General features: G+C 72.7%; 48 protein-coding genes and 1 riboswitch (2 of these 49 only partly in view). Of the genes, 30 read left to right on the top strand and 18 right to left on the bottom strand.

Annotated features, from left to right (window positions below; genetic code table 11):
* On the bottom strand, positions 1 to 136 hold the 5' end (the start) of the coding sequence (gene mptB, locus NYF13_RS23885) for a polyprenol phosphomannose-dependent alpha 1,6 mannosyltransferase MptB (protein ID WP_315660403.1). The gene continues 1,466 nt to the left of window position 1, outside the view; the window shows 136 of its 1,602 coding nt (coding positions 1-136); it begins with the start codon at positions 134 to 136; the stop codon falls past the left edge of the window.
* A gap of 165 nt (positions 137 to 301) precedes the next feature.
* Between mptB and NYF13_RS23880 the strand changes: the two genes are divergently transcribed.
* From NYF13_RS23880 to NYF13_RS23845, 8 genes are all read left to right on the top strand, one after another.
* Entirely contained in the window at positions 302 to 1,165 is an 864-nt protein-coding gene (locus NYF13_RS23880; RefSeq protein WP_315659797.1) for a metalloregulator ArsR/SmtB family transcription factor, read from the top strand.
* A complete protein-coding gene (gene sufB / locus NYF13_RS23875; protein ID WP_315659795.1) occupies positions 1,162 to 2,610 on the top strand; it encodes a Fe-S cluster assembly protein SufB in 1,449 nt (482 codons plus the stop codon). The genes NYF13_RS23880 and sufB overlap by 4 nt, the downstream gene beginning before the upstream one ends.
* 2 nt (positions 2,611 to 2,612) lie before the next feature.
* Positions 2,613 to 3,785, top strand: a complete 1,173-nt coding sequence (sufD, locus tag NYF13_RS23870) for a Fe-S cluster assembly protein SufD (RefSeq protein WP_315659794.1) — start codon at positions 2,613 to 2,615, stop codon at positions 3,783 to 3,785.
* Between the two features lie 34 nt (positions 3,786 to 3,819).
* Positions 3,820 to 4,590 carry a Fe-S cluster assembly ATPase SufC gene (gene sufC / locus NYF13_RS23865; protein ID WP_315659793.1) on the top strand — a complete coding sequence of 257 codons (771 nt, stop codon included), beginning with the start codon at positions 3,820 to 3,822 and terminating at the stop codon, positions 4,588 to 4,590.
* Between the two features lie 51 nt (positions 4,591 to 4,641).
* Positions 4,642 to 5,958, top strand: coding sequence for a cysteine desulfurase (locus NYF13_RS23860; protein ID WP_315659792.1), 1,317 nt, complete (start codon positions 4,642 to 4,644; stop codon positions 5,956 to 5,958).
* Positions 5,955 to 6,404 carry a Fe-S cluster assembly sulfur transfer protein SufU gene (sufU, locus tag NYF13_RS23855; RefSeq protein ID WP_315659791.1) on the top strand — a complete coding sequence of 150 codons (450 nt, stop codon included), beginning with the start codon at positions 5,955 to 5,957 and terminating at the stop codon, positions 6,402 to 6,404. Before NYF13_RS23860 ends, sufU begins: the two co-directional genes overlap by 4 nt.
* A complete protein-coding gene (locus NYF13_RS23850; protein WP_315659790.1) occupies positions 6,401 to 6,823 on the top strand; it encodes a metal-sulfur cluster assembly factor in 423 nt (140 codons plus the stop codon). Before sufU ends, NYF13_RS23850 begins: the two co-directional genes overlap by 4 nt.
* 440 nt (positions 6,824 to 7,263) lie before the next feature.
* Positions 7,264 to 7,806 (top strand): snapalysin family zinc-dependent metalloprotease, encoded by a 543-nt coding sequence (locus NYF13_RS23845; RefSeq protein WP_315659789.1) that lies wholly within the window; start codon positions 7,264 to 7,266, stop codon positions 7,804 to 7,806.
* Positions 7,807 to 7,933: 127 nt separating this feature from the next.
* Here the strand turns inward: NYF13_RS23845 and NYF13_RS23840 are convergent, their stop codons facing one another.
* Together NYF13_RS23840 and NYF13_RS23835 are read right to left on the bottom strand one after the other, a co-directional pair.
* Positions 7,934 to 9,613, bottom strand: coding sequence for a GGDEF domain-containing protein (locus NYF13_RS23840; protein ID WP_315659788.1), 1,680 nt, complete (start codon positions 9,611 to 9,613; stop codon positions 7,934 to 7,936).
* Positions 9,614 to 9,724: 111 nt separating this feature from the next.
* A complete protein-coding gene (locus tag NYF13_RS23835) occupies positions 9,725 to 10,888 on the bottom strand; it encodes a lycopene cyclase family protein (RefSeq protein WP_315659787.1) in 1,164 nt (387 codons plus the stop codon).
* A gap of 50 nt (positions 10,889 to 10,938) precedes the next feature.
* Between NYF13_RS23835 and NYF13_RS23830 the strand changes: the two genes are divergently transcribed.
* The 4 genes from NYF13_RS23830 (at position 10,939) to NYF13_RS23815 (ending at position 18,137) form a co-directional block, all read left to right on the top strand.
* Complete coding sequence (locus NYF13_RS23830; RefSeq protein ID WP_315659786.1) at positions 10,939 to 12,501, top strand: dGTP triphosphohydrolase; 1,563 nt, start codon at positions 10,939 to 10,941, stop codon at positions 12,499 to 12,501.
* Between the two features lie 292 nt (positions 12,502 to 12,793).
* Complete coding sequence (locus tag NYF13_RS23825) at positions 12,794 to 15,691, top strand: S8 family serine peptidase (RefSeq protein ID WP_315659784.1); 2,898 nt, start codon at positions 12,794 to 12,796, stop codon at positions 15,689 to 15,691.
* A 426-nt stretch (positions 15,692 to 16,117) separates the two neighbouring features.
* The gene (locus tag NYF13_RS23820; protein ID WP_315659783.1) at positions 16,118 to 17,746 is read left to right on the top strand and encodes an ABC-F family ATP-binding cassette domain-containing protein; all 1,629 of its coding nucleotides are present in this window, start codon (positions 16,118 to 16,120) and stop codon (positions 17,744 to 17,746) included.
* 181 nt (positions 17,747 to 17,927) lie between these two features.
* Positions 17,928 to 18,137, top strand: coding sequence for a helix-turn-helix domain-containing protein (locus tag NYF13_RS23815; RefSeq protein ID WP_003071237.1), 210 nt, complete (start codon positions 17,928 to 17,930; stop codon positions 18,135 to 18,137).
* Here the strand turns inward: NYF13_RS23815 and NYF13_RS23810 are convergent.
* Positions 18,124 to 19,440, bottom strand: a complete 1,317-nt coding sequence (locus NYF13_RS23810; RefSeq protein ID WP_315660402.1) for a glycosyltransferase 87 family protein — start codon at positions 19,438 to 19,440, stop codon at positions 18,124 to 18,126. The two genes, NYF13_RS23815 and NYF13_RS23810, sit on opposite strands and share 14 nt — an antisense overlap.
* 213 nt (positions 19,441 to 19,653) lie before the next feature.
* Here NYF13_RS23810 and NYF13_RS23805 point away from each other — a divergent pair, with 213 nt between their 5' ends.
* Complete coding sequence (locus NYF13_RS23805) at positions 19,654 to 21,984, top strand: ABC transporter ATP-binding protein (protein ID WP_315659775.1); 2,331 nt, start codon at positions 19,654 to 19,656, stop codon at positions 21,982 to 21,984.
* A gap of 75 nt (positions 21,985 to 22,059) precedes the next feature.
* On the opposite strand, the gene NYF13_RS23800 is transcribed toward NYF13_RS23805, so the two are convergent.
* On the bottom strand, positions 22,060 to 22,788 hold the full coding sequence (locus NYF13_RS23800) for a sugar isomerase domain-containing protein (RefSeq protein ID WP_315659773.1): 729 nt from the start codon (positions 22,786 to 22,788) through the stop codon (positions 22,060 to 22,062).
* Positions 22,789 to 22,899: 111 nt separating this feature from the next.
* Here NYF13_RS23800 and NYF13_RS23795 point away from each other — a divergent pair, with 111 nt between their 5' ends.
* The 4 genes from NYF13_RS23795 to NYF13_RS23780 all read left to right on the top strand — a co-directional run bounded on the left by NYF13_RS23795 (position 22,900) and on the right by NYF13_RS23780 (position 26,906).
* Positions 22,900 to 23,595 carry an alpha/beta fold hydrolase gene (locus tag NYF13_RS23795; protein WP_315659772.1) on the top strand — a complete coding sequence of 232 codons (696 nt, stop codon included), beginning with the start codon at positions 22,900 to 22,902 and terminating at the stop codon, positions 23,593 to 23,595.
* 89 nt (positions 23,596 to 23,684) lie between these two features.
* Positions 23,685 to 24,956 (top strand): cyclopropane-fatty-acyl-phospholipid synthase family protein, encoded by a 1,272-nt coding sequence (locus NYF13_RS23790; protein ID WP_315659771.1) that lies wholly within the window; start codon positions 23,685 to 23,687, stop codon positions 24,954 to 24,956.
* 419 nt (positions 24,957 to 25,375) lie between these two features.
* Positions 25,376 to 26,302, top strand: coding sequence for an LCP family protein (locus NYF13_RS23785; RefSeq protein WP_396287630.1), 927 nt, complete (start codon positions 25,376 to 25,378; stop codon positions 26,300 to 26,302).
* Positions 26,303 to 26,366: 64 nt separating this feature from the next.
* Positions 26,367 to 26,906 carry a GNAT family N-acetyltransferase gene (locus NYF13_RS23780; RefSeq protein ID WP_315659770.1) on the top strand — a complete coding sequence of 180 codons (540 nt, stop codon included), beginning with the start codon at positions 26,367 to 26,369 and terminating at the stop codon, positions 26,904 to 26,906.
* A 72-nt stretch (positions 26,907 to 26,978) separates the two neighbouring features.
* On the opposite strand, the gene NYF13_RS23775 is transcribed toward NYF13_RS23780, so the two are convergent.
* From NYF13_RS23775 to NYF13_RS23745, 7 genes are all read right to left on the bottom strand, one after another.
* On the bottom strand, positions 26,979 to 27,440 hold the full coding sequence (locus tag NYF13_RS23775) for a peroxiredoxin (RefSeq protein ID WP_315659769.1): 462 nt from the start codon (positions 27,438 to 27,440) through the stop codon (positions 26,979 to 26,981).
* Positions 27,441 to 27,550: 110 nt separating this feature from the next.
* Positions 27,551 to 29,383, bottom strand: a complete 1,833-nt coding sequence (locus NYF13_RS23770) for a diguanylate cyclase domain-containing protein (protein ID WP_315659767.1) — start codon at positions 29,381 to 29,383, stop codon at positions 27,551 to 27,553.
* 517 nt (positions 29,384 to 29,900) lie between these two features.
* The gene (gene metE, locus NYF13_RS23765) at positions 29,901 to 32,183 is read right to left on the bottom strand and encodes a 5-methyltetrahydropteroyltriglutamate--homocysteine S-methyltransferase (RefSeq protein ID WP_315659766.1); all 2,283 of its coding nucleotides are present in this window, start codon (positions 32,181 to 32,183) and stop codon (positions 29,901 to 29,903) included.
* A gap of 119 nt (positions 32,184 to 32,302) precedes the next feature.
* Positions 32,303 to 32,452, bottom strand: a riboswitch (cobalamin riboswitch).
* A gap of 124 nt (positions 32,453 to 32,576) precedes the next feature.
* Entirely contained in the window at positions 32,577 to 33,650 is a 1,074-nt protein-coding gene (locus NYF13_RS23760) for a ribonucleotide-diphosphate reductase subunit beta (protein ID WP_315659765.1), read from the bottom strand.
* A 13-nt stretch (positions 33,651 to 33,663) separates the two neighbouring features.
* Positions 33,664 to 36,645: a ribonucleoside-diphosphate reductase subunit alpha gene (locus NYF13_RS23755; RefSeq protein ID WP_315659763.1), complete on the bottom strand. Its 2,982-nt coding sequence runs from the start codon at positions 36,643 to 36,645 to the stop codon at positions 33,664 to 33,666.
* A 245-nt stretch (positions 36,646 to 36,890) separates the two neighbouring features.
* A complete protein-coding gene (locus NYF13_RS23750) occupies positions 36,891 to 37,499 on the bottom strand; it encodes an acetoacetate decarboxylase family protein (RefSeq protein ID WP_315659762.1) in 609 nt (202 codons plus the stop codon).
* Positions 37,496 to 38,338: an enoyl-CoA hydratase-related protein gene (locus tag NYF13_RS23745; protein WP_315659761.1), complete on the bottom strand. Its 843-nt coding sequence runs from the start codon at positions 38,336 to 38,338 to the stop codon at positions 37,496 to 37,498. Before NYF13_RS23745 ends, NYF13_RS23750 begins: the two co-directional genes overlap by 4 nt.
* A gap of 59 nt (positions 38,339 to 38,397) precedes the next feature.
* On the opposite strand from NYF13_RS23745, the gene NYF13_RS23740 reads away from it, so the two are divergent.
* The 12 genes from NYF13_RS23740 (at position 38,398) to NYF13_RS23685 (ending at position 51,156) form a co-directional block, all read left to right on the top strand.
* Positions 38,398 to 38,769 carry a VOC family protein gene (locus NYF13_RS23740; protein WP_315659760.1) on the top strand — a complete coding sequence of 124 codons (372 nt, stop codon included), beginning with the start codon at positions 38,398 to 38,400 and terminating at the stop codon, positions 38,767 to 38,769.
* A 195-nt stretch (positions 38,770 to 38,964) separates the two neighbouring features.
* Positions 38,965 to 39,756 carry a TIGR03084 family metal-binding protein gene (locus NYF13_RS23735; RefSeq protein WP_315659758.1) on the top strand — a complete coding sequence of 264 codons (792 nt, stop codon included), beginning with the start codon at positions 38,965 to 38,967 and terminating at the stop codon, positions 39,754 to 39,756.
* Entirely contained in the window at positions 39,753 to 41,447 is a 1,695-nt protein-coding gene (locus NYF13_RS23730; RefSeq protein ID WP_315659757.1) for an acyclic terpene utilization AtuA family protein, read from the top strand. Before NYF13_RS23735 ends, NYF13_RS23730 begins: the two co-directional genes overlap by 4 nt.
* On the top strand, positions 41,444 to 42,595 hold the full coding sequence (locus NYF13_RS23725) for an acyl-CoA dehydrogenase family protein (RefSeq protein ID WP_315659755.1): 1,152 nt from the start codon (positions 41,444 to 41,446) through the stop codon (positions 42,593 to 42,595). Before NYF13_RS23730 ends, NYF13_RS23725 begins: the two co-directional genes overlap by 4 nt.
* Positions 42,592 to 44,193: a carboxyl transferase domain-containing protein gene (locus NYF13_RS23720; protein WP_315659754.1), complete on the top strand. Its 1,602-nt coding sequence runs from the start codon at positions 42,592 to 42,594 to the stop codon at positions 44,191 to 44,193. The genes NYF13_RS23725 and NYF13_RS23720 overlap by 4 nt, the downstream gene beginning before the upstream one ends.
* A gap of 10 nt (positions 44,194 to 44,203) precedes the next feature.
* The gene (locus tag NYF13_RS23715; protein ID WP_315659753.1) at positions 44,204 to 46,186 is read left to right on the top strand and encodes a biotin carboxylase N-terminal domain-containing protein; all 1,983 of its coding nucleotides are present in this window, start codon (positions 44,204 to 44,206) and stop codon (positions 46,184 to 46,186) included.
* The gene (locus NYF13_RS23710; protein ID WP_315659751.1) at positions 46,183 to 47,349 is read left to right on the top strand and encodes an acyl-CoA dehydrogenase family protein; all 1,167 of its coding nucleotides are present in this window, start codon (positions 46,183 to 46,185) and stop codon (positions 47,347 to 47,349) included. Before NYF13_RS23715 ends, NYF13_RS23710 begins: the two co-directional genes overlap by 4 nt.
* A gap of 48 nt (positions 47,350 to 47,397) precedes the next feature.
* Entirely contained in the window at positions 47,398 to 47,631 is a 234-nt protein-coding gene (locus NYF13_RS23705) for a hypothetical protein (RefSeq protein ID WP_315659749.1), read from the top strand.
* Positions 47,628 to 48,290, top strand: coding sequence for a TetR/AcrR family transcriptional regulator (locus tag NYF13_RS23700; RefSeq protein ID WP_315659747.1), 663 nt, complete (start codon positions 47,628 to 47,630; stop codon positions 48,288 to 48,290). Before NYF13_RS23705 ends, NYF13_RS23700 begins: the two co-directional genes overlap by 4 nt.
* Before the next feature lie 83 nt (positions 48,291 to 48,373).
* Entirely contained in the window at positions 48,374 to 48,595 is a 222-nt protein-coding gene (locus NYF13_RS23695; protein WP_315659746.1) for a hypothetical protein, read from the top strand.
* A gap of 154 nt (positions 48,596 to 48,749) precedes the next feature.
* Complete coding sequence (locus NYF13_RS23690) at positions 48,750 to 49,697, top strand: NAD(P)-dependent alcohol dehydrogenase (RefSeq protein ID WP_315659745.1); 948 nt, start codon at positions 48,750 to 48,752, stop codon at positions 49,695 to 49,697.
* Positions 49,698 to 49,965: 268 nt separating this feature from the next.
* Entirely contained in the window at positions 49,966 to 51,156 is a 1,191-nt protein-coding gene (locus tag NYF13_RS23685; RefSeq protein WP_315659743.1) for a diguanylate cyclase, read from the top strand.
* 67 nt (positions 51,157 to 51,223) lie between these two features.
* Here NYF13_RS23685 and NYF13_RS23680 read toward each other — a convergent pair whose 3' ends face one another.
* The gene (locus tag NYF13_RS23680) at positions 51,224 to 51,691 is read right to left on the bottom strand and encodes a nucleoside deaminase (protein WP_315659741.1); all 468 of its coding nucleotides are present in this window, start codon (positions 51,689 to 51,691) and stop codon (positions 51,224 to 51,226) included.
* Between the two features lie 89 nt (positions 51,692 to 51,780).
* Here NYF13_RS23680 and NYF13_RS23675 point away from each other — a divergent pair, with 89 nt between their 5' ends.
* A complete protein-coding gene (locus tag NYF13_RS23675) occupies positions 51,781 to 52,749 on the top strand; it encodes a YafY family protein (protein WP_315659739.1) in 969 nt (322 codons plus the stop codon).
* A gap of 13 nt (positions 52,750 to 52,762) precedes the next feature.
* On the opposite strand, the gene NYF13_RS23670 is transcribed toward NYF13_RS23675, so the two are convergent.
* From NYF13_RS23670 to NYF13_RS23650, 5 genes are all read right to left on the bottom strand, one after another.
* Positions 52,763 to 53,380 carry a TetR/AcrR family transcriptional regulator gene (locus tag NYF13_RS23670; RefSeq protein WP_315659737.1) on the bottom strand — a complete coding sequence of 206 codons (618 nt, stop codon included), beginning with the start codon at positions 53,378 to 53,380 and terminating at the stop codon, positions 52,763 to 52,765.
* 223 nt (positions 53,381 to 53,603) lie between these two features.
* Positions 53,604 to 54,404 carry a MaoC/PaaZ C-terminal domain-containing protein gene (locus NYF13_RS23665; protein WP_315659735.1) on the bottom strand — a complete coding sequence of 267 codons (801 nt, stop codon included), beginning with the start codon at positions 54,402 to 54,404 and terminating at the stop codon, positions 53,604 to 53,606.
* A gap of 29 nt (positions 54,405 to 54,433) precedes the next feature.
* Complete coding sequence (sbnB, locus tag NYF13_RS23660; protein WP_315659733.1) at positions 54,434 to 55,453, bottom strand: 2,3-diaminopropionate biosynthesis protein SbnB; 1,020 nt, start codon at positions 55,451 to 55,453, stop codon at positions 54,434 to 54,436.
* Between the two features lies 1 nt (position 55,454).
* On the bottom strand, positions 55,455 to 56,510 hold the full coding sequence (locus tag NYF13_RS23655; RefSeq protein WP_315659732.1) for a beta-ketoacyl synthase N-terminal-like domain-containing protein: 1,056 nt from the start codon (positions 56,508 to 56,510) through the stop codon (positions 55,455 to 55,457).
* A gap of 11 nt (positions 56,511 to 56,521) precedes the next feature.
* Positions 56,522 to 57,671, bottom strand: partial view of a beta-ketoacyl-[acyl-carrier-protein] synthase family protein gene (locus NYF13_RS23650; RefSeq protein WP_315659731.1) — the 3' portion only. The gene runs 86 nt beyond the window's last position; 1,150 of the gene's 1,236 nt are visible here — the last part of the coding sequence; its start codon lies off the right edge, out of view; it ends in the stop codon at positions 56,522 to 56,524.

The following is a 57,671-nucleotide window of genomic DNA, read 5'->3' as shown; positions in this document are numbered from 1 at the left end:
CGCCGGCGCCGAGCGAGCCCAGCGCGAGGAACAGCGAGCCGACCGTGCCGAACCGGCGGACCACGTCCAGCCCGCGGTGTTCGGCCTGGTCCAGGGGCTGCGACTCGTGCGGGCGGACGGGTGAGGGAGGCGCCACGGCCGTCGCCGTGCCGCCCGCTACGCCCGCTTCCGGGTCCCGTTGCACGGGTTGTTCGCCGACTGCCACGCCAGGAAGGGTATCGAGTCGCCCGCACCGGTGATGCGGGTCACTGACGCAGACCCCGCCTTTGCCCCGGGCGGGGAAATAAGACACACTTGTGTTGTGAAAAAGAACGGGACCCCGGACCAGGCGGGCGGCGTTGCGCCGCGGGCCGGGTCCGTCGGCGTTCCCGTGCCGGTCAACGCCGTGAACGCGGCCGAGGGCCGGACCCGGCACGAAGTGGCGCGGCTGCTGCTGGAGCAGGGCCCGATGACCGCGGCCGTCGTCGCGGAGCAGCTCGGGATCAGCCTCACGGCGATCCGCCGGCACCTGGACGCGCTGGTGGCCGACGGCGAGGCGGAGACCCGCGAAGCCTCCCGCCGCGAACCGCGCGGGCGCGGCCGGCCGGCCAGGTTCTTCCTGCTCACCGAATCGGGCCGGGCCCGGTTCGGGCACGCCTACGACGACCTCGCCGTCTCGGCCATCCGCTTCCTCGCCGAGCACGCGGGGCCCGACGCCGTGCGCGCCTTCGCCGAGCGCCGGGTCGAGGCCCTGGTCGGTCCGCACCGGCCGGCCATCACCGGCCCGGGCGACCCGGTGATCCGGGCCGAGGCCCTGGCGACCGCCCTGACCAGGGAGGGCTACGCTGCGTCGACCCGCCGGGTCGGGACCCCGGGCGGTCTCGGCCACCACGTCGGAGTCCAGCTCTGCCAGCACCACTGCCCGGTCGCGCACGTGGCCGCGGAGTTCCCGCAGCTGTGCGAGGCCGAGACCGAGGCGTTCGCCCGGCTGCTCGGCACCCACGTGCAGCGGCTGGCGACGATCGCACGCGGCGACAACGCGTGCACCACACACGTACCCGTCACCGCGACGGGTATCCCGGCCCATCCCGAGCCGGACAGCACCAGGCCCCCGGACGCGGCGGCGGAAACGCCGGTGTCCGACGGGCGCACAGCACGGATCCCGAATGGAGGGAAACCCGCATGACTGCCGCTGCCGAGCAGCGCACTCCCACCACCGCGCCCCTGAGCCAGGAAGAGACCATCGAGTCCCTTGGCAAGTACGCGTTCGGCTGGGCCGACTCCGACGAAGCGGGCGCCAGCGCCCGCCGCGGGCTGAACGAGGACGTCGTCAGCGACATCTCCGCGAAGAAGTCCGAGCCGGAGTGGATGCGCGACGCCCGCTTGAAGGCGCTCAAGCTCTTCGAGCTGAAGCCGATGCCCAACTGGGGCGCCGACCTCTCCGGGATCGACTTCGAGAACATCAAGTACTTCGTGCGGTCCAGCGAGAAGCAGGCGACCAGCTGGGAAGACCTGCCCGAGGACATCAAGAACACCTACGACAAGCTCGGCATCCCCGAGGCGGAGAAGCAGCGCCTCGTGGCCGGCGTCGCCGCGCAGTACGAGTCCGAGGTGGTCTACCACTCCATCCGCGAGGACCTGGAGGCCCAGGGCGTCCTGTTCCTGGACACCGACACCGCGCTCAAGACGCACCCGGAGCTGTTCGAGGAGTACTTCGGCTCGGTGATCCCGGCCGGGGACAACAAGTTCTCCGCGCTGAACACGGCGGTGTGGTCCGGCGGCTCGTTCATCTACGTGCCCAAGGGCGTCAAGGTGGACATCCCGCTGCAGGCCTACTTCCGGATCAACACCGAGAACATGGGCCAGTTCGAGCGCACGCTGATCATCGTCGACGAAGACGCCTACGTGCACTACGTCGAGGGCTGCACCGCGCCGATCTACCAGTCCGACTCGCTGCACTCCGCGGTCGTCGAGATCATCGTGAAGAAGGGCGGCCGCTGCCGCTACACGACGATCCAGAACTGGTCGAACAACGTCTACAACCTGGTCACGAAGCGCGCCAAGTGCGAAGAGGGCGCGACCATGGAGTGGATCGACGGCAACATCGGCTCCAAGGTGACCATGAAGTACCCGTCGGTCTTCCTGATGGGCGAGCACGCCAAGGGCGAGGTGCTTTCGGTCGCGTTCGCGGGCGAGGGCCAGCACCAGGACGCGGGCGCCAAGATGGAGCACCTCGCGCCGCACACCTCCTCGACCATCGTGTCGAAGTCGGTGGCGCGCGGCGGCGGCCGGACCTCCTACCGGGGCCTGGTGCGGGTGGCCAAGCGGGCGCACCACTCGCGCTCCAGCGTGGTCTGCGACGCCCTGCTGGTGGACACCATCTCGCGCTCGGACACCTACCCGTACGTGGACATCCGCAACGACGAGGTGTCCATGGGCCACGAGGCCACGGTGTCCAAGGTCAGCGAAGAGCAGCTGTTCTACCTGATGTCGCGCGGACTCGACGAGGCCGAGGCGATGGCGATGATCGTGCGCGGGTTCGTCGAGCCGATCGCGCGCGAGCTGCCGATGGAGTACGCGCTCGAGCTGAACCGCCTGATCGAGCTCCAGATGGAAGGGTCCGTCGGCTAGTCATGTCGGTTACCGAGAACAACGTTTCCGAAGCTCTCCGTGAAGGAGCGGTGGTTCCGGCCACTTCCCGCGCGGAGCGCTTCACCTCCTACGACGTCGAGGCCTTCGAGGTTCCCGGAGGTCGTGAGGAGAACTGGCGCTTCACGCCGATGAAGCGGCTGCGCGGCCTGCACGACGGCAGCGCGGCCGCCTCCGGCGAGATCACGCTGGACGCCGACGCCGCCCCCGAGCTGACCGTCGAGACCGTCGGCCGGGAAGACCCGCGGCTGGGCCGGGCGGGGGTGCCGAGCGACCGGATCGCGGCGCAGGCCTACTCCTCCTTCCCCCAGGCCACCGTGGTCACGGTGCCGAAGGAGACCACCGCCTCGAAGCCTTCGGTGCTGCGCGTCCACGGGCCCGGCGAGGGCAAGCTCGCCTACGGGCACCTGCAGGTCCGGGTCGAGGCGTTCGCGCAGGCCGTGATCGTGCTCGACCACGTCGGCTCCGGCACCTACGCGGACAACGTGGAGTTCCTGGTCGGCGACTCGGCCAAGCTGACCGTGGTCAGCGTCCAGGACTGGGCCGACGACGCGGTGCACGTGTCCGAGCAGCACCTCGAACTCGGCCGCGACGCCACGCTCAAGCACACCGTGATCACCCTGGGCGGCGACCTGGTCCGGATCTCGCCGACCGCGTCCTTCGCCGAGCGCGGCGGCGACGTGGAGATGCTGGGCGTCTACTTCTCCGACGCCGGCCAGCACCAGGAGCACCGGCTGTTCGTGGACCACGCGGTGCCCCACTGCCGATCACGCGTGATGTACAAGGGCGCGCTGCAGGGCGACGGAGCCCACAGCGTGTGGATCGGGGACGTGCTGATCCGGGCGGCCGCCGAGGCCACCGACACTTACGAGCTCAACCGCAACCTGGTGCTGACGCCGGGCGCGCGCGCGGACTCGGTGCCGAACCTGGAGATCGAGACCGGCGAGATCGAAGGCGCCGGCCACGCGAGCGCGACGGGAAGGTTCGACGACGAGCAGTTGTTCTACCTGCAGTCGCGGGGGATCGCCGAGGACGCCGCGCGCCGCTTGGTCGTGCGCGGGTTCTTCCACGAGATCCTGGTCAAGATCGAGGTCCCCGAGGTGCGCGAGCGCCTCGAGGCGGCGATCGAGGCCGAGCTCGAAGCCGTTGGCGTCTGACGCCGTCCACACCAGAACTCGAGGAAAACGTAGAATGGCTACCCTGGAAATCAAGGACCTGCACGCCTCGGTGAACACCGAAGAAGGCGCCAAGGAGATCCTCAAGGGCGTCGACCTGACCATCCGGTCGGGCGAGACCCACGCGATCATGGGCCCGAACGGCTCCGGCAAGTCCACCCTGTCCTACGCCGTCGCCGGCCACCCGAAGTACCAGGTGACCTCGGGCCAGGTGCTGCTCGACGGTGAGAACGTGCTCGAGATGAGCGTGGACGAGCGCGCCCGCGCCGGGCTGTTCCTGGCCATGCAGTACCCGGTCGAGGTGCCCGGGGTCTCGATGTCCAACTTCCTCCGCACCGCGGTCACCGCGGTCCGGGGCGAGGCCCCCAAGCTGCGCCACTGGGTCAAGGAGGTCAAGGAGGAGATGAACAAGCTCGAGATCTCCTCGGAGTTCGCCGAGCGCAGCGTGAACGAGGGCTTCTCCGGCGGCGAGAAGAAGCGCCACGAGATCCTCCAGCTCTCGCTGCTCAAGCCGAAGTTCGCCATCCTCGACGAGACCGACTCGGGTCTCGACGTGGACGCGCTGCGCGTGGTCTCCGAAGGGGTCAACGCGTACAAGGCTTCGGCCGAGGTCGGCGTCATGCTGATCACGCACTACACCCGGATCCTGCGGCACATCACGCCGGACTTCGTGCACGTGTTCGCCGGCGGCCGGATCGTCGAATCGGGGGGCAAGGAGCTGGCCGACGAGCTGGAGGCCAACGGTTACGTCAAGTACGCCGGCAAGAACGAGCCCGCCGCCGTCTGACCTTCCCCGCCCGCCGGAGTTCCCGACTACACCGAGAGAGGAGTTGGCGTGATGACCACCACGGCTTCGAACAGCCCGACCAACTCTGTCCCCCTTGACGTGGCGGCGCTGCGCGCCGACTTCCCCATCCTGTCCCGCACCGTGCGGGACGGGAAACCCCTGGTGTACCTGGACTCCGGCGCGACCTCGCAGCGGCCGGCGCCGGTCCTCGACGCCGAGCGGCGGTTCCTGGAGACCTCGAACGCCGCCGTGCACCGCGGGGCGCACCAGCTCGCCGAGGAGGCGACCGACGCCTACGAGTCCGCCCGGGCCCGGATCGCGGAGTTCACCGGCACCTCGCCGGAGGAGCTGGTGTTCACCAAGAACGCCACCGAGGGCATCAACCTGGTGGCGTACGCGATGAGCAACGCGGCCACCGCCGGTCCCGGCGCGGAGCGGTTCGCCGTCGGCCCCGGTGACGAGATCGTCATCACCGAGATGGAGCACCACGCGAACCTCGTGCCCTGGCAGCAGTTGTGCCAGCGCACCGGGGCGACGTTGAAGTGGTTCGAGGTGACCGCCGAGGGCCGGCTCGACCTGTCCGCCATCGACGAGCTGATCACCCCGCGCACGAAGCTGGTGGCGTTCGCGCACCAGTCCAACGTGCTGGGCACGATCAACCCGGTCGAGCGGCTGGTGGCCAAGGCCAGGCAGGTCGGCGCGCTGACCCTGCTCGACGCCTGCCAGTCGGTCCCGCACGGGCTCTACGGCCAGGGCGCGGTCGACCTCCGCGCGCTGGGCGTCGACTTCGCCGTGTGGTCCGGGCACAAGATGCTGGGCCCGTCCGGCATCGGCGTGCTCTACGGCCGCACCGAACTGCTCGAAGCGATGCCGCCGTTCCTCACCGGCGGGTCGATGATCGAGCTGGTGCGGATGGAGCGGACCACGTTCGCGCCGCCGCCGCAGAAGTTCGAGGCCGGGGTGCCGATGACCTCGCAGGCCATCGGGCTCGGCGCGGCGGTGGACTACCTGTCGGCGATCGGCATGGACCGCGTCGCGGCCCACGAGCACCGGCTCACCGAGCGGGCCCTGGCCGGGATCGGCGCGATCGACGGTGTCACCGTCGTCGGGCCGACCGACCTCGCGGACCGCGGCGGCACGGTTTCGTTCGTGATCGACGGGGTGCACCCGCACGACGCCGGCCAGGTGCTCGACAGCCTGGGCATCGCCGTGCGCGTCGGCCACCACTGCGCGTGGCCGCTGCACCGGGCCTGCGGGGTGCCGGCCACCGTGCGGGCGACGTTCTACCTCTACAACACACTGTCCGAAGTGGACGCCCTCGTCGACGGGATCCGCGAGGCGCAGAAGTTCTTCGGAGTGGCCCGGTGAACCTGGAGAGCATGTACCAGGAGATCATCCTGGACCACTACAAGAACCCGCACGGGCGGGGCCTGCGCGACCCGTTCGACGCGGAGTCGTTCCAGGTCAACCCGACCTGCGGGGACGAGGTCACGCTGCGGGTGAAGGTGGACGGCGGGAAGGTCGCCGACGTCTCCTACGACGGGCAGGGCTGTTCGATCAGCCAGGCTTCGACTTCGGTCATGACCGACCTCGTCGTGGGGCACACCGTGGCGGAGGCGTTCACCACCATGGACGCCTTCGTGGAACTGATGCAGGGCAAGGGCAAGGTCGAGCCGGACGAGGACGTGCTGGAGGACGGGATCGCCTTCGCGGGCGTCGCCAAGTACCCGGCCCGCGTCAAGTGCGCACTGCTCGGCTGGATGGCGTTCAAGGACGCCGTGGCCCGCACCACCACAGGAGCTGAGAAGGCATGAGCGAAGAGACCCAGACCGCGACCGGGACCACTGAGGCCCCGGAGCACCGCGAGGGCCGCACGGCCGCCGACCTGCCGGAGCAGACTGGCTCGGTCCCGGCCGACGTGGCGAGGATCGAAGACATCGAAGAGGCCATGCGCGACGTGGTCGACCCCGAGCTGGGCATCAACGTCGTCGACCTCGGCCTGGTCTACGACATCCACGTGGAGGCCGACAAGTCGGTCACCCTGGACATGACGCTGACGTCCGCGGCCTGCCCGCTGACCGACGTGATCGAGGACCAGACCGCGGCGGCGCTGACCTCCGGCGGCCTGGTCAGCGACTTCCGGATCAACTGGGTCTGGATGCCGCCGTGGGGCCCGGAGAAGATCACCGACGACGGCCGCGAGCAGTTGCGCGCCCTCGGGTTCACGGTCTGAGCCGAGCCGGACCCAGGGCCGTCCCGCACTTCGGTGCGGGACGGCCCTTTTCCTGGCCGACTGGTGTATAACGGCCTATACTCCTGCGCTTTCGGGAACGACGCCGGTTGTGGCGGTGATCGGCCCGGCGTCGACCTTCGCCAATAGTCCACTGTGGACACTGAAGCGCTCGTGCGAGAATTTCCGCTTTCCGGGCTCGTCCCGCCGATGACCGGTCCGGACGCCCGGTTCGACTGAGCTGCCACTGTCTATTGTGGATGGTCGTTGGGCCGCACCGGATCCGGCTTGCTGACCGGGGTCCGGTGCGGCGGCCACCGGAGGTGCGCGGTCCCCTACTTTCGGACGTGGCCGGCGGTTCGGTGAACTCCTAACGTGTTCTCCCGGACCGTGGTTGCCGGTTTCCGGTGGCCAAATGGGACTTCCCCGGCGAAGGAGACACGATGAAGGTACGCGGGTTCGGGCGGATCGCGGCGGTGGCCCTGGCGGTCTCGGCGCCGCTGGGCATCGGGCTGGTGACGGCGCCCGGTGCTTCGGCGGCCGAGGCGACCACGGTGTACTACGACTCCAGTGGGGCGCCCGACTACACGGCCCAGATCGACCAGGGCGCGGCCAACTGGAACGCCGCCGTGGACGACGTGAAGCTGGTCGAGGGGGACGGGAACGCGACCGTGGTGTTCCACGAGACCGACAGCGGCGGGTCTTACACCAACACCGACGGGCACGGGAACGGGGACATCTACCTGGACACCAGCCAGGTGGCGGAGGGGTTCGACCCCACCCGGATCGCGGCGCACGAACTGGGGCACAACCTCGGGCTGCCGGACGACTACAGCGGGCCCTGCTCGGAGCTGATGTCGGGGCACGGGCCGGGAACCTCCTGCACGAACGCCAAGCCCAGCGCGGCTGAGGCTTCCCGGGTGGAGTCGTTGTGGGCCAACGGTTTCGTGGCCGCTTCGGCGGTGCGGGTGAGTGCTGCCTACTGAGGTGGCCGCAGCGGTGACGCCCTCCTGGAGCGCGGTGTGACCTCCGACGGCGGCTCGGTGCCGAGGCGGGAAAGCCGCCTTCGCGCCGGGCCGTCGTCCGTGGTCCGGTTTCGGCTCGGGCCGGTGTTCACGCCGAGCGGCCGGCCGCCACGCCCGGGGTCACTCCTTTGAGGACTTCGACCCGGTCGGTGCCGGGGCGGCTCAGGACCCAGCTCGAGCCGGAGACCGCTTTCGCGCGCTTCTTCAACGGGACCAGCAGGCGGGAAGCCTCCCGGTAGGAGGCCAGGGAACCGCGGCCGCACACCAGGGCGGCCAGCGACACGGTGACGGGCAGGCCCTCGGCCGACCAGGTGGTGTCCAGCAGGGCCGCGGCCACCGTGGCTATTTCGTCCACGTCGCAGACGATCAGGAAGTCGTCGCCGCCCACGTGGCCGACGCGCATTCGGCGGAGGCGGCCGGACAGGGTCGAAAGGGTCGCGCCCAGCTCCCGGATCAGGTCGTCGCCCGCGGCGAAGCCGGCGTTGTCGTTCACCGCCTTGAAGGAGTCGACGTCCAGCCAGGCGGCGACGAAGGGTTCGCCGGCGGCGATGCGGCGTTCCACGTCCCGGGCGACGGTTTCGCTGCCGGGGAGGCGGGTCAGGGGGCTCAGGGTGACGGCTTCTTCGACCTTCAGCTCCGCGACGCCGCGCACCACCTCGGTCACCAGCACCACGCCTAGGCAGCGGCCTTCGGCGTCCACCACCACGACGTCGTCGCCGGTGCGGCCCCAGTCGGCGTCGGTGACCAGCTCCAGGAACTCCAGGGCGCCGGCGCCCGCTTCCATGGTGCGGGGCCGGTCGGCCAGGCGTTCGGCCGGGCGGCGGGCGTGCAGGGCGTGGCCGTAGGGGCCGGTCACCGCGACCAGGAAGCGGGTCCGGTCCACTGACCACTGTGGACGGTTCTCGGGGTCCACCCCGACCACGCCGCCGGGGGCGTCGGCGGCGGCCAGGACCGCGCGGACGTCGTCGCAGGTCGCCTCCCGGGCCACGGTGGTGGCGGGGCGGAGGAAGTCGCCGACGCGGGGGGCCCGCGGGGAGGCGGGGGCGCGGCGCTCGTCCGGCAGCCCAGCGCCGGCGGCCGGGGCGCACCGGTGCACGGCGGCGGGGGACAGGAGGTCGCCCTGCGCGATCCGGACGCCCAGACCCTGCGCGGCCTCCAGCTGCGGGCCGGTCTCGATGCCGGTGGCGATCAGGCGGATGCCGGTGCGGCTGGTGTAGTGCAGCAGGGATTCGACGAGGGCGATCGACGCCGGGTCGTCCGGCAGCCCGCACAGCACGCTGCGATCGAGCTTCACCAGGTCCACCGGGGCCCGGACCAGCAGCGCGAGCGGCAGGTCGCCCCGGCCGAGACCGTCGAGGGCCAGGCGGAAACCCAGCTCGGTCAGCCCGCGCATGGCCTCGGCCAGCCGGTCGGCGGGCCGGTGCGAGAACGGCGGGCCGATCTCCAGCACCACGTCGCGGGTCCGGCGTCCGGCCGCGCCCAGCTCGGCGATCAGCTCGTCGAACGCGCCCGGGCCGGCGGCCGTCGTGCGGGCGGAAAGGTTCAGGTGCAGCGGCAGCGCGCTGGGCCGGCCGGCCCCCTGGCGCACGGCGGCCGCCGCGAGAGCCAGGTCCACCTCGGCCAGCCGGCCGGCGCGGCGGGCTTCGGCCAGCAGCTCGTGCGCGGTGCCCTTGCCCGGTCGGGCCAGCGCTTCGTGTGCCACGACGCCGCCGGTGTGCAGGCTGTAGATCGGCTGGAAGGCGAAGCTGACCGCACCGGGCGTCGTCACCGGCCGATCGTGGCAGCGGGCCGCGGACCGGGGAAACCGATGTCGGCGAATGTTCACCGCCCGGGCACCCCGGTTACCTGGAACGGAGTAGCGGGTGGTCGCGTGAGGTGGTCATCCGGATCCGTTGTGTGCCGGTCGCAGCCCCGTGAGGCGGGCGCGCAACCCCCTCGGGGCGGTACGGAACAGCTTCGCCATCGCCGCCGCCGTGCCGGGCAGGTCCTCGCGACCGGAGGTGAACGCGCGCTGGGCGGCGGGCGGGAGGGTGAAGAACAGGTCGAAGAACGCGGCCCGTTCGTCCGGCGCCATCCCGCACAGCACGTGCAAGCCGTGGCGGCGCAGGGAAAACACGGCCCGGGCTTCCGGGGTCCACAGCGCTTTCGAAGCCGCGCGCACCACGGCCGGCGGACCGGCTTCGAAGGCGCCCGCCATCGCGGCGGCCACGCGTGGGGCCAGCCGCAGCGAGGCCGCCAGGCTGTAACCGGTGGCCGGGTGGACCAGGCCGGCCGCGACCCCGAACGGGACCACCGCGGTCCGGCCCGGCGGCGGCCCGTCCAGCGTGATCCGGACCCGCTCCTCCGGCCACGAGAACCGGCCCCGCAGCCCCGCGGCCGTAAGCCGGGCACGCAGCCGGTGGGCCAGCTCCTCGATCGGCCGCCCCGGCCGGCGCGCCAGCGAGGTCTCTTCGACCAGCACCGAACCGTCACCCAGCGGAAGCTGGTAGCGGAAACTCGGCCCGCCGCCGCGCCAGTCCATGAACACCGCGGTCTCCGCCGCGCCGGGGCCCAGCCGTTCGGCTTCGGCGGCGGGCAGCACGAGGCCGTAGGCCGTCTGCTCGAACCGGGGGCCGCGGGGCGCGCCGCCGGAGAGGACGCGGCCGGGGCCGGAGGCGTCGACGACCACGGCGGCGGCGAGCCGGTGGCCGTCGGCCAGGGTCACCGTCGCTCCGTGCCGGCCGGGTTCGACCGCGGACGCCTGCCCGGTCACCACGCGCACGCGCTCGGCGGTCAGCCAGTCGCGCAGGCCCGCGTTGTCGAGCACCAGGTAGCCGCGGCCGAGCCGGTGCTCGCGCGTGCCGAACGCGACGGTGACCGGAGGCGCCGCCGCGATCACCTCGCCGGGCAGCCCGGGCAGCTCGTCCGACCACACCCCGTAGGTGTTGCGCCACCGGCGGTGCGGCGCCGGGTCGAGCACGGTCGTCTCCAGCCCGCGCCGGGCGCAGGCGCGCGCCAGCGCCCACCCGGCGGGCCCGCCCCCCGCGATCAGCACGTCAGCCACAGCGGAGATCCTGCCGCATGCCGCGAGCGGCGCCGGATACGGTGGGCGACATGGACGAGACCGACCCGCGGGCCGCGCGGCGCGACCCGGCGAGCTCGGCCGGCGGCTTCACCGACCTGGCCGGCAGCCCGTTCCGCATCGACCGCGACCGGATCACCGCCTCGCCGTTCTTCGCCCGGCTGGGCGGGGTGACGCAGGTGGTCAGCGCGGCGGGGGCCGGGCTGCTGCACAACCGGCTCACCCACAGCCTCAAGGTCGCGCAGGTCGCGCGCGCCGTCGCCGAACGGATCAGCGCCGCCGGCGAATCGGCCCAGCTGGCCGCGAAGCTGGGCGGCTGCGACCCGGACGTGGCCGAGGCCGCGGCGCTGGCGCACGACCTCGGCCACCCGCCGTTCGGGCACCTCGGCGAGCAGACGCTCGACCGCATCGCCCGGCACCGGTTCGGCCTGGCCGACGGCTTCGAGGGCAACGCCCAGTCGTTCCGCATCATCACCACCACCGACGTGCGCGGCCCGTCGGCGATCGGGCTCGACCTGACCACGGCCGTGCGCGCCGCCGTGCTCAAGTACCCGTGGGCGCGGCTGCACCACCCCGCCCCGCACCCGAGCGCGCTGCCGAACCCGCCCCGCGGCGCGGCCGAGCCGGAGGACGCGCCGGGCACCGGGGCCGCCAAGTTCTCCGCCTACGTGACCGAGCTGGACGACTTCACCCAGGCCCGCGCCCCGTTCACCGGCCGGATCGAACCGTGGCAGCAGACGGTGGAGGCGTCGGTGATGGACACCGCCGACGACATCGCTTACGCCATCCACGACCTGCAGGACTTCCACCGCATCGGCGTGCTCCAGCACGCCCCGGTCGCCGCGGAGCTGGGGGAGTGGCTCCGCCACGCCCTCGACCTGGCGGCGATGGACGACGAACGGCTCACCGCCGAGGTCCGCCGCCCCGGCCGCTCGCTGGAGCGGCTGCGGCGGCGGATGCACCACCGCGACTCCTGGGTGGTGGACGACGACGCGTTCGCCCAGGCGGTCGGGCGGGTGCACCGCGAGCTGGTCGACGGCCTGCTCGCCGAGGGCTTCGACGGCTCGACCGAGGCCGAGCAGGCGGTCGCGGCGTTCTCGGCCAGCTGGACCTCCCGCCTGGTCGACGGGGTGATCGTGGCGTCCTCGCCGTCCACCCGCTCCGGGCACGTTTCGCTGCTGCCCGCCCAGTGGCACGAGGTGCAGGTGCTGAAGTTCGTGCACCGCCGCTTCGTGCTGCTGCGCGCCGACCTCGCGCTGCACCAGCGGGGCCAGGCCGCGCTGGTGTCCAGCCTGGTCGACGCGCTCGACGCGTGGCTGCAGGACCGGGACGAGGTTTCGCGGCTGCCGCGGCGGCTGCACGACCTGGTCGAGCTGGCGCACGAGGAGTACGGCCTGCTCGCGCGCACCGCGCCCGAGCTGCTGGTCGGCGCGACCGGTGAGCCGGTGCAGGGCGCCGACGCCGTCCGGGGCCTCGCGCGGGGGCGCGCGGTGGTCGACTTCGTGGCTTCGCTGACCGACAAGCAGGCGGTGGCGCTGCTCGACGCGCTGTCCGGCCGGTCCGCTCAGCCGTGGTCGGACTCGTTCGTCCTCTGACCGATCGGTGCTGTCCGGTGCTGTCCACCGGTTGTCCACTCGTGGTCCGCCGGCCGGGGCCGAATGGCCTACGACGATCGGTGGTGGTCGGACATTACCTGCCCTGTATCACTCTAACGGCTGATTTTTACCCCGACGTGCGGTACTTAGCTGAAGCCAGCCGGTGATCACCGGCATTGGCCAGCGTGAGTCGGGGCACGCGGTGCGAGATTCGGAGGCGCCCGTGCGTCGAACCCGTTCCACCCCAGCCAGAGCCACCGGGCCCGCAAGAGCCTCGAGGGGCCGCGCCACCGTGCTGGCCGCCGGGGCCGCCGCCCTGCTGGCCGCGCTCGGCGTGGCCGCCCCACCCGCGGGTGCGGCCCCGGCGGCAGCGTCCACACCGGACACCTTCTCCGCCACCGCCGCCCGGCAGATCGCCGCGCTCCAGTCGGTCAAGGCCGGGCAGACCGCGACCGAGTCCAAAATAGACAGCCGGCTGCTGGTCGAGCAGAAGCTGCGCGACCGGCGGCTCAGCGCTACGGCCGTGCCCGGGCTGAAGCCGGGTGACGGGCCGGCCGCACTGGTGGACATCCGCGCCACCAAGGTGACCGACGGGCTGGTCGGCGACCTGCGCAAGGCGGGCGCGGGCATCCGCTCGCTGTCCGACCGCGAGGCCAGCGTCCGCGCCGAGGTGCCGCTGGCGGCGTTGCCCGCCATTGCCGCGCGCGCCGACGTGAAGCGGGTCGAGACCGCCGACCAGGCGATCACCGCCCGCGAGGCGGAGCACCCGGCCGCGCCGGGCAAAGCCGCCCCGGCCGAGACCAAGCAGCAGAAGAGCGATCGGATCGCGGGCGAGCTGAAGAAGGCGCTCGCGGCGAAGGACCGGCGTTCCACCGCCGCGGCCACCATCACCAGCGAGGGCGACCGCGCGCACAACGCGGACCTCGCGCGTCAGCAGTTCGGCGTCACCGGTACCGGGATCAAGGCCTGCGCCTTGTCCGACGGCGTCGATTCCCTCGCCGTCTCGCAGGCGAAGGGCGAGCTGCCCCCGAACATCGACGTGCCCGCGGGCCAGGCGGGCTCGGGCGACGAGGGCACCGCGATGCTGGAGATCATCCACGACCTCGCGCCCAACGCCGCGCTCGGCTTCGCCTCGGCCTTCGAGTCCGACGCGAGCTTCGCCGACAACATCCGCACGCTCCGCTTCCAGTCGCACTGCGACGTGATCGTCGACGACGTCATCTACTTCGCGGAATCGCCGTTCCAGGACGGGATGATCGCCAAGGCGGTGAACGACGTGACCGCCGACGGCGCGCTCTACTTCTCCTCCGCGGGCAACTACGGCAGCGTCGCCAAGGGCACCTCCGCGCACTGGGAGGGCGACTTCGTCGACTCCGGCAAGACCGCGGGCAAGTTCACCGGCGCCGCGCACAACTTCGCGGGTGCCTCGGGCAGCCAGATCTTCGAGCCGATCTCCGACGCCTCCTCCGCCGGTGTCCCGGTGACGCTGCACTGGTCCGACCCGCTCGGCGCGTCCGCCGACGACTACGACCTCTACCTGCTCGACGCCTCGGGCAACGTGCTCAGCTTCAGCCAGAACGTGCAGAACGGCACCCAGGACCCGTACGAGGTGCTGTCCACGCCGTTCTTCGGCGGCACCGGGCTGCGGCTCGCCGTGGTCAAGTACGCCGGTGAGAACCGCTACCTCTCGCTCACCGCGTTCAACGGCCGGTTCAAGGACTCGGCCGACGGGCTGAAGGCCTACGTCACCCCGGGCGCCGTGGTCGGCCATTCGGCCGCGCGCACCGCCTTCGCCGTGGCCGCCGCGCCGGCCGGGGCCGCGTTCGGCCGCCCGCTCGAACCGGGCGACCCGGCCAACCCGGCCGGCCCGTTCCCGGCCGCGTTCTCCGGCGCCAGCTCGGCCGAGCGGTTCAGCTCCGACGGCCCGCGGCGGATGTTCTACGAGGCCGACGGCACGCCCATCACCCCGGGCAACGTCTCCTCGACCGGCGGTGAGGTGCGGGGCAAGCCCGAGATCACCGCGGCCGACGGCGTCCGCACCTCGGTGAGCGGGTTCGACCCGTTCTTCGGCACCTCGGCCGCCGCCCCGCACGCCGGCGCGATCGCGGCGCTGGTGCTGTCGGGCAACCCGGGACTGTCCTCTTCGGACGTCCGCGACGCGTTCCTGAGCACGGCCGTGGACATCGAGGCGCCCGGGACGGACAACCTGACCGGCGCCGGGATCGTCCTGGCCGACCGGGTGCTGGCCTACACCGGTGCCAGCCCGCAGCCCTACGCCCAGGCCCAGCCGCCGACGGTCAAGGCGGCCGACGGCGGCACCACGCTCGACCCGGGCGACACGGCCAAGGTGACGCTGCCGGTGACCAACACCGGTGACGGCATCGCGTCGTCCACCAGCGTCGTGCTGACCAGCCCCACCGCGGGGGTCACGATCGCGCCGCGCGCCAAGGCCTACGGCACGATCAGCCCGGGCCAGACCGGCGTGAACGACTTCACCGTCACCGTGCCGCCGAGCCAGCAGCCCGGCGTCCCGGTGGTGCTGACGGCCAAGGTCACCTTCGCCGGCTCGTTCTCGCCGCTCACCAGCACCTTCCGGATCGGCGTCGGCACCCCCTCGCCGGTGGTGCAGACCTTCGCCTACACCGGTCCGGCCGTGGCGATCCCGGACGACTCGCCGCTCGGCGCTTCGGTGCCGCTCACGGTGAGCGGGGTCGGGCCCGCGGCGAAGGTTTCGCTGTCGATCGACGGCACCACCTGCACCACCACCGAAGGCGCGACGACGGTCGGCCTCGACCACACCTACGTGGCCGACCTGGCCGGCACGCTGGTCTCGCCCTCGGGCGCGACGGCGACGCTGTTCCAGCACACCGGCACCAGCGCCAACAACCTGTGCCAGGTGGTGTTCGACGACACCGCGGCCACGCCGTTCAGCTCGCTGACCTCGCTGGACGCGCCGTTCACCGGCACCTACCGACCGGCGGACCCGCAGACCGGGCTGGGCGGCCTGGGCTCAGCCGACGGCACGTGGACGTTCAAGGCGGTGGACAGCTCGCCCGGCGACACCGGCTCCCTCCGCAGCGTCTCGCTGCACCTCAACGGCTACCTCCACCCGGCCGCGCCGGGCCAGGCCGCCGGGGTGCGCCGGTCGGTGACCCCGGGCCCGGTCCGCCCGGCCCACTTCGCCGTCTGACGCCACCCGGTCCACCAAGGACTCCCCACCCAGCCGGGCGGGGAGTCCTTGGTGCATCGGCGGTCCGAAGTGGACGCCGCCGGCGCCCGGCGCGCGCTCGACCGGCCGGGCGAGGACGTCCGGACGGCCCGGTGTCCTTCCGCGCGCAGCCGCGGGTGCGGACGATCGGCGAACCGCCCCGAAGCGTGCTCGAAGCCGCGGCCGGGTGCGCGATCCCCGGGGAGGCGGCGCCGCGCGGACCGGGGGTTTCCGCAGCCGCCGGAGTGAGTCCGGCCACGGGGGCGGAAACCGGTGGACGGCGACCCGTACACTCGATCCCGTGGAAATCCTGCTGGAGTAGCGGCCGCACCGCGCACCCGTGTCGCCCCCGGGTGGTGCCGGTGCCCGAAGCTGTCCACGCCCACCCCCGAAATCCGGGAGTTCCCCTTGATCACGGCCACCGGTCTCGAGCTGCGCGCCGGTTCGCGCATCCTGCTCAACGGCGCCACCCTCCGCATCCAGCCCGGCGACCGCATCGGCCTGGTCGGCCGCAACGGCGCCGGCAAGACCACCTCGCTCAAGGTGCTCGCCGGCGAGGGCGAGCCGCACGCCGGCGACGTCCGCCGCAGCGGTGAGCTCGGCTACCTGCCGCAGGACCCGCGCGAGGGCGACCTGTCCGTCACGGCGAAGGACCGCGTGCTCTCCGCCCGCGGGCTCGACACGCTGCTGCGCGACATGGAGAAGGCGCAGACGGCGATGTCCGAGCTGGTCGACGACCGCCAGCGCGACAAGGCCATCGACCGCTACAGCCGTTTGGAAGAGCGCTTCGCCTCGCTGGGCGGGTACGCCGCGGAAAGCGAGGCCGCGCGCATCTGCTCGAACCTCGGCCTGGCCGACCGCGTGCTGGCGCAGACGCTGAACACGCTCTCCGGCGGCCAGCGCCGCCGCGTGGAGCTGGCCCGCATCCTGTTCGCCGCCGCCGAGGCGGGCGCGGGGGGCAAGTCCGAGACCATCCTGCTGCTCGACGAGCCCACCAACCACCTCGACGCCGACTCGATCACCTGGCTGCGGGGCTTCCTCAAGCAGCACGAAGGCGGTCTCGTGGTGATCAGCCACGACGTGGAGCTGCTCGGCGACGTGGTCAACAAGGTCTGGTTCCTCGACGCGACGCGCGGCGAGCTGGACCTGTACAACATGAGCTGGCAGCGCTACCTCGACGCGCGCGCCACGGACGAGAAGCGCCGCCGCCGCGAGCGCGCGAACGCCGAGAAGAAGGCGTCGGCGTTGCAGCAGCAGGCCGCGAAGCTCGGCGCGAAGGCGACGAAAGCGGTGGCGGCCAAGAACATGGCCCGCCGCGCGGAGCAGATGTTGTCCGCCCTCGACGAGACCCGGCACGCCGACAAGGTGGCCCGGATCAAGTTCCCGGAGCCGGCGCCCTGCGGCCGCACGCCGCTGATGGCCGAAGGGCTGTCGAAGTCCTACGGCTCGCTCGAGATCTTCACCGGGGTCGACCTCGCGGTCGACCGGGGCGCCAAGGTCGTCGTACTCGGATTGAACGGAGCCGGAAAGACGACATTGCTCCGCTTGCTGGGCGGAATGGAAACTCCGGACACCGGCGCCCTGGTCCCGGGTCACGGAATGCGTCTGGGCTATTACGCACAGGAACACGAAACGCTCGACCACGATGCGAGCGTGTGGGAAAACATCCGACATCTGGCCCCGGACACCGGCGCCCAGGAGTTGCGCAACCTGCTCGGCTCGTTCCTGTTCACCGGCGAACAACTCGACCAGCCGGCCGGCACGCTTTCCGGCGGCGAGAAGACCCGCCTGGCGCTGGCCGGGCTGGTCTCCAGCGCCGCCAACGTGCTGCTGCTCGACGAGCCCACGAACAACCTGGACCCGGCCAGCCGCGCGCAGGTGCTGGACGCGTTGCGCAGCTTCGCCGGGGCGGTCGTGCTGGTCACCCACGATCCGGGTGCGGTCGAGGCGCTCGAACCCGAGCGCGTGATCCTGCTGCCGGACGGCACCGAAGACCATTGGTCGGCCGATTATCTGGAACTTGTCCAGCTGGCCTGAGCCCGGATGCGGCCATTCGGGTGCTTGCCAGCGGCCGAGAAGCACTGAAATGGCCCAATGTGATCGCAGTTTCGACTGTTTTACGGCTGTCGTCTGGCATTCCGGCGCTCAGTGTTCGATCATTGCCCCGGCAGGGGCCGTAATGTGGCCCAGAACACCTCTCGGTGGGAAGGCGATCGACGTGGCTGATCTCAAGAAAGGCGCGCGGATCACCGGCAACACGCGCGACAAGCTGGCCGCTGACCTGAAGAAGAAATACGAGAAGGGCTCGAGCATCCGGGCCCTCGCGGAGTCCACCGGGCGGTCCTACGGGTTCGTCCACCGGGTTCTCTCGGAGTCCGGGGTCCAGCTGCGGGGGCGGGGCGGGGCGACCCGGGTCAAGAAGAAGTAGCGCCGGGGCCGCTGCGCGGGGGGCGCAGTCCCGCTCGCTCGGCGGCGCGGAAGGTCAGCGCCGCTCCGAGCAGCACCAAGGGGTAGACCAGATAGCCGTAGCGGGTGGCCGGGGTGAGCAGGATCAGGGCGCCGAGACCGACGGCGATCCGCACCAGCGCGGCGGATCCGGTCGCGGGGGGCCGGCGCCCCAGCCACACCAGCACGGCCACCGCCGCCGCACCGACCAGCACCAGCGAGACCACGGTGCCCGCGGGCCCGGTCTCCGCGATCAGGTGACCCGGCAGCGGGCTCGCCGCGGGGGAGTGCACCACCCCCATCCCGAGCGGGAACCGGATCACGTGTTCGAGGAAGGCCTGGGGGCCGGCCAGGTAGACGGGCAGGTGCAGCACCACCGTCGTGGTGACCAAAGTGGTCACGAAGCGGACCGGATCAGCGTGGCCCCGCCCGGTTTCGCCGCGCCCGCGGCACCAGAGGTGGACCAGCAGCACGGCCGCGGCCGGGGCCGCGATCAGCTTCGCGCTGATCACCAGCGCCAGCACCAGGCCCGACCAGCCGGCCCGGCCGGTCGCGGCGAGCGCGCAGGCGAGCACCAGCAACCCCACGATGGCCAGGTCCGGCCCGGCGACCGACCACGTCAGCGCGGTCAGCGGGCAGGCGAGAGCCAGCTGGGCCGCGAGAACCGGGATCCGGGGCCAGTTCAGCAGCCGCAGCGAGGCGAGCACGCACAGGCAGGCGGCGAGCGCGAACATCCAGCGCGCGTCGGTGAGCGCGTCGGTCACCGGGTTCCCGCCGAACAACGCGCGCGGCAGGCCGAAGACGGTCATCACCGGGCCGTAGGGCGTGTAATCGTTTACTTCGGGCGGGCGGCCGAGCGCGGTCACGTCGACGTACGGGGTGCCGTGCCGCAGCAGCAGCCCGGCGCTGCGCTCGATCACCCACACCTCGGGCTGCGCGGCCCAGGAGCCGGGCGTGATCAGCCAGTCCACTCCGGTCAGCCGGCGAATCACCAGAACCGCCAGCGGGACGATCATCGCCAACAGCCCGATCGCGGCCGGTCCGAGCCAGCGCGAGCCGAGCCGTCCCCGCGGCTCGCGCCCGGCCCGCGCGCAGAGCAGCAGCCCGGCGCTGTGCGCGGCGGCGAGCCCGTAGCCGGCGCTGGCGAACGCGCCCCAGATCCGGTAGCCGTAGAACTCCGAGGCGAACGCGCTGGCGAAGGCGAAGGCGAAGCAGCCGAGGTAGAACCCCAGGTCCCAGCCGAGCAGCCGGGTTCGGCGGGTCGCGGACGGGCGGCCCGGCGCCATGAGCAGCTGCACCCTGCCTCCCCTTCGCGTCGGCGTATCGTCCTCCGTCGCGTCAGGTTACCGAGGGTGTCGTGACGCCCTCGGGGCCGGATCGGGAAGAACCCGGAGCGCGCCGGTGTTGTCCGCTTCACATCCGCGCACAAGCTAAAGTAATGTCGAAGTTTTCATCCCGGGCCGCACCACCGGTCCGGGCTGGGAGACGGGGGACACCTGATGGACAACAGCTGGTTGCTGCTGAGCTCGGCGATGCGTTCGGCCGAGGCGCCCAGGGCGCTGACCCGCGGCACGGTCCGGCGCGTCGCCCGCTTCGCCCGCCCGCACTGGGTGCGGCTGCTGGTCTTCCTGGTGCTGACGGTGGTTTCGGCCGTGCTCGCGGTGACCACGCCGGTGCTGGCCGGCAAGGTGGTCGACTCGATCGTCGGCGGTCACGACCTGTCGGTGGTGCTCTGGCTGGCCGGGGTGATCGCCCTGCTGGCGGTGGCCGACGCGGGGCTGGGCCTGGCCGAGCGGTGGCAGTCCGCGCGCATCGGCGAGGGCATCATCCTCGACCTGCGCGTGGCCGTGTTCGAGCACGTGCAGAAGCTGCCGATCGCGTTCTTCACCCGCACCCGCACCGGCGCACTGGTCAGCCGGCTCAACAACGACGTGATCGGCGCGCAGCGGACGTTCACCGCCACGCTGTCCGGGCTGGTCACCAACGTGATCCAGCTGGTGCTCTCGCTGGCCGTGATGGTGACGCTGTCCTGGCAGGTGACGGTGGGCGCGCTGGTGCTGCTGCCGGTGTTCGTGCTGCCGGCGCGCCGTCTCGGCCGCCGGATGGCCGGGCTGCAGCGCGAGGCGGCGCAGCTCAACGCGGGCATGACCACGCAGATGACCGAGCGCTTCTCCGCGCCCGGCGCCACCTTGGTCAAGCTGTTCGGCCACCCGCGCCAGGAGGTGGCCGACTTCGCCGCGCGCGCCGGGCGGGTGCGGGACATCGGCGTGCGCACGGCGATGCTGACCCGCTGGTTCATGACCAGCCTGACCCTGGTTTCCGCGCTGGCCCAGGCCCTGGTCTACGGCCTCGGCGGGTACCTCGCGCTGACCGGCCGGCTCCAGCCGGGCACGGTGGTGGCACTGGCGCTGCTGCTGACCCGCCTCTACGCCCCGCTGACCGCCCTGGCCAACGTCCGGGTCGACGTGATGACGGCGATGGTGTCGTTCGAGCGGGTCTTCGAGGTGCTGGACCTGGACCCGATGATCAAGGAGCCGGTGCAGCCCCAGGCCCTGCCGGACGGGGGCGGGGTGGTCGGCGCCGGGCGTGATGCGTCTGTTGTGGATGGTGCCCGTGTGGGTGAATCCGAGTCCGCGAACGACCGCGGCGAAACCAGCGGAACCGGCGCCGCGAAGGGTGCAGACGGCACCGACGACGGCGGCACCGACGACACTGGGGGCACTGGCGACACCGACGGCACTGGGGGCACCGGGGACACCGGCGAAGCCAGCGGCACCGGCGGCGTGGACGGCATCGGCAGTACCAGGAGCACCGGCGGCACCGTTAGTACCAGAGACGCCGACGGAACCAGCGGCAGTACCAGGGACACCGGCGGCACCGGCAGTACCAAGGACATCAGGGACACCGGGGGCACCGGCGGTACCAGGGGCACCGGCGGCACTCGCGGCACCGGAGAAACCGGCGGGACCGGGCTGGGTCACGGTGCCGAGCCAGGTGACGGTGCCCGTCGCGGGGGTGCGGCCCGGGGTGGGGTCTCGGTGGAGTTCGACGACGTGCGGTTCGGTTATCCCGCGGCGGATCGGTTCTCCCTCGCCTCGTTGGAGGATGTGGCCACTTTGGACAGCCGCGGCGGCGAGGAAGTGCTGCACGGCATCAGTTTCCGGGCCGAACCGGGGCAGATGGTCGCGCTGGTCGGCTCGTCCGGGGCGGGGAAGTCGACCATCGCGTCGTTGCTGCCGCGGCTCTACGACGTCGACGCGGGTGCGGTCCGGTTGTCCGGAGTGGACGTGCGCGATCTGGACTTCGCCACCCTGCGCGCGACCGTCGGCGTGGTGACGCAGGACGGGCACCTGTTCCACGACACCATCCGCGCCAACCTGGCCTACGCGCGTCCGGGGGTGACCGACGACGAGATCCGGGCGGCGCTGGAGCAGGCGCGGCTCGGTGAGCTGGTGCGCTCGCTGCCCGACGGCCTCGGCACCACCGTCGGCGAGCGCGGGTACCGCCTCTCCGGCGGGGAGCGCCAGCGGCTCACCATCGCCCGGCTGCTGCTGGCCCAGCCCCGGGTCGTGGTGCTGGACGAGGCCACGGCCCACCTGGACTCCGAGTCCGAGGCCGCGGTCGGCGAGGCCCTGACCGGCGCGCTGGAGGGGCGGACCTCGCTGGTCATCGCGCACCGGCTGTCCACCGTGCGCGCGGCCGACCTGATCCTGGTCCTCGAGCACGGCACCGTGGTCGAGCAGGGCACGCACGAACAACTGCTGGCGCGGGAAGGCCGGTACGCCGAACTGCACCACACCCAGTTCGACGAGGAGCCCGCCGTGGTCTAGGCCCGCCCGCGGCGCACCGGTGCCCGCCCGGGGCGCCCACGGTCGGGTCAGGGGCCTCGGGCGGGGCCGTCCGGGCTACCGCAGCGCGGGTACTCGCGGGCCGTACTTGGCCAGCAGGGCGGCGTTGGCCTCGTCCCCGCCTTCCACGTTGGAGCTGCGCCACAGCGGCACGTCCAGGCCCTCGGCCGTGCCGCGGTCGAAGACCCGGGTCAGCACCAGGTTCCACAGGAACGCGTTGACCACTGTGGACAGCGGAGCGGTGCGGGGGGCGGCGGCCGGGTGGCTGGCGTCGCCGGGGACGACCAGCGAGTCGAGGACCACGGTGCCCTCCTCGGCCAGCGTGGTGGCGGACCGGCGCGGGGCGGCGGCCACGCAGAGCCGCGAGGTCACCGCGAGGACCGACGCGCCGCGGCGGCGGGCGCCGGCGGCCAGCTCCACCGGGTACGGGTTGACCCCGGAGGTGGAGAACACCACCAGCAGGTCGTCCGGGCCGGGCGCGCGCCCGGCGAGCACCTCTTCGGCCAGGCCGGTGCGGCGCTCGGTCTGCGTGCTGTGCTGCGCTCCGTGCAGCGGCAGCAGCTCCGGGTGGTAGAGCGGGTACACGCAGGCCAGTCCGCCCGCGCGGTAGAACGTCTCGGCCACCGCGGCCAGCGAGTGCCCGGCGCCCGCGGTGAACACCAGCGCGTCGCTGCGGATCACCCCCAGCACCAGTTCGGCCGCCGCGGCCAGCGGCCCGGCGTTGGCCTCCTCCGCCGCCGCGAGCTTGTCCGCCGTGCTCTTCCAGTTCTCCGTGGTGCTCACCACACCTGCCCTTCGTCGGGGGTCCGGCCGCCGAATCTAGCGGGTGGCCACAGTTCGTGGTGGATTAGCGTGTCGGCAGGGGCAGGAGCGGCACCGGTGACTGGGAGGCGGCACGTGGACGAGGCAGAACCCGTCGTTTCGGTGCATCGCGCGCGCGGGCGGACCCGCGCGGTGGCCCTGGTGCTGCACGGCGGGGCCGAGGTCGGCACCGCCCCGGTGCCCCCGTGGAAGCTGGCCTACCTGCGCATGGTGCCGCTGGCCCGCGCGCTGCACCGGGCCGGCGCCCGGTACGGCCTGGAGGTGCGGCTGCTGCGCAACCGGCGCTACGGCTGGAACGGCGGGGCCGAGGACCCGGTGCCGGACGCGCGCTGGGCGCTGGAGCGGATCCACGCCGAGCACCCGGGCCTGCCGGTGGTGCTGGTCGGGCACTCGATGGGCGGGCGGGTCGCGCTGCGCGTGGCCGACGACCCGGCCGTGGCCGGGGTCTGCGCGCTCGCGCCGTGGACCGAGGCGGGCGAGCCGGTGGCCGGGGTCGCCGGGCGCTCGCTGCTGATCGTGCACGGCACGCGCGACCGGATGACCTCCGCCCGGCTCTCCTACGCTTTCGCCGAGCGGGCCCGCTCGGTCGCGGCCCGGGTCGCCCGGTTCGAGATCGGCGGTGAGGGGCACGCGATGCTCCGCCGTCCAGCGGTCTGGACCAGGTTGGTGTGTGCTTTCACACTGGAGGTGATCGGGGCCGGGGAGAAGGACGAAACTCTTCTCCGGGCCTGGACCCGTCCTGCGGGCGAGCGGTTGCGAATCTCCGTGTGAGGCGAGCCGGGCGACCGGCACGGGGCGCACGCTTCGCGAGCCGGGAATATCATCAGCATGGGCCGCACAGCCCGTCCGGAGGGAGTGTCTTGTCCACCTCGAGTGTCGACCGCGCGGCGGGACTGTCCCCGCAGCCGATCCCGCAGCAGATCCCCGACGAATCCCGGTGGCCGGGACTGGCCACCCCGCCGCACTCGCCCCTGCGCGCCCGGACCGCGGAGGTGCTCTTCCGCCGGGCGGTGAAGTCGCTGGACCTGCGGGTCACCTTCCCCGACGGCACCACGCTCGGCGCGGGCGGCCCGGACGCGCCGGAGATGCGCGTGCGCCGCCCCGACGCGTTCTTCCACCGCCTCGGCGCCGACGCGAAGATCGGCTTCGGCGAGGCGTACATGGTGGGCGACTGGACCGCCGAAGACCTGCCCGGCGTGCTGACCCCGTTCGCGGAAAAGCTGGCCACGGTCATCCCGCCGTTCCTGCAGCGGTTCCGCCGGTTCGTCGAGCGGGTCCAGCCCGAGGCCGAGGTGAACACGGTCGAGGGCTCGCGGGAGAACATCCACCGGCACTACGACCTGTCCAACGACCTGTTCAGCACCTTCCTGGACGAGTCGATGATGTACTCCTCGGCCCTGTTCGGCCCCGGCGACACCTTCACCCAGGCCCAGCACCGCAAGCTCGACAGCGTGCTGGACTACGCCGGGGTCGGCGCGGGCAGCTCGGTGCTGGAGATCGGCACCGGCTGGGGCGAGCTGGCCATCCGCGCCGCCTCCCGGGGGGCGAAGGTCACCTCGCTGACGCTGTCGAAGGAGCAGAAGATCCTGGCCGACGCGCGCATCGCCGAAGCCGGCTACAGCGACCGCGTCGACGTGCAGCTGTGCGACTACCGCGAGGCCCAGGGCGAATACGACTCCGTGGTCAGCGTCGAGATGATCGAGGCCGTGGGCGTCTCCTACTGGCCGACCTTCTTCGCCACGATCGGCCAGCGGCTGCGCCCGGGCGGCCGGTTCGGCCTGCAGGCGATCACCATGGACCACGACCGGATGATGGCCGCGGCCCGCTCGTACACCTGGATCCACAAGTACGTCTTCCCCGGCGGCATCATCCCCTCGGTCGCGGCGATCGAGCAGGGCATGGCCGGCAACACCCGGCTCAAGCTGGCCGGCATGCGGGAGTTCGGCCAGGACTACGCCCGCACGCTGAAGCTGTGGCGCGAGCGGTTCCTGGCCCGCTGGACCGAGATCAGGGGCTTCGGCTTCGACGAGGTGTTCGCCCGGATGTGGGAGTTCTACCTGGCCTACTCCGAGGCCGGGTTCCGCGCCGGGCACCTCAAGGTTCACCAGTTCGGGTTCGCCGACCCGCGTTGACCCCGCGCTGACCCGGGTACGGCCCTCCGGCACAACCGGCCCAGGGTGCCGCACGTCCTCATACTGAGGGCATGCGGTTCACTGGGCCGCACGAAGGGCACGGTTTGCCGGATTCGGGGAACGGGTGATGGACCGATGACGTACGGCGGTGACGGCGGCGGCCGGTGGCGGGAGCCGTCCCGGGGACCCCAGGCCCCCGGGAACCCGCGGCAGCACCAGCGCGCGCAGATGATGCCGCTTCCCGGCGGGGTCGCCGAGCACGAGCAGCGGACCCGGCCGATGGGCACCCGGGCCGAGCCCCCGGCCGGCCCGCCCCCGCCCCCCGCCCCGGCCGGCGCCAGGCCCCGCCCGGGCCCCCGCCCGGCGCCCCGGCCCCGAGACCGCGCCGTCGCCGCCGGTGGGGCCTGGGCAAGATCCTGATGACGCTGGTGCTGATCTTCGTGCTGTTCCTCGGCGGGGTCTGGGCCTACCTGGAGTTCTCCATCACCCGGGTGGACGCGCTGGCCGACTACGACGGCCGTCCCGCGGCCGCGTCCGGCACCAACTGGCTGGTGGTCGGCTCCGACAGCCGCGCCGGGCTCTCGGCCGCGGAGGAGGAGAACCTGGCCACCGGCGACGCCGACGAGGCCGGCGGGCAGCGCACCGACACCATCATGGTCGCGCACATCCCGGACAACTCCACCAAGCCGACCCTGCTGTCGCTGCCGCGCGACTCCCAGGTGAAGATCCCCGGCCACGGCACCAGCAAGATCAACGCGGCGTTCGCCCTCGGCGGCCCGGCCCTGCTGGTGAAGACCGTGGAAGGGGTCACCGGGCTGCGCATCGACCACTACGCGGAGATCGGCTTCGGCGGCTTCGCGACCATCGTGGACGGGATCGGCGGCGTCGACATGTGCGTCGACCAGGACATGAACGACTCGATGACCGGCATCGACATCAAGGCCGGCTGCCAGTCGCTGGACGGGCGCTCGGCGCTCGGCTTCGTCCGGATGCGGCACAGCAGCGCGACCCCGCGCTCGGACCTCGACCGGGTGGCCAACCAGCGCAAGTTCATCGGTGCGCTGGTCGGCCAGATCGCGAGCCCGGGCACGCTGCTCAACCCGTTCCACTTCTTCCCGCTGCTGTCCGCGGCGCCCGACGCGCTGACCATGGACTCGGGCGACCACGTGCACAACCTGGCCGGGCTGGCGATGGCGATGCGCGGCATCTCCTCCGACGGGGTGCTCACCGGCACCGTCCCGGTCACCGACGGCTCGGCCGAGCACTGGGACAAGACCAAGTCGGCCCAGTTGTTCGACGCGCTCAAGAACGACACCGAGGTGCCGGACGGCGTCCTGGTCAAGTGACGCCGGGGCGCCCGCCGGGAAAAAGCGGGCGCCCCCGCCGCGGCCGGGATGTCACGATGGGGCCGTGGAGACGCCGCGGGAGACCCTGACCGGGACCGGGATCGAGCTGGTGCGCTGGCGCCCGTACCGGCTCGACGAGCTGGTGGCGGCCGTGCAGGAGTCGCAGGCGCACCTCGGCGCGTGGCTGCCTTGGGCCACGGGCGGTTACGAGCGGGCCGACGGGGCCGAGTTCCTGACCCGCGTGGCCGGGCAGTGGGACGCGGGCGGTGCGTACGAGTACGCCCTGCTCGCCCCGGACGGCACTCTGCTGGGTAGCTGCGGCCTGGTCTGCTGCGTGCCGGGCGGCCGCGCCGAAATCGGCTACTGGCTGGGCCTGTCCCACACCGGCCGGGGCCTGATGACGTCGGCGGCCTCGCTCCTGGTCGCCGAGGCGTTCCGCGCGGGGGCGGAGTACGTCGAGATCCGGCACGACGAGCGGAACACCCGCAGCGGCGCGGTGGCGGAGCGGCTGGGGTTCACCCCGGACCGCCAGGAGCGGACGGACGGGCCGATCGCGCCGTCCTGCTCCGGGATCAGCCTCGTGTGGCGGAAGGACCGGCCCTGAACCGCTCGGGCGCGGGGGCGGACGGGTCATCCCCGTCCGCCCCCGCGCCCGAGCCGGGACCGGCGGTGCGGGTCAGGCGGCGGCCTTGCGGTCGCGCAGCAGCTTGAGCGCGCGGTCGGCGTGGGTGGTGAAGTTCAGCTCGCTCTTGATCACGTCCAGCACCCGGCGGTCGGTGTCGATCACGAAGGTCTGGCGCTTGGTGTGCAGCGGGATCAGCTTGCGCCACACGCCGAACTGCTTGGCCACGCCACCATCCACATCGGACAGCAGCGGGTAGTCGAAGCTGTTCGCGGCGGAGAACGCGCGCTGCTTCTCGACCGCGTCCGGGCTGATGCCCACGCGCTGGGCGCCCACCTCGGCGAACTCGGCCGCCAGATCGCGGAAGTGGCAGCTCTCCGCGGTGCAGCCGCCGGTCATCGCCGCCGGGTAGAAGAACAGCACGACCGGGCCGTCGGACAGGAAGTCCGACAGGGTGCGCTCCACCCCCTGGTCGTCGGCCAGCGTGAAGTCGGGGGCCAGGTCGCCGGTCTCCATCGGGATGGGTCCTTTCGGTCGGTACCGCGGGGGAAGATCCTCCCAGGGGCTTCGGAGCCGCGGCCCACCCGGATGGCCCACCCGGCCGGGGCCGTGCCCGCCCGCTCGGCTCAGCCGTCCCCGGTGTGGCGGGCGATCAGCGCGGTCACGTCGTCGCCGGAGACGAAGGCGCCGCGGGCGACGTGCACGCCCAGCTCGCGCAGGCGGTGCGCGTGCTCGGCCGTGTGCACGCCTTCGGCGCCGACCTGCAGCCGCAGCTCGGCCGCGCGGGCGAGCAACTGGGCGAGGTGCCGCGAGTCGGCCTCGGACGGGTCCCCGGCCAGCGCGTCGACCACCGGCCCGGCCAGGATCACCAGCCGCACCGGCAGTGCGTGGCGCGGGATCAGCTCCAGGTCGGCCGAGCCGGAGACGGTCAGCACGAGCTGGGCGCCGAGGTCGGCGAGCACGGTGAACGAGTCGAGCACCTCGCCGTCCTCGTCGAACATCGAATCGCGGTCGGTGCACAGGTGCAGCACCCGCGGCGGCAGGTCGTGCCGGTCGAGCTGCTCCTTGACCAGCAGGACCAGGTCGGGGTCGGTGGCCAGCCGCTTCGGCAGCCGGATGCACACGTCCGGGGTCGCGTCGCCGAACTGCTCGTGCCAGCTCGCGTACGCGGACAGCGACGCGGCGAGCAGCCACTTGCCCAGCGGCATCGTCATGCCGGTGATCTGCGCCAGCGGGTAGAACCCGGCCGAGTCCAGCACACCCTCGTCCGGGTGGTTCCAGCGCAGGCCGGCGTTCACCGCGGCGATCCGGCCGGGGTCGTCCAGCAGCACGGTCGGCTGGTAGACCAGCGAGAACTCACCGTTCTCCAGCGCGCCGGCGATCACCGCGCCGAGCTGGTAACGGCTGCGGTCGCGGGCGTCGCGCTGCGGGTCGAACAGCATCCACTGGGCCTTGCCCGCCTCCTTGGCCCGGTGCAGCGCCAGCTCGGCCGCGCGCCGCATTTCGACGTGGCCGCTGCCGTCGGCGGGGCGCACGACGATGCCGACGCTCGCGCTCACGCCGATCCCGTGCCCGTCCAGGTAGACCGGTTCGTGCAACTCGTCGAGCGCCTGGTCGACGAGCTGGATCACCGGCGGCGGGGCCAGGTCCGGCCCGCGCAGCAGCACCCCGAAGCCGTCGCCGGACAGCCGCGCGACGTAACCCTCGTGGTGGCCGGTGAAGATCCGCGAGAGCTTGCCCGCGACCTCCCTCAGCACCTCGTCGCCGATCCCGGCGCCGAGACCGTCGTTGATCACCTTGAACCCGTCGATGTCCAGGTAGACCAGCCCGACCTGGTCGGGCCCGGACGAGCCCAGCGCGGCCTCCAGCCGGGTGGTGAACGCCTGCGCGTTCGGCAGTCCGGTGAGCGGGTCGTGCAGGTTCTGGTGCCGCAGCCGCTCGCCCAGCAGGTGCAGGTCGTCGGTGTCGGCGGCCAGCATGACCGGGTAGCGGGAGTCGATCCCGTCGCCGGGCAGCCAGGCCAGGGTGACGTTGGTGCTCAGGCGGCCGTCCTGGCTGTGCGCGAGGTGCACGCCGCGTTCGGTGATCTCTTCGGTGCCGTCGGTGCTGTCGGTGGCCAGCCGTTCGAGCCCGCCGCGGATCCGGTCGGCGTCGTGGGGGGTGGCCGCCAGTCCGGACAGGTGCCGCCCGCGCAGCCGGGCCGGCGGCGAGCCTACCAGCTTGCCGAGCGCCGGGTTGGCTTCGACGATGTCGCCGCCGGTGTCGGCCAGTGCGATCGCGATCGGCGAGACGGTGAACAGCGTGGTGAAGCGCCGGAGGACGCCCTCGTAGGCCGAGTCCGTGTTCCGCAGGACTTCGCGGGCGAATTCGAGCAGCAACCGCTCCCGGTTCTCCCGGGGGAGGGTTACTCCTTTGGTGTCGGCCAGCAGCGCCGCGTACCGGCGCGCGAGCTCGGACACCCCTGGCCGGTCACCAGGCTCAGGCACTCTTCACCCCTTCAGACACGGACTAACACCAGCTCAGCCGTGGTGCGAGCACTCTTGGACCCACACTGAGTATGAGTCGTCCACGAGTGATGCCACGGCACCACGCGCGCAACGGGGTGTCTACCGGCTGAACGAGTGATGGACTCCGCACGAAAGGTGACGGCTGGTCACCTTGAGTGCGCGAACGTGTCGCCCGATGCCGACCGGCCCCGGCCCGCGCCCTCTCGTCGTCGAGTGGAAGCCGTCAATGATATTCCAGGCGCACCGGCAGTCCGTCAGCGGGCACCGGGGCGCGGGCGATCGCGATGCCGGCCCGATCGGAGCTGACGACCGCGCGCCCTCGCGCAGCGCTGGGCCCACTCGGGCGGCACGGCCGGTAGGTCGCGAACGCGTGAAGGCCGGCCGCGCGGTAGGGCGGTGATCGGGTGGTTCGGCTCGTGCGGGCCGGGGACGGTCCCGGCCGTCGCCGGCCCGCACGAGCCCGGACCGGCTAGGCCAGCTCGGCGCGGACCAGCCGGGCCGCGGCGACCAGGTTCCGCAGCGCGGGGTCGATTTCGGCGTAACCCCGGGTCTTGAGCCCGCAGTCCGGGTTCACCCACAGGCGACCGGCGGGCACGGCGGTGACGGCCGTGCGCAGCAGGCCGGCGACCTCCTCGACGCCCGGCACGCGCGGCGAGTGGATGTCGTAGACCCCGGGACCGACGCCGCGGGCGAAGCCGGCTCCGGAGAGGTCTTCGAGCACCTCCATCTTGGAGCGCGCCGCCTCGATGCTGGTGACGTCGGCGTCGAGCGCGTCGATCGCGGGCAGCACCTCGCCGAACTCCGAGTAGCACATGTGCGTGTGGACCTGGGTGGAGTCGGCCGCGCCGGACGTCGCGACGCGGAACGCGCGGACGGCCCACGCGAAGTACGCCTCGTGCCCGGCCGCGCGCAGCGGCAGCAGCTCCCGCAGCGCCGGCTCGTCGACCTGGACCACCCGCACGCCCGCGGCCTCCAGATCGGCCACCTCGTCGCGGATCGCCAGCGCGACCTGCAGCGCGGTGTCGGCCGGCGGCTGGTCGTCGCGGACGAAGGACCAGGCCAGGATGGTCACCGGGCCGGTCAGCATGCCCTTCACCGGCTTTTCGCTCAGCCGCTGGGCGTGCCGGGCCCACGGCACGGTCATCGGCGCCGGCCGGGAGACGTCGCCGAACAGGATCGGCGGGCGGACGCAGCGGGAACCGTAGGACTGCACCCAGCCGAAGTCGGTGGCGGCGAAGCCGTCGAGCTGCTCGGCGAAGTACTGCACCATGTCGTTGCGCTCGGGCTCGCCGTGCACCAGCACGTCGAGGCCCAGCTCCTCCTGCAGCCGGACCACGCGCTCGATCTCGGCGTGCATCCCGGCCACGTACCCGGCCTGGTCCAGCTCGCCCGAGCGCAGCGCCGCGCGGGCCTTGCGGACCTCGGTGGTCTGCGGGAACGAGCCGATCGTGGTGGTCGGCAGCGGCGGCAGGCCCAGTTCGGCCTGCTGCGCCGCCGCGCGCTGCTCGTACGGCGGGCGCGTGGCGTCCTCCGGGCGCAGGGCGGCGAGCCGCTGCCGCACCGCCGGGTCGGTCACCTCCGTGGCCGCGGCCCGGTCCGCCACCGCCGCGCGGGCCGCGCCGAGGTCGGCGCCCTCGCCGTCTTCGCGGCCCTCCGCCCGCAGCGCCCGGCCGAGCAGCACGACTTCGTCCACCTTCTGCCGCGCGAAGGCGAGCCAGCCCTTCACCCGCGGGTCGAGGCTCGTCTCGCGCTCCACGTCGTAGGGCACGTGCAGCAGCGAACAGGAGGTCGAGACGCTGACGGCCGCGGCGGTGCCGAGCAGCTTGCGCGCCTTCTCCAGCGCGCGGTCCGGGTCGGTGCGCCACACGTTGCGGCCGTCGACCACCCCGGCGAGCACCTCCTTGTCCCGCAGCGCGCCCTCGGCCGCAACGGTGTCCACAAAGGACTCGTCGGTGACCAGGTCGACGGCCAGCGCCTCGATCGGCGAACGGGCCAGCACGCCCAGCCCGCGGCCCAGGCCGCCGAAGTACCCGGCGACCAGCAGCTTCGGCCGGTCCTCGGCCTTGGCCAGCACGTGGTACGCGCGGGTCAGCGCGTTGAGCTCGGGGGTGCGGCGATCGCCGGCGAAGGCCGGCTCGTCGAACTGGACCCACTCCACGCCCTCGTCGTGCAGCCGGCGCAGCAGTTCGGCGTAGGCCGGGAGCAGTTCGTCGAGCAGCTCCAGCGGCTCGAAGCCCGGCGTGGTCGCCTTGGCCAGCAGCAGGAAGGTGACCGGGCCCACCAGCACCGGGCGCGTTTCGATACCGAGCGCACGGGCCTCGCGGTACTCGTCGAGCGGTTTGCTGCCGGTGAGGGTGAACTTCGTGTCCGGGCCCAGCTCGGGGACCAGGTAGTGGTAGTTGGTGTCGAACCACTTCGTCATTTCGAGCGCGGGCGCGTCCTGCACGCCGCGTGCCGCCGCGAAGTAGGTGTCGAGCGGTGAAAGACCCAGACCGGTGAAGCGCTCGGGCAGCGCGCCGAACAGCTCGGCGGTGTCGAGCACCTGGTCGTAGTGGGAGAAGGTGTTGGACGGGATCGAGTCCAGGCCGGCTTCGCGCTGCCCGGTCCAGGCCCGGGTGCGCAACCCGCGGCCGGTGGCCAGCAGTTCCGCGGCGTCGATCCGGCCCGCCCAGTACCGCTCCAGTGCCCGTTTGAGCTCCCGGTCCGGCCCGATGCGCGGGCTGCCCAGGACGGTGGTGCCGATGGTGTTCACAGCTCTCTCCTCGCGAGCTCGCCGAACGAGTCCGGGCACGCGAAGGGGCCGCGTTTCGCGTCGCGCCTGCTCCCACGAGGCCCGGACTCACGCACGCCGTCGGCGCGCGTGCCACGGGCAGGTCTTCGGACTCGTGGGCGCCGTGCGCACGCCTACTCGCCGTCGCTTCCCAGGCTCGCGCCCAGTGCTTCACCACTTCTCGTGGTGACGGCTTTCGTTCCCACTCACCGCTGCGGGGGCAGTCCCGGATTCACACCGGGTTCCCTGTTGCCTCGACCGGGGTGCGGCCGCGAAAACAGCTCGGCCACGCCCTGGGCGAACCAGTGGCGTGGCCGAGCCTAGCGCTCGGGGCCGGGCGTGGCACAAATCCCGCCCGAATCCCGGATGGCGGGATCAGTCCCAGTCGAGGGCGCCGCCCGACTGGTACTCGATCACGCGGGTCTCGAAGAAGTTCTTCTCCTTCTTCAGGTCCATCGCCTCCGACATCCAGGGGAACGGGTTCTCCGTCTCCCCGAAGATGGGCGCGAGGCCGATCTGCTGCGCGCGCCGGTCGGTGATGAAGTGCATGTACTGCTCGCACAACTGCGCCGACAGGCCGAGCATGCCGCGGGGCATGGTGTCGCGGGCGTAGGCGACCTCCAGCTCACACGCCTCCTTCAGCATCCCGCGCACCTCGGCCTGGAACTGCTCGGTCCACAGGTGCGGGTTCTCGATCTTGATCTGGTTGATGCAGTCGATGCCGAAGTTCAGGTGGATCGACTCGTCGCGCAGGATGTACTGGTACTGCTCGGCGATGCCGACCATCTTGTTCCGCCGGCCGAGCGAGAGGATCTGCGCGAAGCCGGTGTAGAACCACATGCCCTCGAAGATCACGTAGAACGCCACCAGGTCGCGCAGGAACGCGGTGTCGGCCTCGGGCGTGCCGGTCTCGAAGTCCGGGTCCTCCAGGTGCTGGGTGTACTTCAGCGCCCAGGCGTCCTTGTCCGAAATGGACGGAACCTCGCGGTACATGTTGAACAGCTCGCCCTCGACCAGGCCGAGGCTTTCGCAGATGTACTGGAAGGTGTGCGTGTGCACGGCCTCCTCGAACGCCTGGCGCAGCAGGTACTGGCGGCACTCCGGGTTGGTGATCTGCCGGTAGACCGCGAGCACGATGTTGTTGGCCACCAGCGACTCCGCCGTGGCGAAGAAGCCGAGGTTGCGCTTGAGCATCTGCCGCTCATCCTCGGTGAGGCCGTCGGCCGACTTCCACAGCGCGATGTCGGCCTGCATGGCGACCTCGGTCGGCATCCAGTGGTTGTTGCAGCCGGCGAGGTACTTCTCCCACGCCCAGCGGTACTTCATCGGCAGCAGCTGGTTGACGTCGGCGCGGGCGTTGATCATCCGCTTGTCGTCGACGCTGATCCGCTCGGCGCCGACCTCGATCTCGCCGAGGCCGGTGACTCCGGGGGTCTCCACGTTGGTCATGTTCTCGGGTTCCTTACTGGCAGGCTTCGCAGTCGGGGTCGTCGATCCGGCAGGCCGCGCCTTCGGTGGCGACGAAGTCGACGTCGTCGACCTTCGGCAGCTCCTTCGGCTCCGGCTGGGCGGCGGGCGGCGTGACGGGCGGCGTGACGGGCACGGACGGCACCGCGGCCTCCGGGGAGGGGACCGGGACCGCGGCCGAGGCCGGCGGCGCCGGGACCGCCGCGGCCGGGGCGGCGGCCGGGGCGGCGGACACCGCGTTCAGCTTGCCGTCGGTGCCGCGCAGGGTGCTCTTCTCCACGTGCGTCGCGGACTGGGCCCGCAGGTAGTACGTGGTCTTGAGGCCCTTGTGCCAGGCGTAGCGGTACAGCTCGTCGAGCTTGCGGCCGCTGGGCGCCGCGATGTAGAGGTTCAGCGACTGCGCCTGGTCGATCCACTTCTGCCGGACCGAGCCAGCGTCCACGATCCACTTCGACTCGATCTCGAACGCGGTGGCGTAGAGCGCCTTCAGGTCGTCCGGCACGCGGTCGATCTGGCCGAGGCTGCCGTCGAAGTACTTCAGGTCGCTGACCATCACCTCGTCCCACAGGCCGCGGGCCTTGAGGCTCTTGACCAGGTGCGGGTTGACCACGGTGAAGTCGCCGGACATGTTCGACTTGACGAACAGGTTCTGGAACAGCGGCTCGATCGACTGGCCGACCCCGGAGATGTTGGAGATCGTCGCGGTCGGCGCGATCGCCATCACGTTGGAGTTGCGCATGCCGACGGTCTTGACCCGCTGGCGCAGCGGCGCCCAGTCCAGGGTCGAGGAGGTGTCGACGTCGAGGGCGTCACCCTGGCGGGCGTCGATCAGCAGCTGCATCGAGTCGATCGGCAGGATGCCGCGGCTCCACAGCGAGCCCTCGAACGACTGGTACCGGCCGCGCTCCTCGGCCAGGTCGGTCGAGGCGGAGATCGCGTAGTAGGAGACGTGCTCCATGCTGAGGTCGGCGAACTCCACCGCGCCGGCCGAGGCGAACGGCACGCCGATCTCGAACAGCGCGTCCTGGAAGCCCATGATGCCCAGGCCGATCGGGCGGTGGCGCAGGTTGGAGCGGCGGGCCTCCGGGATCGTGTAGAAGTTGATGTCGATCACGTTGTCCAGCATGCGGACGGCGGTGCGCACGGTCTTCTCCAGGCGCTCGGTGTCGAGCCCTTCGGGGGTGACGTGCTTGAGCAGGTTCACCGAGCCGAGGTTGCACACCGCGACCTCTTCGGCGTTGGTGTTCAGCGTGATCTCGGTGCACAGGTTGGACGAGTGCACCACGCCGACGTGCTGCTGCGGCGAGCGCAGGTTGCACGGGTCCTTGAAGGTGATCCACGGGTGGCCGGTCTCGAACAGCATGGTCAGCATGCGGCGCCACAGCTCGACCGCGCGGATCTTGCGGAACACCTTGATCTCGCCGCGCTCGGCGGCGGCCTCGTACTCGCGGTAGCGCTCGGCGAACGCGTTGCCGTAGAGGTCGTGCAGGTCCGGGGTCTCGTTGGGCGAGAACAGCGTCCACTGCGCGTCGGCCTCGACCCGGCGCAGGAACTCGTCCGGGACCCAGTTGGCCGTGTTCATGTCGTGCGTGCGGCGGCGGTCGTCACCGGTGTTCTTGCGCAGGTCGAGGAATTCCTCGATGTCCACGTGCCAGGTCTCGAGGTACGCGCAGGCCGCGCCCTTGCGCTTGCCGCCCTGGTTCACCGCGACGGCGGTGTCGTTGGCGATCTTCAGGAACGGCACCACGCCCTGGGACCGGCCGTTGGTGCCCTTGATGTGCGCGCCGAGGCCGCGGACCGGGGTCCAGTCGTTGCCGAGCCCGCCGGAGTACTTGGCCAGCAGCGCGTTGTTCTTGTACGCCTGGAAGATCGAGTCCAGGTCGTCGTCCACAGTGGTCAGGAAGCAGGACGAGAGCTGGGCGCGCGTGGTGCCCGAGTTGAACAGCGTCGGGGTGGAGGCCATGAAGTGGAAGCTGGAGAGCAGCTCGTAGAATTCGATGGCCCGGGATTCCCGGTCGTCCTCGCGGATGGCCAGGCCCATCGCCACGCGCATGAAGAACGCCTGCGGCAGCTCGAACCGGGTGCCGTTGTGGTGCTGGAAGTACCGGTCGTAGAGCGTCTGCAGGCCGAGGAAGCCGAAGTCGAGGTCGCGCCCGGGGCGGATGGCCGCGGTGATCCGGTCCAGGTCGAAGCGCAGCAGCTCGCCGTCGACCAGCTCCAGCTCGACCGCGCGGCGCAGGTAGCCGCGGAAGTAGGCGGGGTACTCGCCGGCCATCTCGTCCTGGCTGGCCAGGCGGGGGGCTCCGGCCAGGTAGCTCAGCGCCTCGCCGCGCAGCTTGTCCAGCAGCAGCCGGGCGCTGACGTAGGAGTAGTTCGGCTCCTGCTCGACCAGCACGCGGGCGGCCATGATCTGGGCCAGCGCCAGCTCGTCGGCGCTGATGCCGTCGTAGAGGTTGCGCTTGGCCTCGGCCAGCACCGGCTCGGCGGAGACGTCTTCGAGCCCGGCCACGGCCTCGCCCACGACGTGGGACACGCGGGCCCAGTCGAGCGGGCGCAGGACTCCGTCGACGCCCTTGACGCTGAGCGTGGCCTCGGTGGCCGCCGGGGTGGCGGCATCGCGGGCCTTCGAGCGCTCCTCGCGGTAGAGCACGTACGCGCGGGCGATCTTGTGGTGCCCGCCGCGCATCAGGGCCAGCTCGACGAGGTCCTGGATCTGCTCGATGTGCAGGGCGGTCTCCGGCCCGGCGTGGCGCAGCAGCGAGGTCTCGACCTGCTCGGTCAGCTCGGCGACCACGTGGTGCACGCGGGAGGAGGCGGCGGCGTCGCCCCCCTCGACCGCGAGGAACGCCTTGGTCAGCGCCACCGAGATCTTGCCGGCGTCGAACGGCGAGACGGTGCCGTCGCGCCGGATGACGCGGATCGCGCTCGGTGTGCTGTCCGCCGACGAGGGCGGCCGCTGACCGGTTTCCACTGACATACGGGTCTCCAACAGGTCGAAAAATGGGCGCGTTCCACCGCCGCGCGCCTGGTGCAGGCCGTGCGCTGCGGCTTCGTGGATCTGCCCGGCGGCCCTTCCTGAGCGGTCTCCCCGTCGCTGGGGGCTGCCGGTTCCCAGAGACTACATCTAGGGGTGGTGGCTCGCACGCGCCCCAAGGGGTGGCGTGTCGTCGGCTCACCCTCGCGGGTTAGCTGATCACTGAGAGCGGCTGATCAGGCCCCGGTTCACCCGCCGAAAGTGAGGTCGAAACCCATCAGTGAACCGCTGACGACCGGGCGATGGCCGGCGAGGTAGCCGAGCGGTCCGCGCGGGTTGACCGACCAGCCGGCGGCCGCCGCGGCGGGCTTGGCCCGCACTGCGACCCGGCTGCGCTCGAGCCGCCCGCCGAGGGTCTGGACGATCCGGAATCCGGCGGGCACGGCGACCGGCAGCCCGGCGCGACGGGAGAAGGCGGCGGTGGCGATCCAGTCGTGCTCCGTGGCCGCGGTGGCGGTGAACGTGCGGCCCGGGCGGAAGCCGAAGGTGGCCAGGTCCTTGGGGGTGCCCCACAGGGCCCGGCCGCCGGCGAGCGAAACCTCGCTGTCGACCCAGATCCCGGTGATCGACGCGGTGGGCCGCGGCGCGCGCACGGCGACGGCGGCGAGCAGTTCGTGGTAGCTCAGCTGCCCGGGCGGCCGGTAGTGGAACCAGGCGGTGACCACCAGCGCGCGCCCGGCCACGATCAGGGGCTCGACCCCCTCGGGCAGGGCGGGCAGCTGCGCGGCGGGCAGGCGCCAGGCCGAGAGGTGGGCTTCGCCGGTGAGCCGCCACGGTTCGGGCGGGTAGGCGGTCACCGGGTGAGCCAGGGCAGGTAGGGCGGGAGGTCCGAGTCGACGCGCATCCCGAACTCCGGCGGGCGTTTCTGCAGGAACGACCGCACGCCTTCGGCGGTGTCGGGGGTGGTGGGCAGGCCGGCGGTGAGCTTGGAGTCCAGCTCGTGCACCTCGAACGGCGAGGGCGCGCTGGCCATCCGGTAGAGCAGCTGCCGGGTGACGGCGACGGAGACGGGCGCGGTGTTCGCGACGAGCTCGCGGGCCAGCTCGTAAGCCCGCTCCAGCACGGCTTCCGGCGGGTGGACGCTGTGCACGAGCCCGGCGCGCAGCGCCTCCTCCGGACCGAACAGCCGGCCGCTGACCATCCAGTCCAGGGCCGTGCCGAGCCCGACGAGCCGCGGCAGGAACCAGGCCGAAGCGCCCTCGGGGTACATCCCGCGGCGGGTGAAGACGAAGCCGAACTTGGCGTCCTCGGCCGCCAGGCGGTAATCGCAGGACAGCGTGATGGTGAGCCCGCCGCCGACGGCCGCGCCCCGCAGCGCGGCGATCACCGGCTTGTTCATCGTGAAGATCCGCTGGGAGCAGCGTCCGGCGGGCTCCTGCCAGCCGTCGGGGGCTTCACCGCCGAAGTCGAGGCCCCCGGTGGACAGGTCCGCGCCGACGCAGAAGTCCCCGCCCCGGCCGGTGAGCACGACGACCCGCACGTTCTCGTCGCGGTCGGCGGTGTCGAAGGCGTGGTTCAGCTCGTCGGCCATCCGCACGGTGTACCCGTTGCGCGCCTGGGGCCGGTCGAGCGTGACCGTGGCGATCCGGCCGTCGACCCGGTAGGCGATCTCGGCGTAGGGCGTGAGGGGGCTCATGCGTTTACGGTAGGCCAGGAACCGGGTTGCTGACAATGCGTCAATAATGGGGGTGGGCCATGGTCCGGCTCGGCACCGTGGTGCTCGGAGTGGACGAGATGGGGCGGGCGCTGGCGTTCTGGCGGGCGGCGCTGGGTTACCGGCCGCGCGACGCCGAGCCGGGGGAGGAGTTCGTGGTGCTGGTCCCGGCGGACGGCGCCGGTCCGGGGCTGTCGCTGCAGTCGAGCGGGACCCCGGTGCAGGAGCGGCCCCGGGTGCACCTGGACCTGTACGCCGGCAGCGCCGGCGAGCAGACCTCGGAGGTGGAGCGGCTGGTGGCGCTGGGCGCGCGGCGGGTGGACTGGGCGGACTACCCGGAGTCGCCGGACTTCGTGGTGCTCGCCGACACCGAAGGCAATCGGTTCTGCGTGATCGACACCTCGCACGGCTGAGCCCGCGAGCCGAAGTTAACCGTCCACAGTGGACGAATCTCGGACCGGCCCGCGGCCGGGCGCGGTGTCCGCGCGATCGCTCGTCGTCGCTCGCCTGCCCGCGGGCGGATCGAGCTGGAAGAAACAATCATGCGCGCTTGATTTTTTCGGTTCCGCGCGTCACGCTGGGCGGCAGGGACGCAAGGAGGCGCAAGGATGGCTGATCTCGGGGTGGTCCTCGGGGACCTGACCGCGGAGTCGCAGGAGCTCGAGGAGCTCGTGACCGGGCTGGCTCCCGCGGACTGGGCCCGGGAGACGCCCGCGAAGGGGTGGACGGTCGCGCACCAGATCGGGCACCTGACCTGGACCGACGGCAAGGCGCTGGTCGCCGCGGCGCACCCGCAGCGGTGGCAGGCCGAGCTGGAGAGCGCGCTCGGGGCAGGCGAGGACTACGTGGACCGGGGGGCGGCCGAGCTGTCCGCGGTGCCGCCGGCCGAGCTGCTCGCGCGGTGGCGCTCCGGGCGGGCGGAGCTGGCCGAGGTGCTGGCCGCGGTGCCGCCGGGGCAGAAACTGCCCTGGTACGGGCCGCCGATGAGCGTCGCGTCCATGGCCACCGCGCGGTTGATGGAGACCTGGGCCCACGGTCAGGACGTCTTCGACACCTTCGGCGCGGTCCGGGCGCCGACCGCCCGGCTGTGGCACATCGCCCGGTTCGGCACGCGCACCCGTGACTTCGCCTTCAAGCTGCATTCGCTCGCCCCGCCGGTCGAGGAGTTCCGCGTCGAGCTGGCTTCGCCGGACGGCACGAACTGGACGTTCGGTCCGGAGGCGGCCGGACAGCGGCTGACCGGCAGCGCGCTGGACTTCTGCCTGGTGGTCACCCAGCGGCGGCACCCGGCCGACACGGACCTGGTCGCCACCGGCCCGGAGGTCGAGGAGTGGCTCGGCCTCGCGCAGGCCTTCGCCGGGGCTCCCGGGCCCGGCCGCGAGCCGGGGCAGTTCGCGTGACGGGCCCGCTGCGGATCGGCAACGCGTCCGGCTTCTACGGCGACCGGTTCTCCGCCGTCCGCGAGATGCTCACCGGCGGCCCGCTCGACGTGCTCACCGGCGACTACCTGGCCGAGCTGACCATGCTCATCCTCGGCCGCGACCGGATGAAGGACCCCGGCCGCGGGCACGCCAGGACCTTCCTCCGCCAGCTGGCCGAGAACCTGGCGCTGGCCCGGGAGAAGGGCGTGAAGATCGTCGCCAACGCCGGCGGGCTCAACCCGGCCGGGCTGGCCGCCGAGCTGCGCGAGCTGGCCGGAACGCTCGGCCTCGACGTCGAGATCGCGCACGTCGAGGGGGACGACCTCGTCACGCGGGCCGAGGAGCTGGGCTTCACCGGCGCGCTGACCGCGAACGCCTACCTCGGCGCCTGGGGCATCGCCGAGTGCCTGAACGCCGGGGCCGACGTCGTGGTCACCGGGCGGGTCACCGACGCCTCGGTGGTCCTCGGTCCGGCCGCCGCGCACTTCGGCTGGGCGCGCGACGACTACGACGCGCTGGCCGGGGCCGTCGTGGCCGGGCACGTGATCGAGTGCGGCACCCAGGCCACCGGCGGGAACTACGCGTTCTTCCGCGAGCAGCCGATCGGCCGGCCCGGTTTCCCGATCGCCGAGGTGCACGCCGACGGGTCCTGCGTGATCACCAAGCACCCGGGCACCGGCGGGGTGGTGGACACCGGCACGGTCACCGCGCAGCTGCTCTACGAGATCACCGGCGCCCGCTACGCCAACCCGGACGTGACCAGCCGGTTCGACACCGTCACGGTGGCGCAGGAGGGCCCGGACCGCGTCCGGGTCAGCGGGGTCCGCGGCGAGGCCCCGCCGCCCACGCTGAAGGTGGGCCTCAACGCCCTCGGCGGCTTCCGCAACGAGACCACGTTCGTCCTCACCGGACTGGACATCGAGGAGAAGGCCGCGCTGGTGCGCGAGCAGCTGGAGCAGGCGCTCGAAGCGCACCCGCCCGCCGAGGTCCGGTGGACGCTCGCCCGCACCGACCACGCCGACGCCGACACCGAGGAGCGGGCCAGCGCGCTGCTGCACGTCGCGGTGAAGGACCGCGACCCGAAGGTCGCCGGGCGCGCGTTCAGCGCCGCCGCGATCGAGCTGGCGCTGGCCAGCTACCCCGGGTTCCACGTCACCGCCCCGCCTTCGGACGCCTCGCCCTACGGCGTCTACACCGCGTCCTACCTGGACGCGGCCGAGGTGCCGCACGTGGCGGTGCTGCCGGACGGGCGGCGGGTCGAGATCCCGCCCGCGGCGGAAACCCGGGAACTGTCCGAAGTGGACGAACCCGCGCCGCCCGCGCCGCCGCCGGACGGTCCGCTCCGTCGCGTTCCGCTCGGCCGCGTGATCGGCGCGCGCAGCGGGGACAAGGGCGGCGACGCGAACCTGGGCGTGTGGGTGCGCTCGGAGCCGGCCTGGCGCTGGCTCGTGCACCGGCTCACCGTCGCCGAGCTGCGCCGGCTGCTGCCCGAAACCCGGGAGCTGGCCGTGACCCGGCACCTGCTGCCCAACCTGTGGGCGGTGAACTTCGTCGTGGAGGGCCTCCTCGGCGAGGGCGTCGCCTCGCAGGCCCGGTTCGACCCGCAGGCCAAGGCCCTGGGCGAATGGCTGCGGTCGCGCGAGATCGACGTGCCGGAGGCGCTGCTGTGACGGATGATCCGTTCCGCACCCCGGAGCGCCGCGAACTGCGCGCGACCGTCCGGCGATTCGTGGACCAGGAGGTGCTGCCGCACCTCGACGACTGGGAGCGCGCGGGTGAGCTGCCGCGCGAGCTGCACCGCAAGGCCGGCGCCCTCGGCCTGCTCGGCGTGGCCTTCCCCGAGTCCGTGGGCGGCGGCGATGGCACCTACCTCGACGCGTTGGTCGTGGCCGAGGAGATGCACTACGCCGGCGGCTCCGGCGGGCTGTTCGCTTCCCTGTTCACCTGCGGCATCGCCGTGCCGCACATCGCCGAGGCGGGCGATGGGGTGCAGATCGAACGCTGGGTGCGCCCGACCCTGGCCGGGGACAAGATCGGCTCGCTCGCGGTGACCGAGCCGGACGGCGGCTCCGACGTCGCGGGCATCCGCACCACCGCCGTGCGCGAGGGCGACGAGTACGTGGTCAACGGGGCCAAGACGTTCATCACCTCGGGCTGCCGGGCCGACTTCGTCACCACCGTGGTGCGCACCGGGGGCGAGGGCGCGCACGGGATCTCGCTGCTCGTGCTCGAACGCGGCACCCCCGGGTTCACCGTCTCCCGCAGGCTGGAGAAGATGGGCTGGGCCGCCTCGGACACCGCGGAACTGTCCTTCGTGGACGCCCGGGTGCCGGTGGAGAACCTGGTCGGCCCCGAGAACGGCGGGTTCGCGCAGGTGGCCACCCAGTTCGTCGCCGAACGGCTCTCGCTCGCGGTGCAGGCGTACGCGCACGCCCAGCGGGCGCTGGAGCTGACCCTGGACTGGTGCCGGCTGCGCGAGACGTTCGGCCGCCCGCTCATCTCGCGCCAGCTCGTGCAGCACAAGCTCACCGAAATGGCGCGCCGGGTCGACGTGGCCCGCACCTACACGCGGCAGACCGCCGTGCGCCACGTCGGCGGCGAAGAGGTGATCGCCGAGGCCTGCTTCGCCAAGAACACCGCCGTCGAAGCCGCCGAATGGGTGGTGAACGAGGCGGTGCAACTGCACGGCGGGCTCGGCTACATGCGCGAGTCCGAAGTGGAGCGCCACTACCGCGACGTCCGGATCCTCGGCATCGGCGGCGGCACCACCGAGATCCTCACCGGACTGGCCGCGAAGCGATTGGGGTACACCGCGTGACCGCACTGAGGTCTACTGTGGACGTCCGGTCCGGCGAGTTCGCCGCCCACCGCGAATCCATGCTGGGGAAACTGGCCGAGATCGACGCCGAGCACGCGAAGGCGGTCGCCGGCGGTGGTGAGAAGTACGTGGAACGCCACCGCGGGCGGGGCAAGCTGCTCGCCCGCGAGCGGATCGAGCTGCTGCTGGACGAGGACTCGCCGTTCCTGGAGCTCTCGCCGCTCGCCGCCTGGGGCTCGGACTACCGGGTGGGCGCCAGCCTGATCACCGGCATCGGCGTGGTCGAGGGGGTCGAGTGCCTGATCTCGGCCAGCGACCCGACGGTCAAGGGCGGCGCGAGCAACCCGTGGACGACGAAGAAGAGCTTCCGCGCGGCCGACATCGCGGCGCAGAACCGGCTGCCGGTGATCAACCTGGTCGAGTCCGGCGGCGCCGACCTGCCGACGCAGAAGGAGATCTTCATCCCCGGCGGCCGGGTCTTCCGCGACCTCACCCGGTCCTCGGCCGCGAAGGTGCCGACGATCGCGCTGGTCTTCGGCAACTCGACCGCCGGCGGCGCGTACCTGCCGGGCCTGTCGGACTACGTGGTGATGGTCAAGGAGCGCGCGAAGGTCTTCCTCGGCGGGCCGCCGCTGGTGAAGATGGCCACCGGCGAGGAGTCCGACGACGAATCGCTCGGCGGGGCGGAGATGCACGCGCGTACCTCCGGGCTGGCCGACTACCTGGCCGCCGACGAGCAGGACGCGATCCGGCTGGGCCGGAGCATCGTCAAGCGGCTCAACTGGCGCAAGCCGGGCCCGGGCCCGGAGCCGGGCTACGCCGAGCCGCGGTTCGACGCCGAGGAGCTGCTCGGCATCGTGCCGGGCGACCTCAAGATCCCGTTCGACCCGCGCGAGGTGATCGCCCGGGTGGCCGACGGCTCCGACTTCGACGAGTTCAAACCGCTCTACGGGCCCAGCCTGGTCACCGGCTGGGCCCGGATCCACGGCTACCCGGTGGGCGTGCTGGCGAACGCGCAGGGGGTGCTGTTCGGCGAGGAGTCGCAGAAGGCCGCGCAGTTCATCCAGCTCGCCAACCAGATCGACACCCCGCTGGTCTTCCTGCACAACACCACCGGCTACATGGTCGGCAAGGAGTACGAGCAGAGCGGGATCATCAAGCACGGCGCGATGATGATCAACGCGGTGTCCAACTCGCAGGTGCCGCACCTGTCGGTCCTCATGGGCGCGTCCTACGGCGCCGGGCACTACGGGATGTGCGGCCGCGCCTACGATCCGCGGTTCCTGTTCGCCTGGCCCAGCGCGAAGTCCGCGGTGATGGGCCCGGCGCAGCTGGCCGGGGTGCTCTCGATCGTCGCGCGGGCCGCGGCCGCGAACCGGGGCCAGGACTACAGCGAGGAGAACGACGCCGCCATGCGGGCGATGGTGGAGAACCAGATCGAGGCCGAGTCGATGCCGATGTTCCTCTCCGGCATGCTCTACGACGACGGCATCATCGACCCGCGGGACACCCGCACCGTGCTCGGGCTGAGCCTGTCCGCTATCCACAATGGACCTGTGAAGGGCGTCGACGGTGGGTTCGGCGTCTTCCGGATGTAGGGGTGGCTCCGTGATTCGAAATCTGCTGGTCGCCAACCGCGGGGAGATCGCCCGCCGGGTGTTCCGCAGCTGCCGCGACGCCGGGATCGCCACCGTGGCGGTGTTCTCGGACGCCGATGCCGGCGCCCCGCACGCCGCGGAGGCCGATGTGGCCGTGCGGCTGCCGGGCCGCGCGCCGGGTGAGACGTACCTGCGCGGGGAGCTGATCGTGCGGGCGGCCGCCGAAGCGGGAGCCGACGCCGTGCACCCCGGTTACGGCTTCCTTTCGGAGAACGCCGCGTTCGCCCAGTCCGTCGTGGACGCCGGGCTGACCTGGGTCGGGCCGCCCCCGCAGGCGATCGCGACGATGGGCTCCAAGGTGGAGTCCAAGCGCCTGATGGCCGCGGCCGGGGTGCCGGTGCTGGCCGAGCTGGACCCGGCCGAGGTGACCGGGGCCGACCTCCCGCTGCTGGTCAAGGCTTCGGCCGGCGGCGGGGGCCGGGGCATGCGCGTGGTGCGGGAGCTGGGCGGGCTGGCCGAGGCCATCGCGGGCGCGCGGGCCGAGGCCGGCTCGGCCTTCGGCGATCCGACCGTGTTCTGCGAGCGCTACCTGGAGACCGGTCGGCACATCGAGGTCCAGGTGCTGGCCGACCGCCACGGCACGGTGTGGGCGGTGGGGGAGCGAGAGTGCTCGATCCAGCGCCGGCACCAGAAGGTCGTGGAAGAGGCACCTTCTCCCTTCGTCGGCCCGGCGATGCGCGCGGAGCTGTTCGAAGCCGCGCGCCAGGCGACGCAGGCGATCGACTACGTCGGCGCGGGCACGGTCGAGTTCCTCGCCGGACCGGACGGGCGGTTCTACTTCCTGGAGATGAACACCCGGCTGCAGGTCGAGCACCCGGTGACCGAGAACGTGACCGGGCTGGACCTGGTCGCGTTGCAGCTCTCCATCGCCGAAGGGGCGAAGCTGCCGCCGGAGCCGCCGGCGGCGCGAGGGCACTCGATCGAGGTCCGGCTCTACGCGGAGACCGTGACCACCCGGGACGGGGCCGCGGACTGGCAGCCGCAGAGCGGCACCCTGCACACCTTCGAGGTGCCCGGCGTCGACCGCGAGTTCACCCCCGGCGCGGGTCTGCGGCTGGACTCCGGCGTGGAGTCCGGCTCGGTGGTCGGCGTGCACTACGACCCCATGCTGGCCAAGGTGATCACCTGGGCCCCGACCCGGGACGAAGCGGCCCGGCGGCTCGCGGCCGCGCTGGCGGGCGCGAAGATCCACGGCGTGGCCACCAACCGCGACCTGCTGGTGAACGTCCTGCGGCACGAAGCCTTCCTGGCCGGCGAGACGGACACCGCGTTCTTCGACCGGCACGGGCTGGCCGGGCTGGCCGAGCCGCTGGCGGGCCCGGAAGCCGAACGGCTCTCGGCGCTCGCCGCGGCCCTGGCCGGCGCGGCGGCCAACCGGGCGGGCGCGAAGGCGCTCGGCCGGCTGCCCAGCGGCTGGCGCAACGTGCGCTCGGTCGGGCAGCGCAAGGGGTTCAGCCGTGGCGGGACCGAGTACGAGGTGGTCTACGCGCTGACCCGCGACGGTCTGCGGGCCGAGGGCTACGAAGGCGTCGGGCTGATCAGCGCCGAACCGGGCCGGGTGGTGCTGGACGTCGGCGGTACGCGGCGCGCCTTCACCGTGGCCCGGCACGGCGCGGAGTCCTATGTGGACTCCGCGCTGGGCCCGGTGGCCTTCACCGCGGCCCCGCGGTTCGCCGACCCGGCCGCGGCGCTGGCGGCGGGCTCGCTGGTCGCGCCGATGCCGGGCACGGTCGTGCGGCTCGCCGTGGCCGCGGGCGACGCCGTGGCGGCGGGCGACCCGCTGCTGTGGCTCGAGGCGATGAAGATGGAGCACCGGATCTCCGCCCCCGCCGACGGCGTGGTCGCGGAGCTGCCGGTGGAGGTCGGTTCGCAGGTCGAGGTCGGCACGATCCTGGCCGTGGTCGGAGACACCGGATGGGGAGAGCGCGCATGAACGCGATGAACTTCGTCGAGCCCGAGGAGCGCACCGCGCTGCGCCGGGCCGCGGGCGAGCTCGGGCGCAAGTACGGCCACGAGTACTACGCCAGGAAGGCCCGCGCGGGCGAGAAGACCGACGAGCTCTGGGACGAGGCCGGGCGGCTGGGCTACCTCGGGGTCAACCTGCCCGAGGAGTACGGCGGGGGCGGCGCCGGGATCGCGGACCTCGGCGCGGTGCTGGAGGAGTTCGCCGCCGCGGGCTCGCCGCTGCTGCTGATGGTGGTCTCACCGGCCATCTGCGGCACGGTAATCGCCCGCTTCGGCACCGGCGAGCAGAAGAAGACCTGGCTGCCCGGCATCGCCGGCGGGAGCCGGAAGATGGTCTTCGCGATCACCGAGCCCGACGCCGGGTCCAACTCGCACAAGATCACCACCACCGCCCGGCGCGACGGCGGCGGCTGGGTGCTGAGCGGGCGCAAGGTCTACATCTCGGGCGTCGACGAGGCCGACGCCGTGCTCGTGGTCGGGCGCACCGAAGACGCGAAGACCGGGCGGCTCAAGCCCGCGCTGTTCATCGTGCCCACCGATTCGCCGGGCTTCGAGTTCACCCGGATCGAGATGGACCTGGTCGCGCCGGAGAACCAGTTCTCGTTGTTCCTCGACGACGTCCACCTGCCGGCCGAGGCGCTGGTGGGCGAGGAGGACGCGGCGATCGCGCAGCTGTTCGCCGGGCTCAACCCCGAGCGCATCATGGGTGCGTCGTTCTCGCTCGGCACCGCCCGCTACGCGCTGGACAAGGCCGTGGCCTACGCGAACGAGCGCCGGGTGTGGGGCGCGCCGATCGGCTCGCACCAGGGCCTGGCGCACCCGCTGGCGCAGGTCAAGATCGAGGTCGAGCTGGCCCGGCTGATGACGCAGAAGGCCGCGTCGCTCTACGACTCGGGCGACGACTTCGCCGCGGGCGAATCGGCCAACATGGCCAAGTACGCGGCCGCGGAGGCGGCGATCCACGCGGTCGACCAGGCGGTGCAGACCCACGGCGGCAACGGGCTGGCCACCGAGTACGGCCTCGGCTCACTGGTCGCCGCGGTTCGGCTGGGCCGGATCGCGCCGGTGAGCCGGGAGATGGTGCTCAACTTCGTCGGGCAGCACAGCCTCGGGCTGCCCAAGTCCTACTGATCCGCCACCTGATCCGCCACTGACCCGCTACCCGGCCCGGAGGTGCCCATGGCCAGCCTGCTCAGCCGGGCCGGCCGGACGCTGATCGTGTCCGGCGGCCGCCGCGGCGTCGGTGAGCACCACGCCACCGCGCCGGTGGTCCGCACCCGGCCCGGCCGCGAGAACACCGGGAATCCCGTTCTCGACGACGAGCTGCGCGGGCGGGGCGCTAAGGGGTTCTCGAAGCACCGGATCGACGGGGCCGAACCGCAGCTCGGCCGCCGGGGCGACCGCAGCCGATGACGTCCCGGGAACCGCAGCAGGAGCGCAGCCGCACGACCCGGCGGCGGCTGATCGAGGCCGCCGTGGACTGCATCGGCGAGCGGGGCTGGCACGGCGTCACGGTGGCGGTGATCGCCGAGCGCGCCGGGGTGTCGCGCGGCGCGGCCCAGCACCACTTCCCGACGCGTGAATCGCTGGTCGCGGCGGCGGTCGAACTGCTGGGGGAGGCGCAGCTGGACGAGCTGCGGGCCCGCGCCGCGGGCCTGCCGCGCGGGCCGTCGCGGATCGAGCGGGTGGTGGCCATGGTGCTCGACCTCTACACCGGGCCGATGTTCCGCGCCGCGCTGCAACTGTGGTCGGTGGCCTCCACCGACGAGCGGCTGCGCGGGGTGATGGTGCCGCTGGAGGCCCGGGTCGGACGCGAGGCACACCGGGTCACGGTGGAGCTGCTGGGCGTCGACGAAAGCCGGGCCGGCGTGCGGGAACTGGTCCAGGCCACCCTGGACCTGGCGCGGGGTCTCGGCCTGGCCAATCTGCTGACCGACGACACCCGCCGCCGCCGCCAGATCGTGTCCGAATGGGCAAGGATGCTGGAAGCCCGGGTCCACGGCGGGGCGGAGGACTGGTCAAGACCCGGCGCCGGTGTTAACACCATTGGAGCAGCCGACGATAGACCGTAGCGAGTGCTCCCGTAGGAAGAAGGTCGGTTCCGGTGTCCGGATCAGGTTCTGCAGCGACAGAGGTCGAACTCACCCACCGCGCGATGGCCATGCTCCGCGCCGTGGCCGCGGACCGGGCCCAGATGTCCTCGAGCTGCGAGCCGGACCTCTTCGTCGACGGTTTCGCCTGCTGCGACCAGATGACCGCGCACCTGCTGGCCCACGGCGGGTACATCCGCCCCGCGGTCGAGGTCTCGGCCGGTCTGGTGCCGGCGCGGCTGACCGAGGCCGGGCACGCGGCGCTGCTGATCACCCAAGCCGCCTGAGGCGGGCACGCCCGGTCACCGCACCGGTTTTGCGGGCCGCCCGCCGGATCCCCGTCGAGACCCGGACGGGGGCAAGCGAGTCACCGCGGCGCGCGCTCGTCTCACTTCGGCCGAAGTGGATGACCCCGTCCGGTCAGCTCGCTACAACGGGTTCATGACCCCTGATGCGATGCGGCTCGTGACCTACGACCGGTACGGCCCGGCCGACGTCCTCGCCGTGACCACCGCGCCCGTGCCCCGGCCGCGCCCCGGGGAGGTGCTGGTACGGGTGCGGGCGGTCTCGGTCGACGGCGGTGAGCCGGCCTTGCGCGCCGGGCGGCTGCTCCCGTTCAGCGGCCGGCGGTTCCCGAAACGGCTCGGGATCGACCTGGCCGGCGAGGTGATCGACCCGGGCGGCAGCCGGTTCGCGCCCGGGGACCGGGTCTGGGGGCTGGTCGGGCGTCGGATGGGCTCGCTGGCGGAGTACGTCGCGGTGCGGTCCGGGAACCTGGACCACGTCTCGGCCGGGCTCGACCCGGTGCCGGCCGCCGCGCTGCCCGCCGGGACCACCGCGATCACCGCGCTGCGGGACCTGGCCGCGCTCGCCCCCGGCGAACGGCTGCTGGTCCGCGGCGCGGCCGGCGGCGTCGGGTACGTCGTGGTGCAACTGGGGAAGGCGATGGGCGCCCACGTGACCGGGCTGGCCGGCGCGGCCACCCTGGACCTGGTGAAGGATCTGGGCGCGGACGAGGCGATCGACTACCGCGCCCCCGGCGACCTGGGCCGGTTCGAAGTGGTGCTCGACACGGCCGGCACCGATCTGCCCTCCTTCCGCCGCCTGCTCACCCGCGACGGGCGGATGGTCACCATCACCTTCGACCTCGACCACCGCGCCCGCTCGCTGGGCTTCGTCGCCGCCCACGCGCTGCACCGCCGCCGCTGGGTCCGGTTCTTCAGCGGCAACCCGGGCGCCTCCCTCTTCGCCGAACTGGGCCGCTGGGTCACCGCGGGCAAGATCCGCCCGCAGGTCGATCGGGTGTTCCCGCTGGAGGAGGCCGCGGCCGCGCACCGGGCGCTGGAGGCGGGCGGGGTGCGGGGGAAGATCGTGATCCGGCTCGACTGAGGGGAGGCGGGCCGTGGCTCTGCTGTGGACGGTCCCTAAAGGACTGGCCGGGGGAGGGAGTGCGTCGTGGGTGCTCGCGACTCTTGACCGCGGTGAGGCGTCGGAACGGTCGAAGGGCGCTGCACGGTGGACTGGACCATGGAAGGGGTCAAGCTTTCGTATGGTCGGAAAAACACCGACCATACGAAAGTAGGTCACCGGCCGGGACCGGGTCGCGGGCCCCTGAAGGCGGAGTGACACCGGCGCGCGGATGGGCTAGCTTGCCGAGATGATGGGGGATTCGGCGGCGGCCGGCCGGCGCTGGTGGCTGCCTTCGCCCACGGCTTGGGCGCTGTGGCACCAGCCCCGCCTGGTCCTGCTGCTCGTGGTCGACCTCCTCGCCTTGGCCGCCACCGTTGCCGCGGTGGTGCTGGTACCGGTCACGCTCACCGCGGGCGTGCGGTTCGCGATCCTGCTGGCCGGGCTCCTGGGCTGCGCCGAACTGTGCCGCTCGGCCGAACGCGGCCGGGCGGAGGCGTTGCTGGGGCCCGGTTTCGGCACGCCCTGGCTGGTCGCCGGGGTGCTCGTGCTGCCGCCGGGGCCGGCCGTGGCGCTGGCCGTCGCGTGCGGGCTGCACCGCTGGGCCCGGATCCGGCGCCGGCCGCTGCACCGGCAGGTGTTCGAGGTCGCCGCCACGGTGGTGGCCGTGCTGCTGGCCGTGGGCTTCCTGCTGCTGACCGGACCGGGGCCGGCCGTGGTGGCGGCGCTGGTCTTCGGGGTCGTCGGCGCGCTGCTGCCGGCCGCCGTCGACGGCCGGGCGCCGCGTGGCGGGTCGGCGGTGCTGTTCGACGGGGCGATGCTGGCGCTCGGTGTGGTGCTCGCCTGGGCCGTGCAGGACTCGCCCTGGGTGCTGCCGGCGCTCGCGGGCGGGCTGGTGGTGCTCTACCGCGGCGAGTTCGGCCGCGCGGGCCGGGACGCGGCCTCGGTGGACCCCGGCACCGGGGTGCTGACCGCCGTGGCCTGGTGGGACGCGGCGCGGGAGACCCCGGCGCCCGCGTTCTCCGTGCTGGTGCTCGATCTGGACCGGTTCGGCGACCTCAACTCCCGCCACGGGCGCCGGATCGGCGACGCCGTGCTGCGCGCGATCGCCGACGCCCTGCGGGCCGAGGTCCGCTCCGCCGACCTGGTCGGCCGCTCGGGCGGGGGCGAGTTCGCCGTGCTCCTGCCCGGCACCGGCTGCTTCGACGCGCTGGCCATCGCCGAGCGCATCCGCCTGCGAGTCGCCTCCACCGCCGTCGCGCTGAAGGCGGCCCACGGCAGCCCGCAGTTCGCCTGGGCCACGGTCTCGGTGGGCGTCGCCGCCCGGCCCGATCACGGCGAGGAGGCCGCAGCGGTCTTCGCGGCGGCCAGCGGGGCCGTCCGCCGGGCCAAGGAGGCCGGTCGCAACCGGACGGTGCGGGCGCCGTCCCCGCAGCGGTGAACGCCGATCACGCCCCGGTGATCGCGTCCGGTTCGGTTGCCGGGGCCGCCGGTGGGCCGGTCTTCCGCTAAGGACGGTCCGGGGCGGACGGCTCCCCGATGTCCTCGAACCACAGCCGCGGGTGGTCGCGGACGAAGCCGGTCATCAGCGCGGTGCACGCCGGGTCGGCCAGCACCTCGATGGTGACGCCGTGGCCGGCCAGCCAGTCGTGCCCGCCGTGGAAGGTCTCGGCCTCGCCGATGATCACGCGCGGGATGCCGAACTGGCGCACCAGCCCGCAGCAGTACCAGCACGGCGAGAGCGTGGTGACCATGATGGTGTCGCGGTAGTGGGGGCGGCGCCCGGCGTTGCGGAAGGCCGTGGTCTCGGCGTGCAGCGACGGATCGCCGTCCTGCACCCGGCGGTTGTGGCCCCGGCCGAGCAGGGTGCCGTCGCGGGCGAACAGCGCGGCGCCGATCGGCACGCCCCCTTCGGACTGGCCCAGCTCGGCCTCTTCGCGGGCCACGGCGAGCAACTGCTGCGGGTCGATCTCCATGCGCCACTTTCGCCGTTCGCGGCCGGACCCGGCAAGTCCTGGGCCATCGCGGACCGGAACTGTCCGCGTTCTCTGGCAGAGTGGGCCGCATGTACGGAACCTCCGAGCGGCTGCTGCGGCTGCTGTCCCTGCTGCAGACCCGGCGGGACTGGCCGGGGCCGGACCTGGCCGGGCGGCTCGGCGTGGACGTCCGCACGGTCCGCCGCGACGTCGAGCGGCTGCGCGGGCTGGGCTACCCGGTGCACGCGACGCCCGGGGTGGCCGGCGGGTACCGGCTCGGCGCCGGGGCCGCGTTGCCCCCGCTGCTGCTGGACGACGACGAGGCCGTGGCCGTCGCGGTCGGCCTGCGCACGGCGGCGAACGGCACGGTGTCCGGCATCGAGGAGACCTCCGTGCGCGCGCTGGCCAAGCTGGAGCAGGTGCTGCCCGCGCGGCTGCGGCACCGGGTGAGCGCCCTGCAGTCCGCGACGCTGGCGCTGGGCAGCGGCGGCCCGGTGGTGGCCGCGGAGGTGCTGACCGTGATCGCCGCCGCCTGCCGCGACCACGAACGCCTGCGCTTCACCTACGGCACGCACACCGGCGAGGTCGCGGAGCGCTCCGTCGAGCCGCTGCGGATGGTCCACACCGGACGCCGGTGGTACCTGGTGGCCTACGACCTGAACCGGGAGGACTGGCGCACCTTCCGGCTCGACCGGGTGGACGGCGTCCCGGTGCCGGGTTTCCGCTTCACGCCCCGCGAACCCCCGGCGGCGGACCTCGCCGCGTACGTGTCACGGGCGATCTCGGCCGCGCCGTACGCCCACCAGGTGGTGCTGCGGGTGTCCGTGCCGGCCGCGGAGCTGGCCGAACGCGTTCCCCCGACGGTCGGGGTGGTGGAGCCGGTCGACGAGCACAGCTGCCGCTTCCGCACCGGAGCCCACGAACTGGACGGGATGCCGTTCTACCTGGCGCAGCTGGAGTACGAGTTCGTGGTGGAGCAGGCCCCGCCCGGGCTGGTGGAGCGGCTGGCCCGGGTGGCGGAGCGGTTTTCGCGGGCGGCCGCGGGTTCCCGGCCCTGAGGGCCCGGGCCGGTCAGCCTTCGGTGCGGGCGCCGAGCATGCGCACCACGAGCTCGCCGTACTCGCGGCCCAGCGCTTCGGGCGTCTGCCGGATGCGGTCGCTGTACCAGCGGGCCACGTCGACCCCCAGCGACAGCACCGCACGGGCCGCGGTGCGCGGATCGGCGACGGTGAAAGCGCCGCAGGCCGCGCCCTCGGCGATCACCTCGCGGACGGTGCGCTCGATCCGGCGCCGCAACTGCGCGACGACCGCGTACTCCTGCTCCGGCAGGGAGTTCAGCTCGTACTGCACCACCCGCGCGACGGTGTGCCGCCGCGCGTGCCAGGCCACGAACTCCTCGACCACCAGGCGGATGCGCCCCACCGGGTCCGCGGCCTCGGCCACGGCGTCCTCCACCAGCGCCAGCGTCTGCTCGTGCCCGCTGCGGCTGATGGCGAACAGCAGCGCCGCCTTGGAGGGGAAGTGCACGTACAACGCGGCCGGGCTCATCCCGGCGGCACTCGCGATGTCCCGCGTGGTGGTGGCGTGGTACCCACGCCGCGCGAAGGACTCCACCCCGGCCAGCATGAGCCGGCGCGCGGCCTCGGGCTGCACGTCGGGCCACGACTCGGCCGAGAGCGACATCGTCATCCGCGCGATCCTTTCCGGAGCCACCGTCCGGACCATTCTAAGCGCTTGCTCAGCCGGCCGGCCGTGACCTGCGGGTTCGCGCCGGGCGACGCCCGCCGTCAGACCGCCTCGCCGGTCGCCGCCCGGGGAAACGGGCCGGTCAGCCCGCCGTCACCGGTTCCGGTCCACGGACAACGCTGTGTCCGGAGAGGGGTCGTCAGCGCGGGAACCACCACGTCGCCGCTCACTCCGGCCCGGTCCGGGAGCACTGGCGAAACCGCAGCAACCCGGATCGGAACACCGCGCGCCCGTCGACCGAGGCCCCGAGCCGGTAGGTGCCGAACGCGCCGGTCCGGTGCGCGACGTACTCCACGGTGTCGCCGGGGAGCACCGGACGGGCGAACCGGGCCCGCAGGTAACCCAGACCGGGCTCCCGGTGCCCGCCCAGCTCGGCGGCCACCGCCGTGGCCCCGGTGGCCAGCACGCACATGCCGTGCACCACCCGTCCCGGGAACCCGGCTGCCCGGGCCGCCTCCTCGTCCAGGTGGACGGGGTTCTGATCGCCCGACGCCTCGGCGTACCGGGCCGGGGCCGCATCGTCGAAGCGGCGCTCCAGCCGGACCGCTTCGCCGAGCCGGGCCGGGTCCGGCGGCCGCCGAAGCGGTGGACGGTCGTGGCCGTCGCCCGGTGCGGCCAGGGTGCTCCGCAGTGACGCGACCGGCGATCCATCCACTGTGGACAGCGTGCTGTGCACGAGGACCGCGTCGTGCCGGCCGAACCCGGCCACGCCGGTGATCCGGACGGCCGCGGTCAACGGCCGGCCGGCCGGCAACCGGCGGTGCACCAGGATGCGCTGGTCGATGTGCACGATCCCCTGGTCCCCGATTTCCCGCTGCACCCGTTGCCACAGCGGCCCGAACAGCGCGATCGCGTAGAACGGCGACACCGCGCCCGCCGTCGGCGCCTCGCCGATCGCCGTCGAGTAGGCGCCGGCGTCGGCGGTGGTGATCGGCGGCACGGCCTCGGTGAGGATCGTGCCGATCAAAGCGCGGCGATCGCGTCGCTCCGGCACGATCAACGGGCCCGCTCGTAGCGGTTCAACTCGGCGAAGAAGTCCGGGATCTCGTTCAGCCCGCCGGATTCGGTCACCGCGTCGTAGACGAACTTCCCGACGGCCAGGTCGAGGACGCCCAGGCCGAACGGGGAGAAGACGACGGTGCGGTCCGCCGGGATGGTGACCGCGCCGGTCAGCACCTCGTCGAGGGTGCCGTCGAGGAAATCCCGGTTACCGGTCGCCTGCTCGGCCAGGTGGGGGGAGGTGTCCGCCTTCAGGCAGTGCTCGACGTCGTCGACGATGTTGACCGAGTCCAGGATGATCTCCGGGGCCAGGTCCCTGAGCGAGACGTGCAGCACCACCGGGTGGTGGGCGAACCAGGCCGGGTCGTGCACGTGCGGGGAGCCCGCGACGGTCGCGAACACCACCAGGTCGGAGTTCCGGATCAGCGATTCGGCGCTGTCGTGCACGCGGGCCGCCGGTTCCACCCCCGACACGAAACCGGCGGCGTGTTCGGCCGACAGGTCGAACACGCCGGTCTCCTCGAAGGTCCAGCCCAGCGCGGAGAGGTAGGTGTGCAGGTAGCGGGCGATGAGGCCCACGCCGATGAACCCGACCCGCTTCGGCCGGCCGCGGTCGCGGCTGAGCGCGGCCGCCGCCAGCGCCGCCGAGGCGGCCGTCCGGGTCGCGCTGATCACCGAGCTCTCCAGACAGGCGAACGGGTATCCGGTGTCGTGGTCGTTGAGGACCAGCACCGCGGAGGCCCGGGGCAGGCCGTTGCCGACGTTCTCCGGGAAGCTGGAGATCCACTTGATGCCGTCGGTCCGGACGTCGCCGCCGATCGACGCGGGCAGCGCGATGATCCGCGAGGACGGGCGGTCCGGGAAGCGCAGGAAGTACGACGGCGGGTTCACCGTCGCGCCCGCCGCATGGGTGCCGTAGGCCCGCTCGATCAGGTCGATCACGTATTTCTCGCGGCCGTGCAGCGCATCGAGTACCTGCGCACCGGAAATGACGGCAAACGAGGGGACAGCGGGCACTTCAGGCTCCTTCGGTGGGGTGGGAAAGGACTCGCAGGACCGCGCAGCCGAGCTGTCCGTCCGGGTCCAGCGCGGTGAGCACGGCGACCTCGGCGGACGGATCGGACAGGGCGGCGGCGACGCCGAACGCGCCGGACGCGCCCGCGGTGTCGCCGATCAGCTCGGTGGGGCAGAGCGCCCGGACCGCCGGGCCGAGCACGGTGGACACCGCCGTGCGCTCGGTGCCGCCATCCGCTCCGGACAGGACGGCCAGGTCGACCGAGGACGGGTCGACTTCGGCTTTGCGCAGGGCTCGGCGCAGACAGGCCTCCAGCGCGGCCGGACGGTCCGCGGGAGCCAGTGCGGCGGCGAACTCCAGGGAGAGCACCCGCGCCAGCGGAGTCCGGCCGTGCGCCGCGGCCGACTCCGGCGTCTCGGTCAGGAAGAGGCAGCAGCCTTCCCCCAGCGGACGGGGCTGCGCTCCGGCCAGTCCGTGCCAGGCGAGCCACGACCGCCGCGGGTTGAGATCCTCCACCGCTCCGGCGACCGCCATCGGGCCCCGGCCCGCCCGGTGCAGGCGCCGGGCGTAGTTCAGCACCGAAAGCCCGGTCACCCGGCCGGCGGTGATCGTGGAATTCGGGCCCTGGAAACCGAACAGGACCGCGCACTGCGTGGCCGGGAAGTTCATCGCGGTGCTGGGCAACTGCTTCGCGTCGACCTGGTACGGCAGCTTTTCGGTGAGCGAATCGCCCATCAGGTCCATCGCGCGGTCGATGGTGGTGAGATCGCCCCCGAGCACCAGTGCTCGTTCGGCCGGACCGAATTCGGCCAGGCTGTGCTCGCGCACCAGCAGCGTCAGGGCGCCGACCGCCAGCCCGGCCGGGCGGCCCATGAACCGCTGGGACCGGTTGGTGAGTTCGCAATCCTCGGCGAGGAGCTCGTGCAGCGCCGAGGTGTCGACCGTGCCCGCTTCGGAGTAGGGCGAGCCCTCGTCCGCCGCGGTCAGCGCCCGCCGGCCCGACCGGATGCCCTCGCCGAACGCCCGAGCGCCCAGGCCGTACGGGGATACCACTGACATCGCCGAGATGATCACGCCGTACTTCCCATCGTCTGCTGATCGAACCGCCTCAGTACGACCGCCGCGTTCAACCCGCCGAAACCGAGCGAGTTGACCAGCGCGATCCGCGGTTCGGCCGGGCGCGACCGGTTCGGCACGCAGTCGAGGGGGCACTCCGGGTCGGTGCTGCGGTGGTTGATGGTCGGGGGCAGGAAACCGTGCTCCAGCCCCAGGATCGCCGCGATCGACGAGTGCGCCGCGGCCGCGCCCATGGTGTGGCCGATCATCGACTTCACCGCGGTCACCGGCGGGATCGGGCCGCCCGCGAAGACCTCGGCGAACACCGCCGCCTCCATCGGGTCGTTGGCCTTGGTGGCGGTGCCGTGCGCGACCAGGAGATCGACCTCGGCCGGGTCCACCCCGGCGGCGTCCAGCGCACCGCGCAGGCATTGCGTGACCCGCTCGCCCGACGGCCGCGTCGGATGGCCCGCGTCGCAGTTCACGAAGTAGTCCAGCACTTCCGCGTGCACGGTCGCGCCCCGGGCCAGGGCCGAGTCCATCGGTTCGAGCACCAGCATCGCCGCGCCCTCGCCCAGCACCACGCCGGTGCGGTTCTCGTCGAACGGGCGGCAGACGTCGCGGGCGAGCGCGCCCAGCCGGTAGAAGGCGGCGAAGGTCTTGCGGCCGGGCGAGTCCGAGCCGCCGACCAGGGCGTAGGAGACATCGCCCGCCCGCAGCGCGTCGAGGCCGTAGCCGATCGCGTAGTTGCCGGACGCGCAGACGTCGGGCAAGGTCACCAGTTCCACATCGGACAGGCCGAGGTCGTCGGCGATCTGGATCGGGATCCGGCCGAGCCGCGCCCGGCGGGCGAGTACCGGGTCGAGGTCGGCGAGGCCGGAATTCACCTCGGTGGTGGCCAGGTCGTCCACGTCGCGCGTTTCACCCTCGGTGGTGCCCACCGCGACCAGGCCGGGTTCGCCGCGCAGCCAGTCCGGGCCGAGGCCCGCGTCCTGCACCGCCATTCGCGCGGCGGCGGCGGCCATCTGCGTCGCCCGGCCGTACTCCGGCCGGGCGGGATCGGTCGCGAAGCCGGGCACTTCGCAGAGCTGGCCGTACTCGAAACCCGTCGTGTCGAAGGCCGTGACCGGCGCGGCGGCGCTCCGCCCGGCCCGCAGCCCGTCC

This window comes from Amycolatopsis sp. PS_44_ISF1, from assembly GCF_032335455.1.
GTDB lineage: Bacteria > Actinomycetota > Actinomycetes > Mycobacteriales > Pseudonocardiaceae > Amycolatopsis.
This window is presented reverse-complemented; position numbering and strand designations above follow the sequence as displayed.

Coding starts and splice junctions, on each gene's coding strand:
- NYF13_RS23735 (WP_315659758.1), top strand. CDS start 38,965: ATGGCTGATCTCGGGGTGGTCCTCGGGGACCTGACCGCGGAGTCGCAG.
- NYF13_RS23785 (WP_396287630.1), top strand. CDS start 25,376: ATGACGCTGGTGCTGATCTTCGTGCTGTTCCTCGGCGGGGTCTGGGCC.
- NYF13_RS23860 (WP_315659792.1), top strand. CDS start 4,642: ATGACCACCACGGCTTCGAACAGCCCGACCAACTCTGTCCCCCTTGAC.
- NYF13_RS23760 (WP_315659765.1), bottom strand. CDS start 33,650: ATGACCAACGTGGAGACCCCCGGAGTCACCGGCCTCGGCGAGATCGAG.
- NYF13_RS23700 (WP_315659747.1), top strand. CDS start 47,628: ATGACGTCCCGGGAACCGCAGCAGGAGCGCAGCCGCACGACCCGGCGG.
- NYF13_RS23845 (WP_315659789.1), top strand. CDS start 7,264: ATGAAGGTACGCGGGTTCGGGCGGATCGCGGCGGTGGCCCTGGCGGTC.
- NYF13_RS23810 (WP_315660402.1), bottom strand. CDS start 19,440: ATGGCGCCGGGCCGCCCGTCCGCGACCCGCCGAACCCGGCTGCTCGGC.
- NYF13_RS23830 (WP_315659786.1), top strand. CDS start 10,939: ATGGACGAGACCGACCCGCGGGCCGCGCGGCGCGACCCGGCGAGCTCG.
- NYF13_RS23755 (WP_315659763.1), bottom strand. CDS start 36,645: ATGTCAGTGGAAACCGGTCAGCGGCCGCCCTCGTCGGCGGACAGCACA.
- NYF13_RS23690 (WP_315659745.1), top strand. CDS start 48,750: ATGACCCCTGATGCGATGCGGCTCGTGACCTACGACCGGTACGGCCCG.
- NYF13_RS23745 (WP_315659761.1), bottom strand. CDS start 38,338: ATGAGCCCCCTCACGCCCTACGCCGAGATCGCCTACCGGGTCGACGGC.
- NYF13_RS23740 (WP_315659760.1), top strand. CDS start 38,398: ATGGTCCGGCTCGGCACCGTGGTGCTCGGAGTGGACGAGATGGGGCGG.
- sufD (WP_315659794.1), top strand. CDS start 2,613: ATGTCGGTTACCGAGAACAACGTTTCCGAAGCTCTCCGTGAAGGAGCG.
- NYF13_RS23670 (WP_315659737.1), bottom strand. CDS start 53,380: ATGACGATGTCGCTCTCGGCCGAGTCGTGGCCCGACGTGCAGCCCGAG.
- NYF13_RS23655 (WP_315659732.1), bottom strand. CDS start 56,510: ATGTCAGTGGTATCCCCGTACGGCCTGGGCGCTCGGGCGTTCGGCGAG.
- NYF13_RS23675 (WP_315659739.1), top strand. CDS start 51,781: ATGTACGGAACCTCCGAGCGGCTGCTGCGGCTGCTGTCCCTGCTGCAG.
- NYF13_RS23695 (WP_315659746.1), top strand. CDS start 48,374: ATGGCCATGCTCCGCGCCGTGGCCGCGGACCGGGCCCAGATGTCCTCG.
- NYF13_RS23710 (WP_315659751.1), top strand. CDS start 46,183: ATGAACGCGATGAACTTCGTCGAGCCCGAGGAGCGCACCGCGCTGCGC.
- NYF13_RS23680 (WP_315659741.1), bottom strand. CDS start 51,691: ATGGAGATCGACCCGCAGCAGTTGCTCGCCGTGGCCCGCGAAGAGGCC.
- NYF13_RS23685 (WP_315659743.1), top strand. CDS start 49,966: ATGATGGGGGATTCGGCGGCGGCCGGCCGGCGCTGGTGGCTGCCTTCG.
- NYF13_RS23775 (WP_315659769.1), bottom strand. CDS start 27,440: ATGGAGACCGGCGACCTGGCCCCCGACTTCACGCTGGCCGACGACCAG.
- NYF13_RS23850 (WP_315659790.1), top strand. CDS start 6,401: ATGAGCGAAGAGACCCAGACCGCGACCGGGACCACTGAGGCCCCGGAG.
- sufC (WP_315659793.1), top strand. CDS start 3,820: ATGGCTACCCTGGAAATCAAGGACCTGCACGCCTCGGTGAACACCGAA.
- NYF13_RS23705 (WP_315659749.1), top strand. CDS start 47,398: ATGGCCAGCCTGCTCAGCCGGGCCGGCCGGACGCTGATCGTGTCCGGC.
- sufB (WP_315659795.1), top strand. CDS start 1,162: ATGACTGCCGCTGCCGAGCAGCGCACTCCCACCACCGCGCCCCTGAGC.
- NYF13_RS23805 (WP_315659775.1), top strand. CDS start 19,654: ATGGACAACAGCTGGTTGCTGCTGAGCTCGGCGATGCGTTCGGCCGAG.